55 protein-coding genes and 1 riboswitch (2 of these 56 running past the window's edge) are annotated in these 56625 nt (G+C 57.2%); of the genes, 27 read left to right on the top strand and 28 right to left on the bottom strand.

The window, feature by feature from the left end; translation table 11 throughout:
* The 4 genes in view from ACR0M3_RS12940 to ACR0M3_RS12925 are tightly spaced (at most 14 nt apart) and all read right to left on the bottom strand, a layout consistent with a single transcriptional unit that may run on beyond the window.
* Positions 1 to 107, bottom strand: partial view of an ABC transporter permease gene (locus tag ACR0M3_RS12940; protein WP_480484049.1) — the 5' portion only. It extends 1048 nt beyond the left edge of the window; the window shows 107 of its 1155 coding nt (coding positions 1-107); the start codon lies at positions 105 to 107; the stop codon falls past the left edge of the window.
* A complete protein-coding gene (locus ACR0M3_RS12935; protein ID WP_267363792.1) occupies positions 104 to 1132 on the bottom strand; it encodes an ABC transporter permease in 1029 nt (342 codons plus the stop codon). Before ACR0M3_RS12935 ends, ACR0M3_RS12940 begins: the two co-directional genes overlap by 4 nt.
* A gap of 14 nt (positions 1133 to 1146) precedes the next feature.
* Complete coding sequence (locus ACR0M3_RS12930) at positions 1147 to 3060, bottom strand: ABC transporter substrate-binding protein (RefSeq protein WP_480911180.1); 1914 nt, start codon at positions 3058 to 3060, stop codon at positions 1147 to 1149.
* A complete protein-coding gene (locus ACR0M3_RS12925) occupies positions 3053 to 4825 on the bottom strand; it encodes an ABC transporter ATP-binding protein (protein WP_480488302.1) in 1773 nt (590 codons plus the stop codon). The genes ACR0M3_RS12930 and ACR0M3_RS12925 overlap by 8 nt, the downstream gene beginning before the upstream one ends.
* 233 nt (positions 4826 to 5058) lie before the next feature.
* Between ACR0M3_RS12925 and ACR0M3_RS12920 the strand changes: the two genes are divergently transcribed.
* From ACR0M3_RS12920 to ACR0M3_RS12895, 6 genes are all read left to right on the top strand, one after another.
* Positions 5059 to 5556, top strand: coding sequence for a class I SAM-dependent methyltransferase (locus tag ACR0M3_RS12920; protein ID WP_480538644.1), 498 nt, complete (start codon positions 5059 to 5061; stop codon positions 5554 to 5556).
* Between the two features lie 19 nt (positions 5557 to 5575).
* Positions 5576 to 6205, top strand: a complete 630-nt coding sequence (locus tag ACR0M3_RS12915; RefSeq protein WP_480911177.1) for a glutathione S-transferase family protein — start codon at positions 5576 to 5578, stop codon at positions 6203 to 6205.
* Positions 6206 to 6315: 110 nt separating this feature from the next.
* Entirely contained in the window at positions 6316 to 8718 is a 2403-nt protein-coding gene (locus ACR0M3_RS12910; protein ID WP_480911175.1) for a GcvT family protein, read from the top strand.
* Positions 8719 to 8720: 2 nt separating this feature from the next.
* A complete protein-coding gene (locus tag ACR0M3_RS12905) occupies positions 8721 to 10259 on the top strand; it encodes a trimethylamine methyltransferase family protein (RefSeq protein ID WP_480911172.1) in 1539 nt (512 codons plus the stop codon).
* Entirely contained in the window at positions 10260 to 10934 is a 675-nt protein-coding gene (locus tag ACR0M3_RS12900; protein ID WP_480911169.1) for a TetR/AcrR family transcriptional regulator, read from the top strand.
* Positions 10931 to 12235, top strand: coding sequence for an NAD(P)/FAD-dependent oxidoreductase (locus ACR0M3_RS12895; RefSeq protein WP_480911167.1), 1305 nt, complete (start codon positions 10931 to 10933; stop codon positions 12233 to 12235). The genes ACR0M3_RS12900 and ACR0M3_RS12895 overlap by 4 nt, the downstream gene beginning before the upstream one ends.
* 121 nt (positions 12236 to 12356) lie before the next feature.
* On the opposite strand, the gene ACR0M3_RS12890 is transcribed toward ACR0M3_RS12895, so the two are convergent.
* The gene (locus tag ACR0M3_RS12890) at positions 12357 to 12719 is read right to left on the bottom strand and encodes a DUF3307 domain-containing protein (RefSeq protein ID WP_480488349.1); all 363 of its coding nucleotides are present in this window, start codon (positions 12717 to 12719) and stop codon (positions 12357 to 12359) included.
* A 244-nt stretch (positions 12720 to 12963) separates the two neighbouring features.
* Here ACR0M3_RS12890 and ACR0M3_RS12885 point away from each other — a divergent pair, with 244 nt between their 5' ends.
* Positions 12964 to 15960: a cyclic nucleotide-binding domain-containing protein gene (locus ACR0M3_RS12885; RefSeq protein WP_480911223.1), complete on the top strand. Its 2997-nt coding sequence runs from the start codon at positions 12964 to 12966 to the stop codon at positions 15958 to 15960.
* A 6-nt stretch (positions 15961 to 15966) separates the two neighbouring features.
* On the opposite strand, the gene ACR0M3_RS12880 is transcribed toward ACR0M3_RS12885, so the two are convergent.
* The 9 genes from ACR0M3_RS12880 to ACR0M3_RS12840 form a co-directional block, all read right to left on the bottom strand.
* Positions 15967 to 16254: an ArsR/SmtB family transcription factor gene (locus tag ACR0M3_RS12880; protein ID WP_480473809.1), complete on the bottom strand. Its 288-nt coding sequence runs from the start codon at positions 16252 to 16254 to the stop codon at positions 15967 to 15969.
* A gap of 111 nt (positions 16255 to 16365) precedes the next feature.
* Positions 16366 to 17598 (bottom strand): mandelate racemase/muconate lactonizing enzyme family protein, encoded by a 1233-nt coding sequence (locus ACR0M3_RS12875; protein WP_480622814.1) that lies wholly within the window; start codon positions 17596 to 17598, stop codon positions 16366 to 16368.
* A 23-nt stretch (positions 17599 to 17621) separates the two neighbouring features.
* Positions 17622 to 18716, bottom strand: a complete 1095-nt coding sequence (locus ACR0M3_RS12870; protein WP_480622813.1) for a Zn-dependent alcohol dehydrogenase — start codon at positions 18714 to 18716, stop codon at positions 17622 to 17624.
* A gap of 82 nt (positions 18717 to 18798) precedes the next feature.
* Positions 18799 to 19998 (bottom strand): TCR/Tet family MFS transporter, encoded by a 1200-nt coding sequence (locus ACR0M3_RS12865; protein WP_480911163.1) that lies wholly within the window; start codon positions 19996 to 19998, stop codon positions 18799 to 18801.
* Between the two features lie 86 nt (positions 19999 to 20084).
* A complete protein-coding gene (locus ACR0M3_RS12860) occupies positions 20085 to 20801 on the bottom strand; it encodes an alpha/beta fold hydrolase (protein WP_480911160.1) in 717 nt (238 codons plus the stop codon).
* A 12-nt stretch (positions 20802 to 20813) separates the two neighbouring features.
* Entirely contained in the window at positions 20814 to 21602 is a 789-nt protein-coding gene (gene pcaD / locus ACR0M3_RS12855) for a 3-oxoadipate enol-lactonase (RefSeq protein WP_480911158.1), read from the bottom strand.
* Positions 21603 to 21662: 60 nt separating this feature from the next.
* Positions 21663 to 22637, bottom strand: coding sequence for a threonine ammonia-lyase (locus ACR0M3_RS12850; RefSeq protein WP_480900163.1), 975 nt, complete (start codon positions 22635 to 22637; stop codon positions 21663 to 21665).
* A complete protein-coding gene (locus ACR0M3_RS12845; RefSeq protein ID WP_480900161.1) occupies positions 22634 to 23464 on the bottom strand; it encodes an alpha/beta fold hydrolase in 831 nt (276 codons plus the stop codon). Before ACR0M3_RS12845 ends, ACR0M3_RS12850 begins: the two co-directional genes overlap by 4 nt.
* Complete coding sequence (locus ACR0M3_RS12840; RefSeq protein ID WP_480911154.1) at positions 23464 to 24150, bottom strand: haloacid dehalogenase type II; 687 nt, start codon at positions 24148 to 24150, stop codon at positions 23464 to 23466. The genes ACR0M3_RS12845 and ACR0M3_RS12840 overlap by 1 nt, the downstream gene beginning before the upstream one ends.
* Before the next feature lie 126 nt (positions 24151 to 24276).
* Between ACR0M3_RS12840 and ACR0M3_RS12835 the strand changes: the two genes are divergently transcribed.
* The gene (locus ACR0M3_RS12835; protein WP_480507095.1) at positions 24277 to 24705 is read left to right on the top strand and encodes an FKBP-type peptidyl-prolyl cis-trans isomerase; all 429 of its coding nucleotides are present in this window, start codon (positions 24277 to 24279) and stop codon (positions 24703 to 24705) included.
* A 33-nt stretch (positions 24706 to 24738) separates the two neighbouring features.
* Here the strand turns inward: ACR0M3_RS12835 and ACR0M3_RS12830 are convergent, their stop codons facing one another.
* Genes ACR0M3_RS12830 through fabA form a run of 4 tightly spaced genes read right to left on the bottom strand, consistent with a single transcriptional unit; the run spans position 24739 to position 27544 of the window.
* The gene (locus ACR0M3_RS12830; protein ID WP_267366102.1) at positions 24739 to 24918 is read right to left on the bottom strand and encodes a hypothetical protein; all 180 of its coding nucleotides are present in this window, start codon (positions 24916 to 24918) and stop codon (positions 24739 to 24741) included.
* Between the two features lie 58 nt (positions 24919 to 24976).
* Positions 24977 to 25768, bottom strand: a complete 792-nt coding sequence (locus ACR0M3_RS12825) for an enoyl-ACP reductase FabI (protein ID WP_267366101.1) — start codon at positions 25766 to 25768, stop codon at positions 24977 to 24979.
* A gap of 5 nt (positions 25769 to 25773) precedes the next feature.
* Positions 25774 to 27003 carry a beta-ketoacyl-ACP synthase I gene (gene fabB / locus ACR0M3_RS12820; RefSeq protein ID WP_267366100.1) on the bottom strand — a complete coding sequence of 410 codons (1230 nt, stop codon included), beginning with the start codon at positions 27001 to 27003 and terminating at the stop codon, positions 25774 to 25776.
* Between the two features lie 31 nt (positions 27004 to 27034).
* Positions 27035 to 27544 (bottom strand): bifunctional 3-hydroxydecanoyl-ACP dehydratase/trans-2-decenoyl-ACP isomerase, encoded by a 510-nt coding sequence (gene fabA, locus ACR0M3_RS12815; RefSeq protein ID WP_267366099.1) that lies wholly within the window; start codon positions 27542 to 27544, stop codon positions 27035 to 27037.
* A gap of 188 nt (positions 27545 to 27732) precedes the next feature.
* Between fabA and irrA the strand changes: the two genes are divergently transcribed.
* Entirely contained in the window at positions 27733 to 28149 is a 417-nt protein-coding gene (gene irrA, locus ACR0M3_RS12810) for an iron response transcriptional regulator IrrA (RefSeq protein WP_267366106.1), read from the top strand.
* Here the strand turns inward: irrA and ACR0M3_RS12805 are convergent.
* A complete protein-coding gene (locus ACR0M3_RS12805) occupies positions 28127 to 29050 on the bottom strand; it encodes a LysR family transcriptional regulator (RefSeq protein ID WP_480911148.1) in 924 nt (307 codons plus the stop codon). The genes irrA and ACR0M3_RS12805 overlap by 23 nt on opposite strands.
* An 83-nt stretch (positions 29051 to 29133) precedes the next feature.
* On the opposite strand from ACR0M3_RS12805, the gene ACR0M3_RS12800 reads away from it, so the two are divergent.
* Positions 29134 to 29931, top strand: coding sequence for a phytanoyl-CoA dioxygenase family protein (locus ACR0M3_RS12800; RefSeq protein WP_480911145.1), 798 nt, complete (start codon positions 29134 to 29136; stop codon positions 29929 to 29931).
* Positions 29932 to 29937: 6 nt separating this feature from the next.
* On the opposite strand, the gene ACR0M3_RS12795 is transcribed toward ACR0M3_RS12800, so the two are convergent.
* On the bottom strand, positions 29938 to 30801 hold the full coding sequence (locus tag ACR0M3_RS12795; RefSeq protein ID WP_480911142.1) for a hypothetical protein: 864 nt from the start codon (positions 30799 to 30801) through the stop codon (positions 29938 to 29940).
* A gap of 122 nt (positions 30802 to 30923) precedes the next feature.
* On the opposite strand from ACR0M3_RS12795, the gene miaB reads away from it, so the two are divergent.
* The 10 genes from miaB (at position 30924) to cmk (ending at position 41406) form a co-directional block, all read left to right on the top strand.
* Positions 30924 to 32243, top strand: coding sequence for a tRNA (N6-isopentenyl adenosine(37)-C2)-methylthiotransferase MiaB (miaB, locus tag ACR0M3_RS12790; protein ID WP_480911139.1), 1320 nt, complete (start codon positions 30924 to 30926; stop codon positions 32241 to 32243).
* Between the two features lie 37 nt (positions 32244 to 32280).
* Positions 32281 to 33180: an outer membrane protein gene (locus ACR0M3_RS12785; RefSeq protein WP_480911137.1), complete on the top strand. Its 900-nt coding sequence runs from the start codon at positions 32281 to 32283 to the stop codon at positions 33178 to 33180.
* Positions 33181 to 33316: 136 nt separating this feature from the next.
* Positions 33317 to 34339: a PhoH family protein gene (locus tag ACR0M3_RS12780; RefSeq protein ID WP_209505382.1), complete on the top strand. Its 1023-nt coding sequence runs from the start codon at positions 33317 to 33319 to the stop codon at positions 34337 to 34339.
* Between the two features lie 36 nt (positions 34340 to 34375).
* Complete coding sequence (gene ybeY / locus ACR0M3_RS12775; RefSeq protein ID WP_480774039.1) at positions 34376 to 34870, top strand: rRNA maturation RNase YbeY; 495 nt, start codon at positions 34376 to 34378, stop codon at positions 34868 to 34870.
* Between the two features lie 35 nt (positions 34871 to 34905).
* Positions 34906 to 35793, top strand: coding sequence for a hemolysin family protein (locus ACR0M3_RS12770; protein ID WP_480911134.1), 888 nt, complete (start codon positions 34906 to 34908; stop codon positions 35791 to 35793).
* Positions 35790 to 37304, top strand: a complete 1515-nt coding sequence (gene lnt / locus ACR0M3_RS12765) for an apolipoprotein N-acyltransferase (protein ID WP_480911131.1) — start codon at positions 35790 to 35792, stop codon at positions 37302 to 37304. Before ACR0M3_RS12770 ends, lnt begins: the two co-directional genes overlap by 4 nt.
* 30 nt (positions 37305 to 37334) lie before the next feature.
* Positions 37335 to 37383: riboswitch (SAM-SAH riboswitch) on the top strand.
* Positions 37384 to 37388: 5 nt separating this feature from the next.
* Positions 37389 to 38570, top strand: a complete 1182-nt coding sequence (metK, locus tag ACR0M3_RS12760) for a methionine adenosyltransferase (RefSeq protein ID WP_480832706.1) — start codon at positions 37389 to 37391, stop codon at positions 38568 to 38570.
* A 96-nt stretch (positions 38571 to 38666) separates the two neighbouring features.
* Entirely contained in the window at positions 38667 to 39377 is a 711-nt protein-coding gene (gene trmB, locus ACR0M3_RS12755) for a tRNA (guanosine(46)-N7)-methyltransferase TrmB (RefSeq protein ID WP_480911129.1), read from the top strand.
* Positions 39378 to 39445: 68 nt separating this feature from the next.
* Positions 39446 to 40792, top strand: a complete 1347-nt coding sequence (aroA, locus tag ACR0M3_RS12750; protein ID WP_480911127.1) for a 3-phosphoshikimate 1-carboxyvinyltransferase — start codon at positions 39446 to 39448, stop codon at positions 40790 to 40792.
* Positions 40789 to 41406: a (d)CMP kinase gene (gene cmk, locus ACR0M3_RS12745; RefSeq protein WP_480911124.1), complete on the top strand. Its 618-nt coding sequence runs from the start codon at positions 40789 to 40791 to the stop codon at positions 41404 to 41406. Before aroA ends, cmk begins: the two co-directional genes overlap by 4 nt.
* 24 nt (positions 41407 to 41430) lie before the next feature.
* Here the strand turns inward: cmk and ACR0M3_RS12740 are convergent, their stop codons facing one another.
* Positions 41431 to 41907, bottom strand: coding sequence for a YHS domain-containing (seleno)protein (locus tag ACR0M3_RS12740; RefSeq protein ID WP_209505404.1), 477 nt, complete (start codon positions 41905 to 41907; stop codon positions 41431 to 41433).
* A 632-nt stretch (positions 41908 to 42539) separates the two neighbouring features.
* Here ACR0M3_RS12740 and rpsA point away from each other — a divergent pair.
* The 6 genes from rpsA (at position 42540) to ACR0M3_RS12710 (ending at position 49470) form a co-directional block, all read left to right on the top strand.
* Positions 42540 to 44216 carry a 30S ribosomal protein S1 gene (rpsA, locus tag ACR0M3_RS12735; protein WP_480911121.1) on the top strand — a complete coding sequence of 559 codons (1677 nt, stop codon included), beginning with the start codon at positions 42540 to 42542 and terminating at the stop codon, positions 44214 to 44216.
* Between the two features lie 270 nt (positions 44217 to 44486).
* Positions 44487 to 44771, top strand: coding sequence for an integration host factor subunit beta (ihfB, locus tag ACR0M3_RS12730; RefSeq protein WP_050603110.1), 285 nt, complete (start codon positions 44487 to 44489; stop codon positions 44769 to 44771).
* Between the two features lie 7 nt (positions 44772 to 44778).
* Positions 44779 to 45129 (top strand): LapA family protein, encoded by a 351-nt coding sequence (locus ACR0M3_RS12725; protein WP_267365457.1) that lies wholly within the window; start codon positions 44779 to 44781, stop codon positions 45127 to 45129.
* Between the two features lie 5 nt (positions 45130 to 45134).
* The gene (locus ACR0M3_RS12720; RefSeq protein ID WP_480484014.1) at positions 45135 to 45779 is read left to right on the top strand and encodes a phosphoribosylanthranilate isomerase; all 645 of its coding nucleotides are present in this window, start codon (positions 45135 to 45137) and stop codon (positions 45777 to 45779) included.
* 98 nt (positions 45780 to 45877) lie between these two features.
* Positions 45878 to 47125, top strand: a complete 1248-nt coding sequence (trpB, locus tag ACR0M3_RS12715; protein WP_267365446.1) for a tryptophan synthase subunit beta — start codon at positions 45878 to 45880, stop codon at positions 47123 to 47125.
* A gap of 689 nt (positions 47126 to 47814) precedes the next feature.
* The gene (locus ACR0M3_RS12710; RefSeq protein WP_480911118.1) at positions 47815 to 49470 is read left to right on the top strand and encodes an Ig-like domain-containing protein; all 1656 of its coding nucleotides are present in this window, start codon (positions 47815 to 47817) and stop codon (positions 49468 to 49470) included.
* Positions 49471 to 49498: 28 nt separating this feature from the next.
* Here ACR0M3_RS12710 and ACR0M3_RS12705 read toward each other — a convergent pair whose 3' ends face one another.
* From ACR0M3_RS12705 to ACR0M3_RS12675, 7 genes are all read right to left on the bottom strand, one after another.
* Positions 49499 to 49873 carry a DUF2237 family protein gene (locus ACR0M3_RS12705; protein ID WP_480911115.1) on the bottom strand — a complete coding sequence of 125 codons (375 nt, stop codon included), beginning with the start codon at positions 49871 to 49873 and terminating at the stop codon, positions 49499 to 49501.
* 9 nt (positions 49874 to 49882) lie between these two features.
* Positions 49883 to 51046 carry a serine hydrolase domain-containing protein gene (locus tag ACR0M3_RS12700; protein ID WP_480911112.1) on the bottom strand — a complete coding sequence of 388 codons (1164 nt, stop codon included), beginning with the start codon at positions 51044 to 51046 and terminating at the stop codon, positions 49883 to 49885.
* 83 nt (positions 51047 to 51129) lie between these two features.
* Positions 51130 to 51810, bottom strand: a complete 681-nt coding sequence (pth, locus tag ACR0M3_RS12695; RefSeq protein ID WP_480507078.1) for an aminoacyl-tRNA hydrolase — start codon at positions 51808 to 51810, stop codon at positions 51130 to 51132.
* A gap of 142 nt (positions 51811 to 51952) precedes the next feature.
* Positions 51953 to 52600, bottom strand: coding sequence for a 50S ribosomal protein L25/general stress protein Ctc (locus tag ACR0M3_RS12690; RefSeq protein ID WP_480484009.1), 648 nt, complete (start codon positions 52598 to 52600; stop codon positions 51953 to 51955).
* A gap of 247 nt (positions 52601 to 52847) precedes the next feature.
* Positions 52848 to 54014, bottom strand: a complete 1167-nt coding sequence (locus ACR0M3_RS12685; protein ID WP_480488247.1) for an alpha-hydroxy acid oxidase — start codon at positions 54012 to 54014, stop codon at positions 52848 to 52850.
* Positions 54015 to 54159: 145 nt separating this feature from the next.
* Positions 54160 to 54951, bottom strand: coding sequence for a tryptophan synthase subunit alpha (gene trpA / locus ACR0M3_RS12680; protein ID WP_480900144.1), 792 nt, complete (start codon positions 54949 to 54951; stop codon positions 54160 to 54162).
* A gap of 79 nt (positions 54952 to 55030) precedes the next feature.
* Positions 55031 to 55519 (bottom strand): acyloxyacyl hydrolase, encoded by a 489-nt coding sequence (locus ACR0M3_RS12675; RefSeq protein WP_267365474.1) that lies wholly within the window; start codon positions 55517 to 55519, stop codon positions 55031 to 55033.
* A 200-nt stretch (positions 55520 to 55719) separates the two neighbouring features.
* Between ACR0M3_RS12675 and ychF the strand changes: the two genes are divergently transcribed.
* Positions 55720 to 56625: the 5' portion of a redox-regulated ATPase YchF gene (gene ychF / locus ACR0M3_RS12670; protein ID WP_480494836.1), read on the top strand. It continues 192 nt past the right edge of the window; only the first 906 of its 1098 coding nucleotides appear in the window; its start codon is at positions 55720 to 55722; its stop codon lies beyond the right edge, outside the window.

The following is a 56625-nucleotide window of genomic DNA, read 5'->3' as shown; positions in this document are numbered from 1 at the left end:
AATACCCAGTTGGGGGCATCCAGATCGGCGCGTTCCAATTGCTGTATCGACGCCTGCGGATCAAACGGCGCGTCATCGACGTAGCGGTTGTCAGGAGTATCGGTCATGCTTCGCGCCCCTCATATCGTATGCGGGGATCCAGCATCACCAGCAGAATATCCGAGATCATCGTGCCGATAAGCGTCAGCAGCGCGACAAACATCAGGATAAACGCGGACAGGAATTGGTCCTGCGTTTTCAGTGCTGTCAGCAAAGTCGGCCCGATGGTTTGCAAGCCCAGAACGACTGACACCAGAACCGATCCCGACACCATAGATGGCAGAAGGTTACCGATATCCGCAACGAACGGGTTGAATGCCACGCGCAACGGATATTTCGTCAGCATCCGCGACGGCGCCATACCTTTGGCAATGGCCGTTTCCACATAGGGTTTCCCCAGTTCATCGAGCATATTTGCCCGCAGGCGCTGCATCATCGCCGATGCGCCCGAGGTTCCGATGACAAAAGTCGGAACGATCAGGTGGATGAGAATAGATTTCATCTTGTCCCAACTCAGCGGCTGACCTTCGAATTGCGGATCCATCAGGCCGCCGATAGGCAGGTTGAAATACCGATGCCCGTAGTAGAATAGGATCAGGGCCAACAAAAAGTTGGGTGTCGCTAGCCCCAGATAACCCACAAAGGCCGAGGTATAATCAATCCATGTCCGTGATCGCGCCGCAGCAATAACACCCAGGGGAAGAGCAACGGCATAAACAAACAGGATCGCGGCCAGGTTGACGACGACCGTCAGCCAAAGCGTGTCGCCCACGATTTCAGATACAGGCCGGTCGAACTCAAATGACCAGCCGTAATTACCTTGGATCAGACCCGAAAATCCGTGCGGTCCCGGCCAGAAGCCCACCCAGATCAGGTACTGTTCCCACATCGGGCGATCCAGAGCGTACTCGGCGCGCAGAAACTCGGCCTTGGCGACACCTGCTGACTGGCCCGAGGCCTGAAGCTCGGCAATCTGGTTGCTCAGGTAATCACCGGGCGGCAGGTTGATGATTATGAAAATCAGGACCGAGACCACCAACAATGTCAGCAGCATCGTGAAAAAGCGATACACCGCATAGCGCAGCATGACCATTTAGCTGCTCCTGCTTAGTCGGCGAAAAAGAACTCGTCCGGGCGGTGAACGCCAAAATGCGCACCGGGCTCCCATGCCCACATGGCCTGTTCCGGCACATTGCGCAGACGGTTCGACACGACAATGGGTTGGGGTGCTCCGTTCAGGATACCGATGGCAAAAAGCTGGTCGGCGTGGATTCTCAGCATCTCAGTCCAGACTTCCTTGCGTTCGTCATCGGTAGTTGCGACCTCCCAGTCATGGGCCAGTTGCATCAGGCGTTCTGCTTCGGGCATGTCGGGGGCTTCCCCGGCTTCACCACCTGTCTGATAAAACTGGCCCCATTTTGGCCAGGCCAGGAAGACCTGATCGGTGGGTGCCAGATACGCCGGGGACGTGTGCGCCTGCGGGATACCGTCATCCCACCCATACCAGACCGATGCCATCGAGTTACCTGCAAACACCCGGTTGCGCAGGATATCGCGATCCAACGGGCGCATGACCAGCTTGACCCCGATCTCGCGCCAGGTGTCAGTAACGATCTGAAGGGCGTTTTCAACCTCTTGCCGCTCGCCAGCGGTTTCGATCACCAGCTCCATAGGGCGCCCGTCCGGTAGCAGGCGAATACCGTTCTTGTCGCGCTGGGTCAGGCCGACCTCATCCAACAACGCATTGGCCTGGCCGACATCGTAACCGGCCCATGCGGTGGCATTCTTCTCATCATAAAAGGGCGAGGCAGGCAGAACCGACATTGCGCCGGGATGCGCTAGCTTGAAATACAAAGCTTGGTTGATTGTCTCGCGGTCGATGGCAAGGGACAGGGCGCGCCGCACACGGACGTCACGCAACACATCGCGCCAGACGTCATCCTCGAAATTGAGGTTCGGATAGATCGCGATTTGCGACGCAACGCCGGTTTTCCACAGCAATGTCTTGTAGTCGCCTTGCGCTTCGCCTTTTTTCAGGATCGAAGCGTCGCGGAAATCCAGACCCCGGCCTTGCAGGTCGCTTTCCCCTGCATTGGTTTTGGCAGCGACCAGACCGGGGGCAACGATCTCCATCTCGACCACATCGATATAGGGCAGTTGAACCCCTTTGCTGTCGATACGGTGGTAATAGGGGTTACGTACGAAATTGTGGCGGATTTTCTTGCCGGAACTTGCGTTCAGCCACGGTTGCAACGTGGGCAATTCGTGATTGTCGAACTTGTACAGGTTGTCGAGCTTGTTGTGCAGCGCGGCCCAGCTTTTGACGCGGGCATCGTCGACCAGAAAGGCAAGTTCCTCGGGGTCGGCATATTTCTCGTGATATCGTTTCAGGAAAGCTGCTGGGCGATAGATAAAGGGCGGTCGTGCCTGAGCCAGCGATTGTAGAAAACCCGGGTTAGGGTCTTCCCATTCGAAAATCACCGTGGTTTCATCCGGGAAGGTAACGGTGGGTGATTTGCCTTCGACAATCAGAAAATCCGGCGGGCCTGACGGGCTGAGCAATTTGTTGTTGGCAACGTCTTCCCACCAATAGCGGAAATCTTCCGACGTAAACGGAGAACCGTCTGACCATTTGTGCCCTTCGCGCAGTTTCAGGGTGAACTTGCGGCCGTCTTCGTTTTCAAACGATGCCAGCAAATCGGGGATAATCTCGTAGTTCTGGTCGAAACCGACCAGCCGCGCATAGCCATAGACAACCATCTGGCGGATATCTTTGGACCGCGTGATCATGGTGCGCAGGGTGCCGCCTTGTTTGCCGAACTCGCGACCCTTTGCTGCCAGATCTACAATCAGCGGGTCCGCTGGCAGGCGCTCCTGAACGGGTGGCAGATTGCCCGCTTCTACTTCCGCGTTCCAGAACGCGCTTTCCTGCGGCGTCGGAATTGTCTCTGCCGTGGCGGGCAGCATCCCGATGAGCGCCAGCGAAGCGGCCAGGATCAGGGGGCGAGTGGTCTTAAACATGGCAACGTACCTTATGGCCCGGTTCCAATTCCACCAATGAGGGTATCACGGTGTCCGAGAAACGAAAGGCTTCATCCCAACTGTCCGGCGCGCCGGCGCCCAAGGAAACCACTTGCAGGTCGATCGGGCGATTGATGTCGGGTTCGGGTTGAGCGGCAATCAGCGCTTTGGTGTAGGGGTGGCGCGGATTGTAGAAAAGAGTTTCGGGGGGTGCTTGCTCGACGATCAGGCCGCGACGCATCACGGCAACTTCGTCGGCGATCCGCGCGACCACAGCCAGATCGTGCGAGATGAACAGATAGGACAGGTTCAGGCTGTCCTGTAGATTTTCCAGCAGGGTCAGAATCTGCTCTTGTACAGATACGTCCAGCGCCGAGGTGGGTTCGTCACACACGATGAGCTGTGGATCGAGCATCATGGCGCGGGCTATCGACAGACGTTGCCGCTGGCCCCCCGAAAAGGCGTGTGGATAGCGTTTCAGCATGTCGGCTGTCAGGCCGACGCGCTGCAACATCTCGGCGGCCTTGTCGCGCTGCTCGGCCGTTGTTCCGATACGGTGAATTTCCAGCGGCTCGGTCATCGCGTCCTGAATGCGCATCCGCGGGCTGAGCGAGCTGTAGGGATCCTGAAACACCATCTGCGCATTGCGCTGAAACGCCGTGCGCTGGGCGCGGGTCATGTTGTGCACTGTGATGGGATCGGCATTCGGCACGGTGCGAAACAGGACTTCTCCGCCGGGATCGGGCAGTTCTGCACCCAATGCAATCCGCGCGGCTGTTGTTTTACCTGATCCGCTTTCACCGACAATGGCCAGCGTCTTGCCGCGTGCCAAATTCAGATCTACCCCTTTGCACGCATAGATTTCCTTGTCGGCCTGCCACCCTTTGCTGGACCGCATCGTGTAGGTTTTGGAGACACCCTTCATCTGAAGGATCAGATCGTCGTCCGGCATCGGTATACCCACAGCATCCTGATCTGGAATTTCCGGTGCAGCATCAAACAGTTGTTTGGTATATGGATGTGCGGGGGAGGTCAGGATTGGTGCGGCCGAGCCAGCCTCCATGATGCGGCCCTTGTGCATGACCACAACCTGTTCGGCCATGTTGGCGACCACGCCCAGATCATGGGTCACCAGAATAAGCGCCATGCCGGTCTCGCGCTGCAATTCCTTGATCAGCCCCAGAACCTGCGCCTGAGTGGTCACATCCAGCGCGGTGGTTGGCTCATCCGCGATCAGCAACTCGGGTTTGGATACCATGGCCATCGCAATCATGGCGCGTTGGCGCATTCCGCCCGACAGTTCGAACGGGTAGGAGTCATAGGCGCGCTGCGGATCTGGAAAGCCCACGCGCTCGAACTGCGTCAGGACCTTTTTGCGCGCCTCAGACTCAGATAGCCCGCGATGCAGCCACAGGACTTCACTGACCTGATTCCCAATCTTGTGCAGAGGTGACAGAGATCGCATAGGTTCCTGAAAGATCATCGAAACGCGATTGCCACGAATGCCGCGCATTTCTCGCTCGCTGACCGCTGTCAGGTTACATGTGCCCTTGGAATCATTCAAAGTTATAGTGCCGCTGCGTATCTGCGCCGTTCGCGGCAGAATCCGCAAGACGGCCCGGCACGTGATGGTTTTACCCGATCCCGATTCACCGACCAGCGCCAAGGTTTCTCCTGGTTTGACATCGAAATTCACATCCGTGACCACGGAACTTCCCGCACCAAAGCCGATGCTGAGGTCTCTGACAGACAACAACGCTCTCATGCAGGTTTTCCAACCGTTTGGCCGCTTGGTGACATCGGTCGTTTCAACTCCCCGTGATTTTTTCGTCAGTGTCGCGCGGTTCCGCCTGTCTAGTCAAACCCGTTCTTGGGCTGAAATGTCGCGAAAATGTGAAACTTTGGGCTTCGTCGCTACACAAAGTCTTGAGAATTTGTCATCTAAGGCGGCGTCGGGGGCACCTATGCTTTCGATTGGTATCAAGGAGATATTTGCCAGTGTCCGAGAATCAAAGCCGTCTGGACTTGTTTATCGATCGTATGGTGTCGCAGCGCGCCTGCCTGGATCACGCGATTGCGCAAACGGCAGGCATGGCTGGCCCGGTGTTTGAACTGGGTCTGGGCAATGGGCGCACCTATCATCATCTTGTGCAGCATATCGATGGACGCCCTGTCTTTGTGTTCGAACGCGCGGTGGCTTCGCACCCTGATTCAACCCCGCCCGAGGATCGGGTGATCTTGGGGGATGTGCGCGAGACGCTGCCAGCGGCGGTCGACAGGTTTGGACCGACAGCAAGCCTGATTCATGCAGACCTTGGGGGGCATAATCGCGAAAAGAACGACATCTTTGCGCGGCTTGTTTCCCCGTTTATCGAGCCCTTGCTGGCGCGGGGTGGATTAATGGTATCAAGCGACCGGATGTATTTCGAGGCGCTGGAGGAAATGCCGTTGCCCGAGGGTGCCGTCGAAGGGCGCTGTTTCATCTATCGGCGCTGACCAGAGAGAAGGGGCCTGCATGATATTCTACGATTGCTCTACGGCCCCAAACCCGCGCCGTGCCCGCATGTTTATCGCGGAAAAAGGGTTGGACATCGAAACGCACGAAATCTCGATTGCTGAGGGCGCGCAGTTGAGCACTGAGTTTCGTGCAGTGAACCCCCGGGCTACAATCCCGGTTCTGGTAACGGATGAAGGCGCAGTCCTGACCGAAAATCTTGGCATCGCCGCGTATCTTGAAGCGCGTTTCCCCGAGCCGTCCTTAATGGGCCGTACCGCTGATGAAAAAGGGTTGGTCTTGATGTGGAACGCAATTGCCGAGCAGCAGGGTGGTGCGCCCATCGCTGAGGCTTTGCGCAACAGCCACCCGGCGTTCAAAGACCGTGCCATTCCCGGCACGGTAAATCATGCGCAGATCCCCGAACTGGCGCAGCGTGGGCGCGAGCGGGGTGCGTCGTTTTTTGAACTGCTGGAGGCGCGGCTGAAGCAAAGCGCGTATGTTGCGGGCGATGAATTCACTCTGGCGGATATATCCACTTTTGTTTTTGTCGATTTCGCGCGCGTCATTAAGATGCGGATACCGGACGGCAATACGAACACGCAGGTTTGGTTTGAAAGCGTGAAAACCCGCCCAAGCGCCCAGCTTTAGGTTTGCAAAGCATTCGGCAGAGTTCTCGCATTCCGTACTGTACATAAATGTCTAGACAGAACTGAACAGTGCCACTAGCGTCTTCCCAGATTCTGTTCAGGGAGGTCGGGATGAAATCCCAATATCGCGTAGTGGTCATTGGTGGGGGCGTCGTTGGTGCTTCGGTTCTGTATCATCTGGCCAAATTCGGCTGGTCGGATGTGGTCATGCTGGAGAGGCGGCGGCTGGCATCGGGATCGTCATGGCACGCAGCGGGCGGCATCCATGCCCTGAACGCGGATCCGAACATGGCCTCGTTGCAGGCCTACACAATTGACCTACTGAGTGAGATCGAAAAAGAATCGGGCCAGAATATCGGTTTGCACATGACCGGTGGTCTGACGCTGGCCGGTACGCCTGAACGCTGGGAGTGGTTGCAGGCCAATTACCGCATCTTCCAGTCAATCGGCATTGATGATTGCGAGCTGCTGACCCCGCAAGAGGCACGGAGACGCTGCCCAATCATGTCAACCGACGGTGTTTTGGGCGCGATGTGGGCGGATCGCGAAGGGTATATCGATACGACAGGCACAGTTCAGGCTTATGCGACTGCGGCCAGGAAACGTGGTGCCGAATATTATGAGGAAACCAAGGTCGAAGAGCTGATCCAGACGGCAGATGGCTGGCAGGTGGTGACCGATAAGGGCACGATCACCTGTGAACATGTGGTCAACGCGGCCGGGCTCTGGGCCAAGCAGGTTGGGCGCATGGCCGGGGTAGAGCTGCCAGTCTCGCCGTTGAAGCATCACTATCTGATCACGGACACGGTGCCAGAAGTTGCGCAGGCGGATTTCGAGATGCCGATGACCGTGGACCTCGAAGGATTCACTTATATGCGGCAGGACCAGAAGGGTGTTCTGGTGGGAATCTACGAGGTCGATCATGAACACTGGGCGATGGACGGAGCGCCGTGGAACTATGGCGAGGAACTGTTTCAGGAACAGCTTGACCGGATCGAGAACGAACTGACATTGGGCTTTGAGCGGTATCCGTCGATCCAGAACGTGGGCATCAAGACATGGGTCAATGGTGCGTTTACGTTCTCACCGGATGGTAACCCGCTGGTTGGTCCGGTTCCGGGCAAACGGGGATATTGGACGGCCTGTGCTGTGATGGCGGGCTTCCTGCAAGGTGGGGGTGTTGGCAAAACGCTGGCCGAATGGATGATCCATGGCGAGCCCGAAGCGGATGCCTGGCCGATGGATGTGGCGCGCTATGGTGATTTCGCACAGAACAAGCGGTATATCCGTGAAACCACTGGCCAGTTCTATTCGCGCCGCTTCGTGATGACCTATCCGAACGAGCAACTGCCTGCGGGTCGCCCGCTGAAGATGGCCCCGGCGCATGACGCGATGACCGAGGCCGGTTGCAAATGGGGTGTCAGCTGGGATCTGGAGGTGCCGCTGTATTTCGCACCCAAAGGGTTTGAGGAAACGCCAACGCTCAAACGTTCGAACGCGCACGACATCGTGGCCGCTGAATGCAGAACCATCCGCGAGGGCGTGGGCCTGATGGATATCACGGGCTTTTCCCGCTTTGAGGTTTCCGGCCCAAATGCTGAAGCATGGCTGGATAACGTTATGGCGTCGAAACTACCCGCCCCGGGTCGTGCCAAGCTGGCACCGATGCTGGGCGAGGACGGGCGGCTCAAAGGCGATCTGACCGTGTTGAACTGGGGCGACGGGACATGGTGGATCATGGGCAGCTATTACCTGCGCGCGTGGCATATGCGATGGTTCAACGATCATATGATGGAAGGGGTCACCGTCCGTGACTTGGGAGAGGAGTATTGCGGGTTCGCCGTGGTTGGACCGAAATCGCAGGTGGTGGTCGAGAAACTGGCCGAACAGGATATCTCGGGCCTGAAATTCATGGGCTGCGGTGATTTCGATATCGGCCTCGTCCGTGCCCGCGTGGCTCGTATGTCGGTGACCGGCGAAAAAGGGTATGAAATCAACTGCCGCTATGGCGATCACATCAAACTGCGCCGCATTTTGCTGGAAGCTGGTGCAGAAGAGGGAATCCGCGAGTGCGGTTTCAATGCGATGCTGTCAACGCGGCTTGAGAAGAGCTTTGGCATCTGGTCGGCAGAGTTCACGCAGGCTTACACACCCGGTATGACCGGCATGGATCGCTGGATCGACTGGGACAAGGATTTCGTCGGCAAGGAGGCCGCTTTGGCCGAACGGGATGGCAATGGCCCGGCGCAGGTACAGGTAACACTGGAAATCGATGCGTTGGACGCCGACGCCAGCGGGTATGAACCGGTCTGGGCCGGCGGCGAACGCGTTGGTTTTGTGACCTCAGGCGGTTATGGGCACCACATCGGCAAGTCGTTGGCGATGGCCTTGATTGACCGTGACAAGGTGGACCCGGGTACGGAACTGTCTGTCCATGTGGTGGGTGTGGAATGTCCGGCGCGGGTAATTGCACCGTCGCCCTACGACCCTCAGGGCAAAGCGATGCGGGGCTGATCATGACGGCTCCGGACCGACGACGCCGAAGGCGAGGAGGCGAGGCTGCCCCGCAGCCCAGCCGCGACGTGAACTATCGCCAGCTCAGGAACCCTTTCCCTTTGATGGAGGTGTTCCCGGCTGACCAGATCGCGAACATGCACGAGACAGCGTTGCGTACGCTCGAGGAGTTGGGTGTAAAGACCTTGCTTCCCGAGGCACGCAAGCTGTTCAAGCAGGGTGGTGCGCGCGTGGATGAAGACAGTGAAATGGTCTTTATCGGGCGCGAGATGGTTGAGGCTGCTGTTTCCTCGGCACCCAAATCTATCGCTTGTCGCGCCGGTTCACGGCATCGGGATTTTACTCTGGAACTGGGATCGCTGGTTTTTCAACCGGGGGCAGGCGCGCCGAACGCAACCGATCTGGAACGTGGCCGTCGCCCGGCGACCAGTCAGGATTATCTGGAGTTTCTGAAGCTCACCCATCATTTCGATGTGTTCCAGATGATCTCGCCTCAAGTTGAACCTCAGGATGTACCGACGCATTTGCGCCACTACTTCACGACACAAGCGCAGATGGAACTGACCGACAAGTTTCCGTTCCTCTTCTCGCGCGGCACGCCGCAGGTCATGGATTGCTTTGAGATGCTGTCCACGGCGCGCGGTCTGTCGGATGATGAGTTTCGGGGCAATGCGCATTGTTACACGATCATCAACACAAACAGCCCGCGCACGTTGGATATTCCCATGGCGCAAGGGCTGATCGACTTTGCGCGCCACGGTCAGATGTCGATCATCACTCCGTTCACTCTGATGGGGGCGATGGCGCCGATCACCGTGGCCGGGGCAATCACCCTGTCCCATGCCGAGGCGCTTGCCGCGCTGACCTTGACGCAGCTGGCCAGACCGGGCGCTCCGGTCTGTTATGGCACGTTCACCAGCAATGTGGACATGAAATCCGGCGCACCTGCATTCGGGACGCCCTCGCATTTTCAGGCGTCACTTGCCGCAGGCCAACTGGCGCGTCACCTTGGCCTGCCCTGGCGGTCGGCAGCAGGGTCGGCGTCAAACAGCAACGACGTACAGGCGGCGAATGAAAACCAGTTTGGCCTTTGGGGTTGCCTGATGGCCGGCGCGACTGTGATCATTCATTCAGCGGGCTGGCTGGAAGGGGGATTGACCGTATCCTTCGAAAAGCTGGTCTGTGATGCCGAGGTGCTGAACATGGTGGCCGAGCTTTGCGCAGGCGCGCAGGCGGGGTTCGCCGAGATCGGCTTTGACACCGCCTTGCGTGAGGTCGCGCCCGGCGGTCATTTCTTTGCCTGCCCCCAGACGATGGAGCGCTACACCACCGAGTTCTATCAACCGCATGTCCATGACTACGCCAATTTCGGCACATGGACCGAGCGAGGATCGACGGATGCCAACCACCGTGCAACGGGGGTTTGGAAGGGTATCCTGAACAATTTCAAGGCCCCCGCCATAGACAATGATCGTTTTGGAGCCTTGCAGGACCTTATTGCACGCCGCACCGCAGAGGGCGGGGCGCCACCGGAGAGTTGAATGAACAACAAACCTATCCTTCACCGCGATGATCCCGAAGCCGAGCCCCTGATCGGCAATATCAAGGTGACCCGCGACGATTGGCTGAACGTGGCGATGGACGTGCTGATTTCGGACGGGGTGGACCAGATCAAGGTTCTTAACCTGGCCGAGCGGATGGCCGTGTCACGTTCATCCTTCTACTGGTACTTCAAGTCCAGACAGGAACTTTTGGATGCACTGCTGGCTCGGTGGCAGGCGACCAATACGGTTGCGCTTGTAAAACAGGCCGAAGCGCCAGCCGAAACGATAACGGGCGCGGTCTGCAACGTGCATCGTTGTGTGGTCAACACAGATTTGTTTGACACCGCATTGGACTTTGCCGTGCGCGACTGGGCGCGTAAATCGGGCAAAGTACGCCGTGCGCTGGATCAGTCAGACACTCGGCGGCTTGAGGCTTTGCACGCGATGTTCGCGAGATACGGCTATTCCGAGATCGAGTCCGAAACGCGCGCGCGCGTGCTGTATTACATGCAGATCGGATACGACCTGGCACAATTGAACGAATCCTTCGAGACGCGGATCTCGATGGTGCCGCATTACCTATACGCCTTTACGGGCGTCGAACCGAAACCCGAAGAAGTTGAAGAATTCAGCGCATATTCCCGGCGCTACTGGAAAGGAGACCCGACATGAGTCAACCAGACGCAATCATCATTGGCACAGGTGTGATCGGCGCGGCCATTGCGTTCGAAATGTCCAAGGCGGGCTGGAAAACCCTGTCTCTGGATCGTAACGCACAGGTTGGGCACGGTTCAACCGCCGGGTCCTGCGCGATAATCCGGATGCACTATTCCACCTTCGACGGAACGGCGTTTGCCTGGGAAGGCTATCATTACTGGCGCGACTGGGCTGACTATCTTGACCTGCCAGAGGGGGCTAATCTGGCTCAGTTCAGGGAAACCGGCTGCCTGGTTATGAAGACCGAGGCGAACGGGATGCTGGAAAAGCACATGCGCAATTCATCAGAACTGGATTGCCCGTTCGAAGAATGGTCGGGGGATAAAGTGGTTGAACGCCTGCCGGTTTATTCGCTGGACAGCTTTGCCCCGGCACGCCGTATGGATGACCCGGAATTCGGCCAGTCCAACGGGCGAAAGATGTCGGGTGGAGTGTACTGGCCTCAGGCGGGGTACGTCACCGACCCGGCCTTGTCGTCGCAAAACCTGATGGATGCTGCCAAACAGCACGGAGCTGAGGTTCGCACCAGTGCCGAAGTAACCGAGATCCTGACCGAGGATGGACGTGTTTCCGGTGTAAAACTTGCTTCAGGCGAAGAAATCCGCGCAAGGGTTGTCGTGAACGTGGCCGGGCCGGGCTCGGCTATCATCAATGGGATGGCAGGCGTTCTGGATGACATGACCATCAAGACCCGCCCCCTGCGGCAAGAGGTCGTGCATGTCCCCGCCCCGGAAGGGTTCGATTTTGAAAACGACGGAACCATAGTTTCGGACAGTGACATCGCCTGCTATTGCCGCCCGGAACACGGCAATCACATCCTTGTGGGATCAGAGGATCCGGAGTGTGATCCACATCAGTGGTGCGAAGACGATGTGAACTACAATCGTGAATTCACCGATCAATGGACAACGCAGGCCATGCGGTATGCGCAGCGTGTACCCAGCCTTGGTATTCCATCAAAAACGCGAGGCGTGGTCGACCTTTACGATGCCTCAACCGACTGGATTCCGATCTATGACAAATCCAGCCTGCCGGGGTTTTACATGGCCTGTGGGTCCAGCGGGAATCAATATAAGAATGCGCCGATTGCAGGTAAGATGATGGCGGCACTGATCGCGTATTGCGAAGGCGGAGCGGATCACGACGCGGAACCGCTGCAATTCGAACTGCCTTATATCAAACGGACCATCAACGTGGGCTTTTACTCACGCAAGCGCCCGATCAATGAGGAAAGCAGTTTTTCGGTTCTGGGCTAGTCGGGTTTTGGCATCGATCAAAGTCGAGCGGGGCAGGTTAACAGCTTGCCTCGCTATGACCGGCCGAGGGATAGGCGCATAGCTTCTGGGCTGCGCATCGGACGGCATATCCTGGTACGAGCTACGTTGCCGCGAAAGTCACCCAGGCCCAGACCATCGCCACATAAGTCAGGTTGTGCAGGCACTGGTCTAACCCAGCTGCACGCCAGAACGCGGCCTGCGTCGGCTCAAGCTGTTTCTTGTCTGAATAGCTAGCTTTCAAGAAATCGATATTGAAATGAATGACCCATTCAAGCAGTCCGACAATCAGGATGAACAATACCGGAGCGCCAAACGCGGCAAACACGATAACAGAGCCCGCAACATGTACTGCTGCGTGCTGCGCGCGTCCCAAGTGAAAATACTCGCCTCGGCCAGAGAGCATTTTCGGTGTCTGGAGGTAGTAGTCAGCGAACATGTGCTTGACCTGAAAAAGGCAAAGCATAAGTAACACCGCGCCAATACTGGCAGTCAAAAGAACCCTCCCGATATCGTTCTAAACTGACTTTAGGCAATAACACGGCCATGCGTAAATGAACTAGTTCACATAAGATAAAGAAAATTCTCGGGTGGGAAAAAATTTGCATAACGTGTCAGTATGGCAGTAAATTCAAACCGTTGAATCTGGGTGCGTGGCATCCGGGCCGCGTTATTAGCCAGCAGTAGGGGCAGGTTCCATAGAACGCACGATTTTCCGCTTTATCTGGAAATACTCCAAACGCGATCAGCTGATCCTGCTGGCTGTGACGGCGACGTTGTTTCCGCTGCTCTATCTTACGCTGGAGTTGCCCAAGCGTATCATCAACGACGCAATCGGTTCGACAACGGCCGAAGTGGATGTCTGGGGCTATACGCTTTCACAGACGAATTTCCTGATCATCTTGTGCTTTGCTTTCCTTGTTGCCGTGTTGGCGCACGGGCTGATGAAAATGCGCATCAACACCATGAAGGGTGTGCTGAGCGAACGCATGCTGCGACGGTTTCGGTATCAGCTGGTCAGCCGCGCGCTTCTTTTTCCGCAACCCTATTTCGAACGGGTCAGCCAGGGCGAAATGGTCTCGATGATCACAGCTGAGAGCGAACCGATGGGTGGGCTGATGGGCGATGCGATCAGCCAGCCGGTTCTGCAAGCCGGTCAGATGATTACCATCCTTTCTTTCCTGTTCTTGCAAAGCTTTTGGTTCGGGCTGGCCGCTGTCGCCCTGATCCCGGTGCAGGCCTGGTTAATCCCTAAATTGCAGCGTCAGATCAACCTGTTGAACAAGAAACGTATTCAGGAAGTTCGGGCGTTGGCTGCCCAGATCGGCGAAAACGCGGCAGGTGCGTCAACCCTCCGCAGCAATGGCGGCTGGCGCTATCGCCGGGCTATGATCTCCGATCAATTGGGGCGGCTTTTTGCGATCCGCTTTGATATTTACCAGAAGAAGTTCTTTATGAAATTCATAAACAACTTCATCTCGCAGCTGACACCATTCATGTTCTACCTGATCGGTGGCCTTCTGGTGTTGCAGGGCTCGGTTTCTTTGGGGGCGTTGGTTGCGGCGCTGGCGGCGTACAAGGATCTGAGCTCACCCTGGAAAGAGCTGCTGACCTATTACAACCAAACTCAGGACATGTCGTTGCGCTGGGATATCGTCGTTGACCGTTTCGATCCGGCTGGACTGAAGGACGAAGCGCTGTTCGAGGGCGAACCAGCAGAGCGCCCCCACCTCAGCGGCGATATAGCACTAAAGCACGTCTCGGTTCGCGACATGGACGGCAATCAGGTGCTGGATGATCTGAATCTGACTTTCCCCGGCGGCAAAACGATTGGTATCGCCGCACCCAGCGAAGAGGACCGTCGCGCCATGGGGGAGTTACTGACTCGCGAGATTTTGCCCGCTGCCGGCACGGTTCAGGTGGGGGATCTGAACCTGGCAGACCTGCATCAGGGCGTGGTGGCCGCACGTATCGGGTATGCCACATCCCGCCCGGTCATGTTTCAGGGAACGTTGGGTGACAACGTGATGATGCCGATGCGGTTCAAACCCTTGGCTGAATCCACAGATGACCCAGATTTTGCCGAGACCTTGCGGGCTGGAAACAGCATGGATCCGTTCAGGGCGGAATGGCTTGACCCGGCGCTGGCCGGGTTTGAAGACGCGACGGCGTTGCGCGATTGGTGGTTGCAACTGATTGATGGAATGGGGTCCGGGGCTGCCCTGTTCCGGCGTGGTGCTGAACAGAGCTTTGTTGCGACCGAACACTGCGAACTGGCAAAGAAACTGGTCGAGCTGCGCCCGCTTGTGCGGCAGGCGGTCCATGACGCGGGTCTTGAGCAGCAGGCGCTGATTTTCGACCGGAATGCTTACAACCCGGCGCTGCCTGTTGCAGAAAACCTGCTTTTTGCGACGCCTCGCGTGCCGGTGACGCAGGCTTTGCTTGCCCGGCAGAAGGTTTTCCTCATGCAGTTGCGAGAGTTGGGACTGGATGAGACGTTGATCGCCCTGACGCGTGACGTGATCGAGATGCTGCGCCAGATCTTCGGGTTCGACGGAACCGACCATCCGTTGTTCCGCAAGCTGGGTCTTGATGCAAAGACCTATGAGGCAGCTGTGGAGCTGGTTGAACAGACCCGCAAAGAGGGAACGTCAGGGCTGGATGACGAACAGCTGGCCAGTATGTTGGCCGTGCCTTTCGTCGTCTCGGCTGAACAGATTGGCCCGGCGTTCACGGATGAGCTGAAGGACCGCATTCTGGAACTGAGGCAGAGTCATTCGGACAAGCTGTTGGAAAGTCTCAAGGACGCTTTTGTTCCGCTGGACCCGGAAGATTTCGCGCCTGGATTGACGGTCATGGAAAACGCGCTGTTCGGCAAGGTCAGCCAGATTGGTGGCGCGCGATCGGATGAGGCCCGCAAGGTCATTGTGGACGTGTTGGAGGAGAACGGCGCGCGTCCTTTGGTGGTCGAGCTGATTTATGACATTCCGGTTGCTTTGGGTGGGCAGAGCCTTCCGGCGGTTTTTGCCGAACCGCTGGCGTTTACCCGCGCGACAATCAAGAAGCCGGATATCCTGATCCTGGAGCAGGCATTGGCCAGTTACGACATGAAAACGCAGGTGTCGGTCTACAAGAAGCTGCGCGAGTTGTTGCCGGATGCCACGGTGTTCTACCTCAATGACCAGTTCGAAAACCCGGACGTATTCGACATGTTCGTGGAAATCCGGCAAGGTCGTGTCGTCTCGGACGGAGGACCGGTAGACGTGGGAAAAGACAGCGCATCTTCAGCAGATCTGGCGCGGAAACTTCGCGCGCTGGAGCAAACTCCCTTGTTTTCGGGACTGGACCGGAGGCAATTGCGCCTTCTGGCTTTTGGGGCGCAATGGTTCGATGCCAAGCCTGGGCAGGTGGTGTTCCTGAAAGATGATCAGCCCACCGATGGCGCTTATGTAGTGCTGGAGGGAGAGGCAGGCCTGTACCTGCCACAGGAAGATGGACCCGATCAGTTGATCACCACCGTGGGGCCGGGCGCATTGGTGGGTGAACTTGGTCTGATCCGCAAAGAACCACGCGCGCTGAGCATGGTGGCCGAAACACAACTATCCTGCCTTAGGATCGGTGAGGAAGAATTCCTGGCCGTTGTGGAAAACGATGCGGCAACCGCGTTCAAGCTGATGCAGGTGATCGCCGGTTACGTGTCCAATTAGGCGTGATCAGCTGGCAGGCTCGCAAAACAGCTCGTACAGCAGACCGATCATCTGCGCTGCATTTCCATCGCTTAGCGAATAATAGATCGTTTTGCCATCTCTTCGGGTGGTGACAAATCCTTCCTCACGCAGACGGGCCAACATTTGGCTGACGGCGGCTTGTCGTAATTGCAGCAAATCCTCAAGCTGGCCTACCGATTTCTCGCCATTCCCAAGGTGGCACAGGATCATCAGGCGCCCTTCATGCGCCAGTGTCTTGAGAAATGCAGCCGCGCGGGCTGCATTTTCTTTCATTTCTGATGGTGTGTCCGAGGTGTGTGCCTGAGGTTCGGTTTCTAGGAGTGTCACGTTTTGACCGTTGTGCCGTTAATCTTGGGTCAATATGCCTCAAACCCGTCTGCGTTGTCACCCCTCGGTTGCAGGGGCACCGCCCTGAAAAGCATTGCCATTAACGTAATCGCAGGGCTCTTCCTGCATCTGCAAGTGCAAGCCGCGACCTTCATACGGGTGCGCGCGGGCCAGGTCTTCGTCGACATCGATCCCAAGTCCCGGCGCTGTCGGAGCGATCACGAAGCCGTCCTCTATCTGAATGGAACCTTTGATCAGCTGGTTGTGGAACGGTGTTTCAATGGTTTCCAGCAACAGCAGGTTCGGGATCGACGCGGCCAGGTGGATATTGGCGGCCCATTCGACCGGTCCTGCATAAAGATGTGGCGCCATCTGAGCATTGAATATCTCTGCTATAGCGGCGACTTTCTTCATCTCCCAGATTCCTCCGGCTCGCCCCAGCGCCGGTTGTAGGATTTCCGCAGCCCCGGCGCGCAGAACGGCTCCAAACTCGGCCTTGGTTGTCATGCGCTCTCCGGTGGCGATGGGGATACGGACGTTGTGGGCGACACGGGCCATGTCTTCGATCATATCAGGTGGCGTGGGTTCTTCGAACCATAGGGGCTGATATGGTTCCAGCGCCTGCCCCAGCCTAATGGCACCGGCCGTGTTGAACTGCCCGTGTGTGCCAAACAGCAGGTCGGCCTTGTCCCCTACGGCTTCGCGAATTGCCTTACAAAAGGCGACGGACATGGAAATGTCACTCATCGCGGGCATGTGGCCGCCACGGATTGTATAAGGGCCCGCCGGGTCGAATTTTACAGCGGTATAGCCGCGTCGCACCATTTCAGCGGCTGTTTCACCCGCTTGTTCGGGAGAGGTCCAGAAGTCGGTCAGATTGTGATGCGGCAAAGGGTAGAGGTAAGTGTAGGAGCGAATTCGCTCGTTCACCTTGCCGCCCAACAGGGCGTAAACCGGGCGGTCGCGATCCTTGCCCAGAATATCCCAACAGGCGATCTCCAACCCCGAGAATGCGCCCATCACCGTCAGGTCGGGGCGCTGCGTGAAACCGCTGGAATAGGCGCGACGGAACATAAGTTCGATGTTTTCGGGGTTCTCGCCCAGCATGTGCCGTTCGAACACATCCCGAATGACGTGGCGCATCGCCTCGGGTCCGACGGACGAGGCATAGCATTCGCCCCAACCGGTGATGCCGGTGTCAGTCGTCAGTTTAACCAATATCCAGTATCGCCCCCCCCAACCCGGAGCGGGTGGGGCGGTGACGATGATGTCGAGATCCTGCAGTTTCATCTCAGTTTCTCCGAGCCGGGGGATCAGGTTCTGTCGAACAGGATCACGTTGCGCTTGGCAGATCCGGTTTTGGTATCGGCAATGGCCTCGTTGATCTGGTCCAGCGACCAGCGGCCCGAGATCAACTCGTCCAGTTTCAACCGACCCTGCTCATAAAGGTCAATCATCCATGGGATGTCCCGCTGAATAACCACATCACCCATTTTCGAGCCGACAACACCCTGCCCCAGGGCTGCCAGAACAACCGGTTCATAGCTGGCCATGCCGCCCGAATGCGGCATTCCGATCATGATGGCCTTACCGCCGCGGCCAAGATAACGCGGGGCCTGATCATAGGCGGCGATTGCGCCGACCGTAATCAGAACCGCATCGGCACCGCGTCCGCCAAGGGCTTTGAACGCTGCCTTCCAGGGTTCTTTCAGGCTGGCCAGCACGCCATGGGTCGCGCCGAACTCCTTCGCGATTTCCAGCTTTTCTTCAGTCATGTCCACGGCCACGATCCGCCGTGCACCCGCGATCCGTGCGCCCTGAATGGCGTTCAGGCCAACACCACCCGCACCGATAACAACGACATCCTGACCCGGGCGCAAATTGGCGGCGTTGACGGCAGCGCCGACCCCGGTGATCACCCCGCAAGACAGAAGGCTGGCCAGGTCTTTGGGCAGGCTTTCGGGTATCCTGACGATCTGCCGATGGCTCACCACAACTTTTTCGGCAAACGCGCCGCAGGCCATGGCCTGTTCCAGCGGATCGCCGTCAGCCGTTTTTAGCGGGCCTTTGACGGTGTCGTACGGTGTTTCGCAATTTGTCGGGTGCCCTCCGGCACAGGTGGGGCAGGACCCGCACGCGCGGATCAGCGTCACAACTACAGGTTCGCCAATCCTGAAGTCCCCGGCGGCCTCTCCAACTGCGGAGATCACACCTGCGGCTTCGTGTCCGTAAACGGCGGGCAGGAACCCTCCCCAGGCACCTTCGGCATAGGATATATCTGAATGGCAGATGGCCACTGCATCCAGCGTCACTTCGACTTCGCCCGTGCCGGGGGGCGTCAGCTGAACCTCTTCGATAACCAGGGGTTCGCCGAATGCCCGGCAGACTGCGGCTTTGATTGTTTGCATGTTTTCCCTCATTCCCGTTGGCCCCACGGTGGCGTGGGAAAGCGTTGATCGCAAGGTAGAAACCGTCATGTGTGTGTCGTTGTTAAGCCACGACAGGCGGGGACCGGCGAAACAACACAAACCCGGCCAGCATCAGCGCCAGTGCCAGCAGGAACGGAGCACCCGGCAAGTACAGCGGTGTGTCAGGGCGAATGAATTGCGCAAATACGCTGGTCATGACCAAGGGCGAAATGACCATCGAAAGCGCGTGGAGCGCGGTCAGCACGCCCTGCAACTCTCCCTGTTGCGAATCCGGTGTCGCTTTGGACATCATTGCCTGAAGTGCCGGTGTGGTGATTGCCCCGATTGCGGTGATTGGGATGAACAAAAGCGCAATGAACCCGTTGGTCAGAAAGGCCAGAATTGCGAAGCTGAGGATTTCAAAACCCATCCCGTAGATGATGGCGCCCCGCTCGCCGCACAATCGGATTGCGGGGCGGATCAGACCGCCTTGCACAACGGCCATGCCGATTCCATAGACGCCCAGTGACAGGCCGATCATCTGAGGGGACCAGCCGAACCGCTCGGTGGTGAAAAAGGACCAGATAGCGGGGTAGACGTATATTGAGACCGAATACAGAAAGTAGACCCACAGCATAGGCCGGATACCGGGCAGTGCAGCAATGGCGCGCAGCGAATTCACCGGGTTGGCGCGGCGCAAGTTGAAGGCGCGCCGGGTCTTGTCGGTTACGGTTTCAGGCATCACGAAACAGCCTACGGCAAAGATCAGTGCCACCAGTCCTGCCGCAGCCCAGAACGGGGCACGGGTTCCATATTCGCTGAGCAATCCGCCGATCACCGGGCCGAGGACAAAACCCACGCCAAAGGCCGCGCCCAACAGGCCAAAGTTCGCGGCCTTGTCCTTGGGATCGGAGATATCCGCCATGAACGCGGCAGCGGTGGAATGTGTGGCTGCGGTTATACCGCCGACAACACGACCGGCCAGCAACAGCCAGATACTGCCGGCCACGGCCATAACCATATAATCAAGCGCCATGACGAACAGCGACACCAACAGTACAGCTCTGCGACCATAGGCGTCGGACAGGTTTCCAAGGATTGGACCAAAGACGAACTGCATCGCAGCAAAAGCCGTACTCAGCACCCCACCCCAAATAGCGGCATTGGCAAGCGAGCTGCCCTGCACGTCTACAATCAGTTGCGGCATGATTGGCATCACCAGACCAATGCCCATTGCGTCGATCATGACGATGCTGAGGATGAAGAGTGATGGCAGGCGCATGGGACTCGGGCAGGTGATCTGTTCGTGGCACCCTAGGCACAGTCACCGAATGTGGGAAGACAGAGTTTTACGTACAATCTGCTGTATCACCCGAATTTGCTTGCCAATTCGCTTAGCAATCCGGCCAGTTCCTGTGGATGCGAGAAAAACGGAGAATGCGAACTGTCGATGGTTCGTCGCAGTTCCTTCGGGATGAACGCGCACATGTCCGCCTGATACTCCGTGGGGATTGTTTGGTCATCCGTGGTGCGGATATAGGCCTTGGGTACTTCGTTGAAGTTCGTGCCGACCGGCAGTGGTGTTTCCTGGGGGAGAATGGCCTGTGGGCACAGGCGCGCATAGGCGTAAGGCAGAATATCGTCCGGACAATCGTGATAGAACAGCCTGGGGATGGCGTCTACCGACACGGTGTAAGACAGACCGTCTGCGGATTTTTCCACTGCGTGAGCAATGGTTTGCCGTGGCCCGCGCCTGCGCATATCTGCCAGCGAAAGCCCATCGTGAGGCACGTAGGCGCACAGAAAGATCAGGGCGCGCATGGCGCCCGGTCGAGCCTCGGCGGCGGCGCTGATCGGATAGCCGCCCCACGAGTGACCCACGACAATCGTATCGGGCGTGCAGGCGTTCAGAACGGCATCGCGGCAACTGTCCAGTGTAACCTCGGACACCGGCGTTGGATCAGCACCATGGCTGGGCATGTCGATGGCCCGGGCAGAGTGTCCCAAAGCCTCAAGCGCAGGGATCAGATCGCGCCAGCACCAGGCACCGTGGCAGGAGCCGTGGACCAACAGGAAAGACGCCATCGCTGTTCTCCTTCAGATATGCCCGGTATCGGTCAGAAACCGGGTTAGGATTGCTGCGTATTCTGCGGGTTTCTCGACACAGGGCAAATGACCAGCTCTGCGGATCAGTTCGAACCGCGATCCGGGGATCAGGTCAACAGTTTCGCGCACCAGATCGGGCGGGGTCGAGCCGTCCGCGCTTCCGGCGATGCCAAGTGTAGGCAGGCGCAGGCCGCTTGTGGGTGTATAGAAGTCGGTCCCGGCGATGGCAGCGCAACAGCCCAGATACCCGTCAAGCGGTTGGCTGATCATCATGTCGCGCCATGACAGGTGGTCTTGCGCCGCGCGGAAATCACGAGAAAACCAGCGTTCCATCGTGGCGTCTGCCAGCGCTTCGATCCCACCGCGACGCACTGCGTCGATCCGATCCTGCCAGACTGCGGGTGTGGCGATTTTGGCAGCGGTGTTCGACAGAACCAGCGCACGTATCTGATCCATACGTTTGACGGCCAGTCCCTGTGCAATCATCCCGCCAATGGACAGGCCGACAAAAACGCAGTCGCGAACCTTAAGGTGATCCAGCAGCGCCTCGGCATCGCGGATCAGGGCGCCCATAGAATAAGGCGCCGGGGGAGCCGAGGATTGCCCATGTCCGCGTTTGTCATACCGGATGATGCGCAACCCCTTGGGCAAGTGCGGTAACACGACGTCCCACAGGTGCAGGTTTGTTCCTAATGAGTTGGCAAAAACCAGTGGCGCGCCATCCGCCGCACCATCAACACGGTAATTCAGTTTCACGTCGCCCAGATCAGCGATCATCATGACTCAGGTCCTTGCAGCCCCGGCGTTCCAGGTGCAATTTGCACAGGTTTGGGGTGCCTGTCAGGTCAGGAATTCCAACGCCCTGGCAAAAATATCCGGATCGACGTTACCGCCCGAGGTGACCACGATCACGTCGTCGCCCTCAATCTCGTCGCCCCGGAACAGGGCCGAGGCCAATGCAACAGCGCCGCCGGGTTCCAGCACGATCTTAAGGCGCAGGAAAGCAAGTGCCATGGCCCGCAGCGCCTCGTCTTCGGTGACCGAAATACCGGGCCCGCAAAGACGGTTGAGGATGGGAAAGGTGATGTCGCCGGGTTGCGGTGTCAGGATGGCATCGCAAATATTGCCTGATGCCGCGTTGTTGTTCTGAATCCGTCCCGTTGCCAGTGATCGTTTTACGTCATCGAACCCTTCCGGTTCGCACGGGCGTACCCTTAGGTCGGGGGCGTGTTTTTCAAGTGCCAGCGCAATGCCAGAGGTGAGGCCGCCACCACCACAACAGACCAGAACATCCGCCTGAGAAACCCCAAGTTCCGCTGCCTGTCTGGCGATTTCCAAGCCGGTGGTACCTTGCCCGGCAATCACCTGAGGCTCGTCATATGGCCGGATCAGGGTTAGCCCGCGTTCGGCGGCGATGGTTTCCCCGATCTCTTCGCGACTCTCGTTTGCACGGTCGTAAAGAACAACTTCACCCCCAAGCGCGCGGGTGTTTTCGATTTTCAGGTGCGGCGCGTCCGACGGCATGACAATGACCGAAGCAATTCCATGTTTCGACGCCGCCATCGCAACGCCCTGCGCGTGGTTGCCCGAGGAATAGGCAATCACGCCGCGCTGGCGTATGTCTTCCTCTAGGGCGGATATGGCAGACCAAGCCCCCCGAAACTTGAAACTGCCCGTATGTTGCAGGCATTCCGGCTTGACCCAAATCCGGCGCCCGGCGATCGCGTCAAGAAATGGCGACGACAGAATTGGTGTCTCGCGGACATGTCCCTTAAGCCGTTTGGCCGCGGCTTCGATCATTTCAATTGTGCTCATGCAGCGTTCTTCAATACCTTTTTGATGACATCCAGAGATTGAGGCTCATTCAGGAACGGAACATGCCCGCGATCCGGCACTTCGGCCGAGATCAGACTGGGATGCCGCTGATGCATCTCAGCCAGGGTTTCGGCGCTCAGAACGTCCGAGTTCGCGCCCCTGATCGCGCCGCAGGGTATGTTGCGCAGCGCTTCAAAAAACAACCAGTAATCGGGTATGGCACCGCTCGGGGCTTGTTCCAGAAGCGCTTTGCGCAGGGCCGGGTCATAGCGCAGCGCCAGCCTGTCCCCTTGTTGTTTGTATTGAATTTCGGCCTGTTTGCGCCAGATCTCCAGGGGAACTCCGGGGAATTGCGGCTCCATCACATGTTTCAGGGCAGCAGCAGCTTCGTCATAGGTTTTCGCGGTGGGTTGTGCGCCCACGTAGGCCATGATCTTGGCGATGCCTGACGTCTCGATGACCGGCCCCACATCGTTCAGAATCACACCGGCCAAACGTTCGGGGTGGCTTGCCGCCAATGCCATGGCAATCAGTCCGCCCCGCGAGGTGCCCAGAATGGCCGCTTTTTCGATGCCCAGTACATCCAGCAGTTCAATCGCGTCATGGGATTCACGAAAGACGTTGTAGTTCATGAAATTGGGGTCGTAGTCCGAGCGGCCGCGCCCCCTGTAATCCATAGCAATCATACGCAGCTCAGTGGCATGTGGTGCAAAATACGAGAAATCCCGGCTGTTTCTGGTCAATCCGGCCAGACACAAAAGCGGCGTGCCCGATCCATGGTCTTCGAAATAGATGCGCTTGCCGTCCGAAGTCGTGAAGTCCGGCATCAAAGACCAGCCAGTTTGGGAATGGTGGTCAAGTCAGACAGTACATGCGCTGGCGTCCACGGCAGCCGGTCCATTGGTTCCCCGATCCGATTGACCCAGGCGGTGACAAAACCATAACCGCTGGCCCCTGCGGCATCCCAGCCGTTCGAACTGACGAACAAGACCTGGTCACGGGCGCAGTCAAACCTGTTCTGAACCAGATCATAGACACGGGAATGGGGCTTGAAGACCCCAACGCTTTCGACCGACAGCACGTCATCCAGCACATCGCCGATCCCGGCGGACTGAACAGCACCGTCCAGCATGGGCGGTGATCCGTTGGACAGGATGGCAGTCTGCATCCCGCCATCCTTGAGGGTTTTCAACATGGCAGGAACTTCGGGATAGGCCTGCAACTCCCAATAAAGATCCAGCAAGCGTTGGCGCAGTTCAGGGTTGCCCTGCAGGCCTGCAGCTTCCAGCGCCCAGTCCAGCCCGTCCTGCGTGACATCCCAAAAATCCGCATGGGCATCCGCCACAGCGCGCAGCCATGTGTATTGCAATTGCTTCAGGCGCCAATGTCCCGCGACCTCGGGCCATTTGTCTTTCAGGGCTTCGAACCCCGGCTCGCCTGCCGCCTGCCGGGCGGCGGCCGCTACGTCAAACAGCGTTCCGTAGGCGTCGAACACGCAGGTCGTGATTGCCATATGACCCTCCTTTGATTGCGCGCAGGTTGGCACAACGCGAAAGGGGGGGAAAGGGCCAAGGGTTTACAACTTTGTGTCAATCTCTAGGGTTGGCCGCTTAACCCCTAAAAACGGCCGGAGGCCACTATGACCGAAATCAAGCAAGGTGACACGGTTCGCATCCATTACACAGGGACATTGTTGGATGGCAAAGTCTTTGACAGTTCGGATGGGCGCGATCCGTTGGAGTTCGTGGTAGGATCGGGCCAGATCATTCCCGGTCTGGACAGTGCCATGCCCGGTTTGTCCGCAGGTGACAAGAAACGGGTCGAGATTGCCTGCACCGACGCTTACGGCCCGATCAACCCTGCGATGCGTCAGGAAATCCCCCGCGAGGGTATTCCCGAGGATATTCCGCTGGATCCGGGCACTCAACTGCAGATGCAGACACCGGACGGTCAGGCCGTACCTGTGACAGTTGTGGACACCAACGAAGCGACTGTGACCCTGGATGGAAACCATCCGTTGGCCGGACAGGATCTGGTGTTTGAGATTGAAGTCGTCTCGATCAATTGAGACATAGTTCGGGTTGGAACGCCTGCCCGGACTTCAGCCGATCAAAGCTTCAACAGCCGCGCGCACCTGTGGCTGGGTGAAAAAGACAAACACCAGCAGTAATGATGTCAGCGCGAGCAGCAGCACTCTGGCCCGCTGGCTGAGGAAACCGGACTTCTTCCGGCTTTGCACTGATCGTGCGTTGTTTGCAATGATTTGATCTAGCTTGCTCATATCGAAGTCCTGCCGCCCAAAGATGGTGAAATCTTGGCGGCGGCAGGGAAAGATATGGTCACATGAAATCGGGTTGCGGCATGCCCAGAACGTGGAAACCCCCATCAACGCGGATGATTTCTCCGGACGTGCAGGCTCCCGCATCAGATGTCAGGTAAACTGCGGTCCCGCCAACAGCTTCCAGAGTGGCATTCGAACGCATCGGCGCATTCTGATCGCAGAACTTATATGTCCTGCGCGCCCCGCCAATGGCGGCACCGGCAAGGGTTTTCATCGGTCCCGGTGAGATTGCATTCACGCGGATACCATCCGGGCCAAGGTCATTGGCCAGATAACGGGTCGCCGATTCCAGCGCTGCCTTGGCAACACCCATGACGTTGTAGTTCGGTACCACCCGGTTTGATCCCTGATAGGTCAGCGTCAGCAGCGAGCCCCCATTGTCCTTCATCATCGGATAGGCGCGGCGTGCCACCTCGATAAAGGAATAGGCCGACACGTCCATCGAGTGTTTGAAGTTCGCCCGCGTGGTATTCAGAAACCGGCCTGTCAGCTCGGATTTATCCGAATACGCAATGGCATGAACAACAAAGTCGATGGTGGGCCAACGCTGGGCCAGTTCACCAAAGGCACGATCCAGTGACTCGTCGTCGGTCACATCGGCATCCACCATAAAATCGCTGCCAAGGCTTTGAGCGAGAGGTTCCAGCCGTTTGCCGAAAGCCTCGCCCTGATAGGTGAAGGCCAGTTCTGCGCCTGCCTCGTGCATGGCCTTGGCAATGCCCCACGCGATTGAGCGGTCATTGGCCACGCCCATGATCAGGCCGCGCTTACCTTTGAGAAGATCCGACATCACTTTCACCCGTTATACTTAGACAGAATCATGGACCCGTTGGTGCCGCCAAAGCCGAAGCTGTTGGTCATGACACTGTCCAGTCCTGCGTTTTCAACCACTTCAGTTGCAATTTCACCGGGCAAGATGCCTTGGGCGAGTGTGTCGACATTGATCGACGGCGTGATGAAATCATTGTCCAGCATGAGCAGGCAGAAGATCGCCTCAAGCGCTCCTGCCGCGCCTTGCGCGTGGCCAGTCATCGATTTGGTCGAAGAAATCGGTGGCACATTGCCTTCACCGAAGATGCGGCGCACAGCCTCTACTTCGCCTACGTCACCGACAGGGGTCGAGGTTCCATGTGCATTGATATAGCCGACTTTGCGACCTTCGGGCAATGTGGCCAGCGCCAGCCGCATCGCGCGCTCACCGCCTTCACCCGAAGGGGCCACCATGTCGTGGCCATCCGAGGTAGCAGCATAGCCGGTGACTTCGGCATAAATCTTTGCGCCGCGGGCCAGCGCGTGCTCCAGTTCTTCCAGAACGAGGATGCCGCCGCCACCGGAAATCACAAACCCGTCACGGTTTTCGTCAAACGCGCGCGAGGCTTTGTCGGGCGTGTCATTGTATTTCGACGACATCGCGCCCATCGCATCGAACAGGCACGAAAGCGTCCAGTCCAGTTCTTCGCCGCCGCCAGCAAACATGACGTCCTGTTTACCCAGCATGATCTGTTCGGCCGCGTTGCCGATGCAATGCAGCGAAGTCGAGCAGGCCGAGGTGATCGAATAGTTGATACCCTTGATCTTGAACGCGGTCGCCAGGTTTGCCGAGATTGTCGAGCACATGCATTTCGGCACAGCGAACGGCCCGATCCGCTTGGTTGCGCCGGTACTCAGAACCGTCTGATGCGCGGTCAGCATCGCGCTTGTCGACGGGCCGCCAGACCCAGCCACCAGACCTGTGCGCGGGTTGGCCACCTGATCCTCGGTCAGGCCGGAATCTGCAATGGCCTGAGACATGGCGATATGAGCGTAAGCCGCGCCCGGACCCATGAAGCGCAGCGTGCGTTTGTCCACGTGTTCAGCCACGTCAATCTTGAGCGTACCCGCGATCTGACTGCGAAATCCGTGTTCTGCCATCTGTTCGCTGGCTTCGATCCCGGACTTGCCTGCTTTGAGCGAGGCCAGAACCTCTTGGGCATTATTCCCGATCGAAGACACTACCCCCAGACCGGTGACGACTACTCGACGCATGTGCGCACTCCTTATTTCGGGTCGGTCAGGCTCAGGCCTCGGACAAAACGACCTTCATATCTTTGACATCATAGATCATCTCGCCATCGGCTTCGACGATTCCATCTGCCACACCCATGGTCAGGCGACGTGTCTGAATCGCTTTTTTGAAATCGATTTTATACGTTAGCATCTTGCGGTCTGGACGAACCATACCGGTCAGTTTCACTTCGCCCACGCCGACGGCCATGCCGCGCCCTTGCCATCCGCGCCAACCAAGGTTGAAACCGGTCAGCTGCCATAGACCGTCAAGGCCCAGGCAGCCCGGCATAATTGGATTGCCGGGAAAATGGCAGTCAAAGAACCAAAGTTCAGGGGTGATATCGAACTCGGCCAGCACATGGCCCTTGCCGTGCAGGCCACCGTCTTCCGAGATGTCGGTAATCCGGTCCATCATCAGCATTGGCGGGGCGGGCAATTGTGCATTGCCGGGGCCAAATAATTCGCCGCGGGCGCATTTCAGCAGATCGTCTTTGTCAAAACTGCTTGGGAACTGGGCCATTCTTGCCGCCTCTCCTGCCGTGGGTCCGTTCGTTATATCTGGCCTCGTCTAGCACCCGTTTGCAAGGTCCTGCAAGAGCAGCGGCCACATCATGTTGTGTATGCGGCGTTCTTTGCGAATGAATTTCATTTGAAATTGCCAACCATGCGCTCCTATATATAATGGAAGTAACTATGGGTATCGGATCAATGACACCGCAGAGCGGCGATATAGCAACGGGTTGGCTGGTGAACGCTGGCCTGCGTCCGACGCGTCAGCGCGTGGCGTTGGCCGAGCTTTTGGTGGGCGATGGCCGCCATCGTCACGTCACCGCCGAGAGCCTGTTTGAATCGGCCAAGGCGAATGGCGACGCTGTTTCACTGGCGACGGTTTACAATACCCTGCGCGCGTTTTGCGACGCTGGCGTTCTGCAGGAAATCACCGTGGACGGGTCAAAAAGCTACTTCGACACGAATACGCATGATCACCCTCATTTTTATTGGGAGGATGAGGCGCGCCTGAGTGACGCGCCGTCGGACCAATTGGTGATCCAGCGCCTGCCCGAAGCACCCGAAGGGGTCGAGATTGCCTCGGTCGACGTTGTCATTCGCCTGCGCAAAAAGTAGCGCCAATACCGCCTCTCAAACTCGCCAACAACAAACGTTCAACCTGATCAATCGTTGCGTCAGAGGGCCCTGTTCCGTGGCGCGCAAGTACAACCGATTCAGTTGCGTCCTGATTGCTGATCGGAACACTGACAAGACGTTTATTGTCATAACTGACCGGGTTGAGCGGGCTGGTATAGCTGATCCCGATCCCTTCGCCATGGGCGGCAAGACTGCGCTGAATCTCAATCGATGCCGCCCTATGCGCGACAGTCGGGTGCAGACCGTTGCGCCGAAAGAGGCTGAGGATGTGTTGTGCCGACCAGCCTTCTGTCGACAGGATCAACGGATGAGCGGCCAAGTCAGCCAGCGAGACTGTGCCCGCTGTCGCCAACGGATGATCCGGGGGCATAAGGGCCTTTGGCCGACTGTCGAACAGTTTTGCTCGTGTAAACCCCGCGTCCATTGTCAGCTCGTAAGTGATTGCAACATCGATCTGGCCATCAATCAATCTGTTCAACAGCCCTTCGAAGGAGGCGGCAAAATAAGTGATAGCGATGTTTGGAAAAGCATCGCGCAAATGGTGCAGGGCGGGTGCCAGCAGGAAGGGCGCGAGGTCCGTAAAACACCCCAGTCTTAGATGTGTCGTGCCCGGCGACGGAGTTTCAGATGACTCGATTTGGGCTGCGTCTTTCAGCAGGGTCTCGGCCTGATCGATGAATTTTCGCCCCTGAGGTGTCAGCGCCATGGCCGAACCTCGGCGGCGGATAAACAGCGGGTATCCCAAATGTGCTTCGACACGCGTCAGGGCCGTGGACAGTGCTGGTTGTGAAACATTCAGGTATTGTGCGGCTGCTGACAGGCTGCCGTGGCGCCCGACCGCGCAAACATATTCGTACTGACGCAGTGAAATGTATAACATGAAATTAATTATAACTTCGAAAGATATGATTTGAACAGAACACTCCTTCTACGCAAAAGATTGAAAAACGAATGGAGACCCGGATGCCTCACCCGCTTGTTACCCAAGAGATGATCACAACGTATCAGGATGATGGCGTCGTTCTGATCAAAGGGCTGTTTGCAGACTATGTGGATCAACTGCGGAAGGGTGTGGCCGCGAATATGGCAGAGCCTGGCCCGTATGCATCAGAAAACAAGAAAGAGGGTCAAACGGGTCTGTTCTTTGACGATTACTGCAACTGGACCCGCATTCCGCAGTTCCGCGAGGTGATCGAAAACTCGCCCGCGGCCGAGGTCGCAGCGGACCTGATGCAGTCGAAAAGCGTGCAGGTGTTTCACGACCACGTATTGGTAAAAGAACCCGGGACATCCATGGCCACGCCCTGGCATCAGGATGGCCCATATTACTTCGTTGAAGGTCAGCAAACCATCAGCTTCTGGTCTCCGCTGGATCCGGTCAGGCAGGCGACGTTGCGCTGTGTCGCAGGCTCTCACCGGTGGGAGAAAGAGGTGCTGCCAACCCGCTGGGTTTCCGAGGAAGGTTTTTTCCCCGATGAAGGGCAGTACATCCCCGTGCCGGACCCGGATGCCGAGGGCATGAAAGTCGTTGAATTCGAAATGGACCCCGGTGACGCCGTTGCCTTCAATTATCGCACCCTTCACGGTGCGCGGGGTAACCACTCGGATAGCCGTCGCCGCGCCTTTTCTCTCCGGCTGGTCGGCGATGACGCACGGTATGTAGAGCGTCCAGGCAGAACCTCTCCACCTTTTCCCGGCCATGGCATGACACCGGGGCAGCGTCTTCGTGAAGACTGGTTTCCGGTCCTGTTTGAGCGCTGAGGCGCTTCAGAACCATTGGCCTGATTCGATCAGACCCAGATCCAGCAGCTGCCGCGAGTGCCATTCAAAAGGCACGGAGTTGCGCCAGCTAAAATTTGGAATGTCAAAAGTCGACCCGGCATTTGTTTTGAGCGCCTTCGCAGCGCGGAAGGAACAAATAGCTGCGGTCATGTTGTGATGCCAAGGGCAGGAATAGGTATTGTATTCCGGCTCATTGAACGTGTGGTCGGATTTCAGGATCAGGCCCTTTTGCGCCTTGAACAGGGCGATGCGGTCGATGCGACGGCGTTCATAGGGAATGTGATCCTCGAACCGCCAGCGCAAGCCACCTGACAGGTCAACCTGCCGGTCCAGCGTTTGGCCGTCAGGGTCGCGGCGTGATTGGGCATAGTAACCCGTTTTGTCGAACAAAGCCTGTTCGGGGGCGACACCGTTGGGAAAAGCGGTCAGATCCTCGGCATAAAGGTCGATGACGTAGCTCAGCATCGCGTTGCGGCGTTCTTCGCTGTGAAAGGCCAACATCTCAGCAATGCTGCGCGTTTCGCAAAACGGAAAGAACAGGTATTCGGCGTTGTAGCAGTAGTACATCCAGATGCCGGGCGCGGCCTGAATTATTCTGTTCAGGGTATCGAAAACCACCGTTCGGGGAACGCATTTCAAGGTGACCCGATGCACCCGGTCGGTCAACGCGGGCTCCAGTCGGAACTCCTGAGGCATGAAGGCGACAACGGATTTGAACCCAAGCTTCAAATGGTGATGCAGAGTACTTTCCAACTCGACCTCATCCTCGGCAAAGACCATCGCAACGGGGCCTTGCGCCATTGCGGGTTGCCCGGCTTTCAGGAAATGGTCGAGGGAATCGTATTGCATCGGCTGTTTTCAGTTTTGTCTTGCTGGAAAGTTCCGCCAAATTCGGGTAATTGCGCCCGCATTGCAAGCGGCGTTCGAAGCATATAGACGACGCCGGTCCAGCGAATGCAAAGGCCCGTCTCATGTCCGAACCGAAGAAGCTGTTTATCAAGACCTATGGCTGTCAGATGAATGTCTATGACAGTGAACGCATGTCCGAGGCGCTGGGCGGGCAGGGCTACGTTGAAACCCAGACCCCCGAAGATGCGGATATGATCCTGCTGAACACGTGCCACATCCGCGAGAAAGCGGCAGAAAAAGTGTATTCCGAACTGGGGCGCTTCAAGGGTCTGAAGGCCGAGAAGCCTGATCTGAAAATCGGCGTGGCGGGCTGTGTTGCTCAGGCGGAAGGCGAAGAGATCATGCGCCGCCAGCCTTTGGTTGATCTGGTGGTAGGTCCGCAAAGCTATCACCGCCTGCCCGAGATGGAGGCAAAGACCCGAGCGGGCGAAAAGGCGCTGGACACGGATTTCCCCGAAGAGGATAAGTTCGAAAAACTGAAAAACCGCCCCAAGGCCAAGCGTGGCCCGACGGCGTTTCTGACTGTTCAGGAGGGCTGCGATAAATTCTGCGCCTTCTGCGTGGTTCCTTATACACGCGGTGCTGAAGTCAGCCGCCCAGCGGATCGCATCATTCGCGAAGCCCATGATCTGGTCGAGCGCGGGGTGCGGGAGATCACGTTGCTGGGTCAAAATGTCAACGCCTATCACGGTGCCGGGGCGAATGGTGACATGACGCTTGCTGGTTTGATCTGGGAACTGAACAAGGTCGACGGGCTGGAACGTATCCGCTTTACCACCTCGCACCCGAACGACATGGCCGACGATCTGATCGAGGCACATGGCACCTGTGACAAGCTGATGCCCTATCTGCACCTGCCGGTTCAGTCGGGTTCGGACCGTATCCTCAAGCGGATGAACCGCAGCCACACGGCAGAAAGCTACCTACGGCTGGTCGAACGCATTCGTGCGGCGCGGCCTGATATCGTGATGTCGGGGGACTTCATCGTTGGTTTCCCCGAAGAAACCGAAGATGATTTTCAGGCCACGATGGATTTGGTCGAAGAGGTCAAATACGGCTACGCCTATTCCTTCAAATACTCCACACGTCCGGGAACCCCGGCGGCTGAACGGGCTCAGGTCGATCCGGCAGCGGCAGATGAACGGTTGCAGCGGCTTCAGGCCTTGATCACGCGCCATCAGCGGGAGATTCAGGACGGTATGGTCGGACGCACTGTCCGCGTTCTTTTTGAAAAACCGGGTCGCTTGTCCGGGCAGATGGTTGGAAAGTCTGAATATCTGCATTCGGTACACGTAAAAGGACCAGAGATCACCACGGGTGACTTGAGAGAGGTCCGGATCACTGCCTCGGGGGCGAATTCTCTGGCGGGCGAATTGCTGTAGATCGGTGCAAACACCTCCTGGACACCATAGTTGGTGTTTGTTTCCAAAATTTACCCTTGATTTATTGCTTGGAACTATGCTCCGAGAGGAGCCATGGTTTTTTGGGCGCAAGGATCTGCGTCTGCAAATCGGCGATATGCCGGTCCCGGAAAACGGGATGAGGGAGGTACGAGTGTCGACTATCAAGAGCTTTGGGAGCCTGAGCAGGTTGAAAACACTGACGCTAACTGCCGCTGTTACACTGATTGCCGGCGTATCCATGGCCGGTGATTTGAAAGGTGACATAAGCGATCCGGAAGTGGTCAGCCCGAAAAGATTCAGCAGCGATGTCCGCGCTTTTTACCTGGGACTTACCGGCGGTTATGGCTCTGGCGGGGACGATCGGTTTGGCCTGACAACGCCCGGCGGACAGTTTGATATCGGTGATCAGGATTTATCCGGAACATACGGGGGCCTCCGGGGCGGCTGGCGTGGTGTCTTACCAGCTGCAGGTGGGCGCGACTACGTCTATGGCTTTGAAGTCGGGTATGAATTCGCATCCCTAGACGACACTGTCAGCAGGCGGATCGGCGGCGTCAATGTGCAAGGCGGAACAGAGATATCGGATGTTCTGGCAGTCCGATTTCGCAATGGTCTGACAAACCGCAGCGGACGAATTCTGTATTTCTTCAGTGTCGGATATCTGTGGGGCGATGTGGAAACAACCAACAGTATTGCATCGGGCACTTCGGTTCAGAATTTCTCGGTGTCAGATCGGCGGAACGGCTATTCGGCAAGCATAGGGGCCGAGCATAAGTTGTCGGGCAATTGGTCGATTACGGGCGAATATGAATATGTCCAGTTCCAATCAAAGGACGTCCAGTTCAGTTCTGGCTTCTCCACTAAGTCCACACCAAAATACAGCGGCTTGAGAATCGGGCTGAATTACACCTTCTGATGTACATCCAATCGGCAACCGATCACCATTAAATCGGCTGTTATGACATCTCAGCATTTATTTTTGAAACTGTGGCTTGCGCCTACCAAGATTTGTTGTCTACGCTCGGGGTGAACAGCCAAGACAGGAGAGCGGATTGGCCATCGGTGCCCTGACCCCACCGCAAGATGAAATGCCCCAACACGAGGCGTTCGTAGAATTTCCCGACAACCGATTGCTGATTGACCTGTGCGGTGAATATGACCGCAATCTGGCCGAGATCGAAACAAAGCTTTCGGTCCAGATTGTGCGCCGCGGCAATCAGCTTGTTGTGATGGGCGATGAAGATGCTCAGAAACAGGCGGTTGAGGTACTTCAATCGCTGTATACAAGGCTTGAAGGTGGGCGCGAGGTTGAGGCCGCAGACGTCGATCGCGAGTTGAGGATGGGTGTTTCAGAACAGGGAACCGGAAGCCGGGATGGCGACCAGCTTGAAATGTTCAAGGGCGGTTCGGTCGAGATCAAGACCCGCAAGAAGCTGGTTGAACCGCGCACCGACGCCCAGAAAGCCTATGTCCAGTCACTGTTCAACAATGAGCTGGCCTTTGGAATTGGTCCCGCGGGGACGGGTAAGACCTATCTGGCAGTGGCGGTCGGGGTTTCGATGTTCATCGGCGGACATGTGGATCGAATCATCCTGAGCCGTCCGGCGGTCGAGGCGGGCGAAAAACTGGGTTATTTGCCGGGTGACATGAAGGACAAGGTCGACCCTTACATGCAACCGCTTTATGACGCGTTGAACGATTTTCTGCCCGGAAAACAGTTGGCCAAACTGATCGAAGAGAAACGAATCGAAATCGCTCCGCTGGCCTTTATGCGTGGTCGTACGCTGGCCAACGCATTTGTTGTTCTGGATGAAGCTCAAAACGCCACCACGATGCAGATGAAGATGTTTCTGACCCGTCTGGGTGAAGGAAGCCGCATGGTCATCACCGGCGACCGGTCACAGGTAGATTTGCCGCGTGGCGTTCAATCGGGCCTGGCGGATGCTGAGAGGTTGTTGAAAACGATCCCGAATATCAGTTTCAACTACTTCACCTCAAAAGACGTGGTGCGTCACCCGCTTGTCGCCGCGATCATCGAGGCGTATGAGGCCGATGCGGGCCGTGAAACCACGTGAGCACATAGCCCGTTAACGAGGCTGTTGCGCGGGAAGATGACCCTGGATCTCATTTTCGAAGACGAAAGGTGGCAAGACCTGGAGGTCTTGTCACAAAAGTCGATTGACGCCGTTCTGGCCCATTGCGGACTGGTGCCGGAACAGTGCGAAGTCAGTATATTGGCGTGCAACGACGCGCGGATTTCAGAACTGAACGCAGAATTTCGCGGCAAACCGACGCCCACCAATGTGTTGAGCTGGCCTGCGGAAGACCTGGCTCCGGACGAGCCAGGGCAAACACCACGCCTGCCAGAGCCTGATTTTACCGGTGAGATTGTTCTGGGTGATATTGCGATTTCCTATGACACTTGCGTCCGCGAGGCGGCCGAAGCCAACAAAGCAATGAATGATCACGTGACCCATTTGCTGGTTCACGGAACGTTGCATTTGCTGGGTTATGATCACATTCGTGACCCCGATGCCACCTTGATGGAAGGGATTGAGGTCAAGATACTTGGCAAATTGGGTATTGATGACCCATATAAGGTGTAATGTGGGTTCAAGACCCGATCAGTTGGAACAAGGTAATGGGCGATATAGAAGGCAGTTCTAGGGCGGCGCAAAGCGCGCAACCTCAGGACAGCAGTACTGAAACGGAAGAGAAAACCGGTCTGTTTTCTCGAATCCTTGATGTGTTTTCGAGCGAAGATACTCAACCGGACCAGTCGGTGAACGGACAAAACGCGGCTGTGGCGCAGCCTCGCGGGATGATTAACCTGCGTCGGATGCGCGTTGAGGACGTTGCCATCCCTACCGCTGAAATCGTCTCGGTTCCTTCAACGATCACAAAAGATGAACTGGCGGATGTTTTCCGGAGCAGTGGTATGTCGAGGATTCCGGTCTATGAGGGAACCTTGGATACACCGCTTGGTTTTGTTCACCTCAAGGATTTTGCTCTGACCCACGGTTTCAACGGTGGGGGTAAAAAGTTTGATCTGACCTCTATGCTGCGGACGCTATTGTTCGTGCCACCATCCATGCCAATCGGCGTCTTGTTGACCAAGATGCAAACCGAGCGGCGTCACATGGCATTGGTGATTGATGAATATGGCGGCGTTGATGGTCTGCTGACGATCGAAGACCTGATCGAACAGGTCGTGGGTGAAATCGCTGACGAGCACGATGCGGATGAAGACCAGCTTTGGGTGCAGGAGAAGCCCGGATGCTATGTGGTCCAGGCGCGTGTGCCGCTCGAAGATTTCGAGGCCGAGATTGGCCGGTCTCTGACCAGTCATGAAGACGTCGACGAAGAGGAAATCGATACTCTGGGCGGGCTTGTCTTTATGCTCTCTGGCCGCGTTCCGGCGCGGGGTGAGGTTGTCATTCACCCAGAGGGCCCGGAATTCGAAGTGATCGAAGCCGATCCACGCCGTATCAAACGGCTGCGCGTCATGCTGCCGGACATTGCTGCATGACCCCAGTACGGGGCTGGCCATTATCGTTGAGATTGTTGGTCGCTGCCGCCCTTGGCGGGGCGGGCGCGTTTGGTCAGGCGCCTCATCTGTATTGGGGCGCAACCGTTTTGGCTCTGGTCCTGATTGTGCCGATTTTCCTTGCCAGCGAAACCCGAGGCCGGGCGGCATGGGTCGGCTGGGCTTTCGCGACCGGCTATTTTGCCCATGCCCTTGGCTGGATCATTGAGCCTTTTCAGGTAGATGCTGAACGCCATGCCTGGATGGCCCCGTTTGCGTTGGTGTTCTTGGCGGGCGGACTGGCCTTGTTCTGGGCTGCCGCCTTTGGCCTGTCGCGCAATATTGGTGCCACGCCCATTCGTCAGGGCATATTACTGGTTGCAGTCCTGTCCCTGGCCGAGGTGGCGCGTGGATATGTGCTGACCGGCTTTCCATGGGCTGGCGTCGCGCAGATCTGGGTGGATACACCGGTGGCTCAGGTGCTGTCTCTGGTTGGGCCATATGGGTTGAACGCGCTGACCTTTGCAGCAACATTCCCAATTGGCGCGGCAATGGTGCAGGAAAAACCCTTGAACGGTTTGGCGCGGACCCTGGGTTTTACAGTCGCGATGGCCGCGCTGGCGATTACTTATGGGTCGACGCGACCCGTCGTTCAGGACGGTTCGCATCTGGTTCGCGTGGTTCAGCCGAATGCCCCCCAGCACCAAAAATGGGATCCGGCATATGCGCCTTTGTTTTTTGCGCGTCAGGTTGAATATACCGCAGCCTTTCCCAGACCCGACCTGATTGTCTGGCCCGAGACCGCAGTTCCAGCTTGGTTAGGTAGCGCGCAACCGTTTCTGTCAACTGTTGCGGATGCCGCGCAGGGTGTGCCGGTAATATTAGGGATTCAGCGCGCAGAAGGCTCGAGAATCTTCAACTCGCTGGTCTATCTGGATGAAACCGGGCGTCAGGCAGGGTTATATGACAAACACCACTTGGCGCCTTTCGGTGAATACGTCCCCTTGGGTGACCTGATGGGGCGTTTCGGGGTCAGTGGCTTGGCAGCCACAACCGGGCACGGGTTCAGCGCGGGGCCGGGCCCCGCCCTGCTGGACCTCGGCAAGCTTGGAAGCGCATTGCCCCTGATTTGCTACGAAGCCATATTCCCGCAAGATGTGAATGGTGCGCCGGGTCGGGCTGACTTCTTATTGCAGATCACAAATGACGCGTGGTTTGGTACGCGGTCGGGACCGTTTCAACACCTGGTGCAAGCCCGGATGAGGGCAATTGAGCAGGGCTTGCCGATGATCCGTTCGGCCAATACCGGTGTATCGGCCATGATTGACCCATTGGGTCGGGTGACTGCGTCGTTGGCTCTGGGTGAGGCAGGATATGTGGACGCCGTGCTGCCGCAACCACACCGTCGCACGACTTATGCACGTATCGGGGACAGTCCGATCGTTGTTGTCTTACTGTTTATTCTGGCGATGGCGCTGTTTGGTACCCGCGGCAACCGGGCAATTAGAGATTGACCCCAACTTTGGGCAAGCGTATGCGTCTGTGGTCTGCCACAACGGCTTCCTGGCGTGGCGGAGAAACCTTAATGGAGCACATTTATGTCCCGACAGAACTATACTTTTACTTCGGAATCCGTTTCTGAAGGGCACCCGGATAAGGTCTGTGACCGTATCTCGGATGCTGTCCTTGATGCATTTCTGAACGAAGAGCCTGAGGCGCGCGTGGCCTGCGAAACCTTTGCCACGACCAACCGCATCGTTATCGGTGGCGAAGTTGGTCTGTCGGACAAGGACAAACTGCATGACTACATGAGCCGCATCGACGAAATCGCGCGCGAGTGCGTGAAAGACATCGGATACGAGCAGGACAAGTTCCACCACGAAACAGTCGAGGTGACGAACCTTCTGCACGAACAATCCGCCCATATCGCGCAGGGCGTGGATGCTGCGGACAACAAGGACGAAGGCGCTGGCGACCAGGGCATCATGTTTGGCTTTGCCACAACCGAGACGCCTGCGCTTATGCCTGCGCCGATCCAGTATTCGCACGCAATCCTGCGGCGTCTGGCCGAAGTGCGCAAGAACGGCACCGAACCTGCACTGGGGCCGGATGCGAAATCTCAGTTGTCTGTCGTTTATCAAAACGGCAAACCGGTCGGCGTCAGCTCGATCGTTCTGTCGACGCAGCATCTGGATGAGGCGCTGACGTCGGATGACATCCGCGCCATCGTTGAACCCTATATCCGTGAAACTCTGCCCGAAGGCTGGCTGTCGGCTGATACCGAATGGCACGTCAACCCGACCGGCAAATTCGTTATTGGCGGGCCGGATGGCGACGCGGGATTGACCGGTCGTAAGATCATCGTGGATACCTATGGTGGCGCAGCCCCGCATGGTGGCGGTGCTTTCTCGGGCAAAGACCCGACCAAGGTTGACCGTTCGGCGGCCTATGCCGCGCGCTACCTGGCGAAAAACGTCGTAGCCGCCGGTATGGCCGAGCGCTGCACCATTCAGTTGAGCTATGCCATTGGCGTATCGAAGCCGCTTTCGATTTACGCAGACACGCATGGCACGGGTCAGGTTGCAGATGCGGCGATCGAAAAAGCAGTTGGTCAGATCATGGATCTGACGCCACGCGGCATTCGTCAGCACCTTCAGCTGAACAAGCCGATCTACCAGCGTACAGCGGCTTACGGGCACTTTGGTCGCGAACCGGATGCGGATGGCGGTTTTAGCTGGGAACGCACTGATCTGGTCGACGCGCTGAAATCAGCAGTTTGATCTGAAAAATCCAAAGCGCGCCTTCAGGGGCGCGCTTTTTCTTTGGGGCGGTGCACGCTCTTGCAACGTGCTCCGCTGCGCAGTATGGCCACCGCCATGAGCACCGAGACCCCACAACGCCCGCGCAGAAACTTTTATGGCCGCTTCAAGGGCAAGACCCTGAAGCCCAGTCAAAAGACCTATCTGAACGAAGATCTGGCCGCCTTGTCACCCGGCGCTGTGGACTGGGACACCAACCCTGAACGCAAGCCGCTGGACCTGGATGGCCTGTACGGCGGTAAACCGGTCTGGTTGGAAGTCGGCTTTGGCGGTGGTGAGCATCTGGTGCACCAGGCGCAAAACAATCCTGACATTGGCATCATCGGGGCCGAGCCTTACATCAACGGTGTTGCCATGCTGCTGGGCAAAATCCGTCAGGCAGGTGTAGACAACCTTGCCGTGCACCCCGGAGATGCGCGCGACCTGTTCGACGTGCTGCCAGAGGCCTGCATTTCGCGCGCGTTCCTGCTATACCCCGATCCCTGGCCTAAAACGCGGCATCATCGCCGCCGTTTTGTGACGCCGGAACATCTTGAGCCACTGGCAAAGGTGCTGAAACCCGGGGCGATCTTCCGGGTTGCAACTGACATTCCCGATTACGTGCGTCAGACATTGGAAGAGGTTCCGCGCACCGGGTTTGAATGGCTGGCGGAACGTCCTTCTGACTGGCGTGAACCGTGGGACGACTGGATCTCGACGCGATACGAACAGAAGGCGCTGCGCGAGGGTCGGACACCTCATTACCTGACCTTCCGACGCAAAGGCTGATTGCCGCTGGACCAACGGGCGTCAATTCGCTAATCGGCTTGAGCACTGATAGCGCAAAAGGAGCCCTCATGTCCGGACACGGCACGCCCATCCCGATGACCTCGCATCCCTGCGGCCCGCTGACCGGCACGGCAGAGGTGCCCGGCGACAAGTCGATTTCGCACCGGTCGCTGATCCTTGGCGCGATGGCCGTGGGTGAAACCCGGATTTCGGGTTTGCTCGAGGGCGAAGACGTTCTGGATACCGCCAAGGCGATGCGTGCCTTCGGCGCCGAGGTCACAGATCACGGAAACGGGGAATGGACAGTGCACGGCGTGGGTGTCGGTGGCTTCGCCGAACCGGGCCAAGTGATCGACTGTGGCAACTCGGGAACCGGTGTGCGCTTGATCATGGGGGCGATGGCGACCTCTCCGATCACTGCGACATTTACTGGTGATGCCAGTCTGAACAAACGCCCCATGGCCCGGGTGACTGATCCTCTGGCCCTGTTTGGGGCAGAATCGGTTGGACGGTCCGGCGGGCGCTTGCCGATGACCATCGTTGGCGCGGCGGACCCTACCCCTGTGCGATACGAAGTTCCGGTGCCGTCGGCGCAGGTGAAATCCGCCGTTCTGCTGGCGGGTCTGAATGCCCCCGGAAAGACCGTTGTGATCGAGAAAGAGGCCACGCGCGACCATTCCGAACGGATGCTAGCTGGATTTGGCGCCGAGATCACCGTCGAGGATACCGACGAAGGCCGTGTTATCACTCTGACCGGTCGTCCGGAGCTGAAGCCGCAGGTCATCGCTGTACCGCGCGATCCGTCCAGCGCGGCTTTTCCGGTTTGCGCGGCACTGATCACACCTGGATCCGATGTTTTGGTGCCGGGGATCGGTTTGAACCCCACACGCGCGGGCCTCTTTACGACCCTGCGTGAGATGGGCGCTGATCTGACCTATGAAAACGAGCGCGAAGAGGGCGGCGAGCCGGTTGCCGATCTGCGCGCGAAATACTCGCCAAACATGAAGGGCATTGACGTGCCGCCAGAACGCGCGGCCTCGATGATCGACGAATATCCCGTTTTGTCCGTGGTTGCTGCAAACGCCACGGGCACCACGATGATGGGCGGAGTAAAGGAACTCCGGGTGAAGGAAAGCGACCGGATTGACGCCATGGCCCGTGGCCTGCGCGCCAACGGGGTGACTGTCGCTGAAGGCGACGACTGGTGGTCGGTTGAAGGGCTGGGCATCGGCAACGTTCCGGGTGGAGGCACCTGCGAAAGCTTTCTGGATCACCGCATTGCCATGTCGTTCATGGTGATGGGTATGGGGGCACAGAGCCCCGTGAGTGTGGATGATGGCGGCCCGATCGCGACGTCGTTCCCGATCTTTGAACCTTTGATGGCGTCACTGGGTACAAAGGTAGAGCGCACGTGAGTTTCACGGTTGCCATTGACGGACCAGCGGCTGCGGGCAAGGGCACAATATCCAAGGCTGTGGCGACGCATTTCGGCTTTGCCCATCTGGACACGGGTTTGCTGTATCGCGCTGTCGGAAGGCGAACCCTGGAAGGGGTTGACGCACTAGAAGCCGCGCAGGCCCTGACAGTGGAAGAACTTGAACAAGGGGATCTGCGCACCACCGAGATTGCACAGGCAGCTTCCAAAGTGGCGGTTCTTCCAGAGGTTCGCGCAGCCTTGGTCGATTTTCAGCGCGCGTTTTCCCGCAGGGCAGGTGGGGCCGTTCTGGACGGTCGTGATATTGGCACGGTGATTTGTCCGGATGCCGAAGTGAAGCTGTTTGTTACAGCCAGTGCAGAAGTGCGCGCCGAGCGTCGTTTTCTGGAGCTTAGCGCAAAAGGCGCTGACGTAACCCGTGAACAGGTTCTGGCTGATGTCAGAGAACGCGACGCGCGGGATGCTGAGCGTAGCACAGCTCCGATGAAACCCGCTGAAGATGCCGTGCAGTTGGACACCACCGATCTGAGTATCGAGGCGGCGTTGGCCAAAGCCCTTGAGGTGATCAACGCGAAACTGCCCGCGACGCGTTAACGCCGCGGGCAAACGGGTCAGGTCTTACAACTCGCCGACGGCGACGCTTTTGATATTCGCCCATTGGTCATCCGCGGTTTTTGCGGTGGCACCAACATCCTTCAAGAAGGCTGCCCGGGTTTCTGCATTCAGGAACAGAAACAGTTTTCCGTCTGCGACAAGGTATTGATCCGGGTCACCGTCAAACTTCTTGCCGACCGATACGCCGAACGAACAGAAGCCACCGTGCTGCGGCAGGTATGCAGCAGGGTTTGCTTCGAACGCTTCTCGGTTCGCGGCGGACGTGAAATAGTAGGAGGCTCCGTCATAAGTTGACGAGTGAGTGGCGAAGCCTTCGACCGGGTTACCATCATTGACCAGTGCAACCAGATCAACCCCATGGGCGGCCAACGGTGCACCGGCGGCTGAGATGCCGTTGGACACGTTGATTTCGTCAGCAGCAAAGGCTGGGGTGGACAGGGCAATTGCAGTTGCCATGGCGGTAAAGATGAGAGATTTCATGATATTTTCCCTTTGGTTCTGGTTTCGGGTCGACCGCTTTGTCGACCGACAAGGCAAAATTAGGGAAAGAATGCCGAACGTTTAATCTCAGATACATCGCCAAATGTTGCAGATCGTACAAACGGTCGAATGGATTGCTGTTCTCACTCCAATTCTCTACGATACATCTCGTGACGCAGGCAGCTGAGTGCCGGGTCCCGCGCGGTGTTTCAAGACACTTCACCCTTGCGCTGCACTCGAAGACACAACCATGCGGTCCCGCGTCCCAATACCGAGAAACCGCCTAAAGAAGACCTGACGCGAACCGTGCAAGCCATTTCAGTCAGAACCCGCTATTGTTCAGGTTGCTATGACGCTCGGGGGATCAGCGTTAGGCAAGAGTTCCTGCGCGCGCTGCCGCGCACCATAGGCTTTGCACTTGCACCGGTTCAAGATTCAGCCTATACGCGCGCTGTCGATACAAGGGCGGTCAACGTCCGGATGACGTTTCTGAGCAGGGCCGGGTTACCTCGGCCCTTTGTGTTTGTTTGCTCAGCGGCGCACCGGGTCACGCCAGACGGCATCATGAAACAAGACCGGCGGAGACAACCGCTCGGCCAGCAAATACGTACTGTAAAGGAAATGAACGCCACATGGCTAACGCATCCATGGAGGAATTCGAAGCCCTCCTGAATGAAAGCTTCGAAATGGACACACCCGAAGAGGGTTCTGTTGTCAAAGGCAAGGTTCTGGCGATCGAAGCCGGCCAAGCCATCATCGACGTAGGCTACAAAATGGAAGGCCGCGTTGATCTGAAAGAATTCGCAAATCCCGGCGAAGCCCCTGAAATCGCTGTCGGCGACGAGGTCGAAGTTTACCTGCGCGCCGCAGAAAACGCCCGTGGCGAAGCCGTCATCTCGCGCGAGATGGCCCGCCGCGAAGAGGCATGGGACCGCCTGGAAAAAGCATATGCCGACGACCAGCGTGTCGATGGTGCGATCTTTGGCCGCGTCAAAGGTGGCTTCACCGTCGATCTGGGTGGCGCGGTTGCGTTCCTGCCCGGTTCGCAGGTTGACGTACGCCCCGTACGCGACGCAGGCCCGCTGATGGGTCTGAAGCAGCCGTTCCAGATCCTGAAAATGGACCGCCGCCGTGGCAACATCGTTGTGTCGCGCCGCGCAATCCTGGAAGAATCGCGTGCCGAACAGCGCGCCGAAGTCATCGGCAACCTGACCGAAGGTCAGAACGTCGAGGGCGTGGTCAAGAACATCACCGAATACGGTGCATTCGTTGACCTGGGCGGCGTTGATGGTCTGCTGCACGTCACTGACATGGCATGGCGTCGTGTGAACCACCCGTCCGAGATCCTGACGATCGGTGAAACCATCAAGGTTCAGGTCATCAAGATCAACAAAGACACCCACCGCATCAGCCTGGGCATGAAGCAGCTTCAGGAAGATCCGTGGGATCTGGTTGCTGCCAAGTACCCTCTGGGCTCGGTCCATCAGGGTCGCGTCACCAATATCACCGACTACGGCGCATTCGTCGAACTGGAAGCCGGTGTCGAAGGTCTGGTGCACGTGTCCGAGATGTCCTGGACCAAGAAAAACGTCCACCCCGGCAAGATCGTCTCGACCAGCCAGGAAGTCGACGTCATGGTTCTGGAAATCGACGGTGCCAAGCGCCGCGTGTCTCTGGGCCTGAAGCAGACTCAGCGCAACCCATGGGAAGTGTTTGCAGAAACCCACCCCGAGGGCACCGAAGTCGAAGGCGAAGTCAAGAACATCACCGAATTCGGTCTGTTCATCGGCCTCGAAGGCGACATCGACGGCATGGTTCACCTGTCGGACCTGTCCTGGGACGAGCGTGGCGAGGATGCGATCCAGAACTACCGCAAGGGCGACATGGTTTCGGCCGTTGTCTCGGAAGTGGATGTCGAGAAAGAGCGTATCTCGCTGTCGATCAAAGCTCTGGGCGGTGACAAGTTCGCAGAAGCCGTTGGCGGCGTGAAGCGTGGCTCGGTCATCACTGTCGAAGTGACTGCAATCGAAGATGGCGGCATCGAGGTCGAGTACGAAGGCATGAAGTCGTTCATCCGTCGTTCCGACCTGTCGCGTGACCGTTCCGAACAGCGCCCCGAGCGTTTCTCGGTCGGTGACAAGGTTGATGTCCGCGTAACCAACGTCGACAGCAAGACCCGTCGTCTGGGTCTGTCGATCAAGGCACGCGAGATCGCAGAAGAGAAAGAAGCCGTGGAACAGTACGGTTCTTCCGACTCGGGCGCGTCGCTGGGCGACATTCTGGGTGCAGCGCTGAAGTCTGGCGACTAAGCCCGGGGCGCATCCCGAGCATGATTTACGGCCTCGCATGGAAGTGCGGGGCCGTTTTTGTTGCGAATCAACATGTTCCAAACACGCTGTTTAAACTCGATAATGTTCGCGCTTGAAGTGTGTAAATCGCCCTGTCGGGCAAAATTTCGCGTGAGAATATGGCAAAATAAAGCCTCAACACGCAGAGTATCCGTTCCCCCGTTCTGGGTTTTTTCCTATACTGTCAAAACAGTAGACCTGTCACACCGGCTGCCTGGGAGGGTATCACGAATGATCCGTTCAGAACTGATTCAGAAAATCGCTGACGAAAACCCGCATCTCTATCAGCGTGATGTCGAGCGGATTGTGAACACCGTGTTCGAAGAAGTCACCGATGCCATGGCGCGCGGCGACCGGGTCGAACTGCGTGGCTTTGGCGCGTTTTCGGTGAAAAAGCGGGATGCCCGCGTTGGGCGCAACCCCCGTACCGGTGAAACAGTTCAGGTCGAGGAAAAATGTGTGCCATTTTTCAAAACTGGTAAGTTGCTCAGGGATCGTTTGAACGGTAAAGCCTGACCTCATGATGCGTTACCTTCGATATGCTTTTCTTGGGACTCTCGGGATCGTTCTGATTTCCGTTTCCCTGGCGAATGTTCAGTCTGTTGAACTGAAACTGATGCCCGATGCTCTGGCCGAGCTTTTGGGCTTTAACGTCAGTACCTCTTTACCGCTTTTTCTGGTCGTTCTGGGCGGTGTTGTCGCCGGTTTGATCATCGGTTTCATGTGGGAATGGCTGCGGGAACACAAACACCGCCGCGATGCGACCGTGAAAAAGGGCGAGGTCCGCAAGCTTGAACGCGAGGTCAAGAAGCTCAAGAAAAAGCAGAACGAGGGTAAGGATGATGTTCTGGCCCTGCTTGACGAGGCCAGCTGAGGCTTATGTCTACCGATGTGTCCGTTAAAATCTGCGGTTTGACCGCCTCAGAACATGTGCGCGCAGCCGTTGCAGCCGGTGCGCGCTATGTCGGGTTCAACTTTTTTCCCAAATCGCCCCGTTACGCACCGATACCGCAAGCCGCTGCGTTGGCCGCCGAAGTACCAGTCGGCGTCGCCAAGGTCGCTCTGGCCGTGAATTTCTCGGACGCGCAGCTTGATGAGATTGTCGCGGGTGTTCCGTTGGATATGTTGCAGCTTCACGGCGGAGAGAGCCCCGAGCGTGTGGCAGAGATCAAGCAGCGCTATGGCCTGCCCGTCATCAAGGCGATCGGTGTTGCCGAGGCCGAGGACCTGGCTGCGATTGATCTGTATTCCGAAGTTGCAGACCAGCTTCTGATCGATGCAAAGCCGCCGAAGAATTCGGAACTTCCCGGCGGCAACGGTCTTCCTTTTGACTGGCGGCTGCTGGCAGGTCGAAAATATTGGCGCAGGCCGTGGATGTTGTCCGGTGGTCTGAACCCAGACAATGTCGCTGAGGCGATCCGCATGACGGGTGCGCGGCAAGTCGATGTGGCGTCGGGTGTTGAAAGCGCGCCGGGCGTAAAGGACGCTGGACTGATACAGGCATTTATCGACGCGACACGCTGATTTTGTTTGCCGCTGCCAGGGGGCGACATGGTGCGTTTTGCCATGGCAAATCCCGCGACGACCACCTATGAAAGTCAGGTACGACGAGGGAGACACCCATGGCCAACGATCTTTTCAATTCCTTCATGTCCGGCCCTGACGAGCAAGGGCGCTTTGGCATATTCGGCGGGCGTTTTGTCAGCGAAACGCTGATGCCGCTGATCCTGTCACTGGAAGAGGAATACAACAAAGCCAAGGATGATCCGACCTTCTGGGCCGAGATGGATGATCTGTGGGCCAACTATGTGGGCCGCCCATCACCTCTGTATTTCGCGGAACGCCTGACCGAGCATCTGGGCGGGGCGAAGATCTATCTGAAACGTGATGAGCTGAACCACACCGGCGCACACAAGATCAACAACGTGCTGGGCCAGATCATTCTGGCGCGACGCATGGGCAAGACCCGGATCATTGCCGAGACCGGGGCAGGGCAGCACGGTGTGGCCACAGCCACGGTCTGCGCGAAATTTGGTTTGAAATGCATCGTCTATATGGGTGCCCATGACGTGCAACGTCAGGCCCCGAACGTGTTTCGTATGCGCCTGCTGGGGGCCGAGGTGATCCCTGTGACCTCGGGTCGCGGTACGCTGAAGGACGCGATGAATGACGCGCTGCGTGACTGGGTGACCAATGTGCGCGATACGTTCTACTGCATCGGCACAGTGGCCGGTCCGCACCCATACCCGGCGATGGTGCGTGATTTCCAGTCGATCATAGGCAAGGAAGCGAAAGAGCAGATGATGAAGGCCGAAGGCCGTCTGCCCGACACGATCATTGCGGCAATCGGCGGCGGCTCGAATGCGATGGGCTTGTTCTACCCATTCCTTGATGACAAGGACGTCAATATCATCGGCGTTGAAGCCGGCGGTAAAGGTGTAAACGAAAAGATGGAGCATTGCGCCTCGCTGACAGGCGGTCGTCCGGGCGTTCTGCATGGCAACCGCACCTATCTGCTGCAGGATGATGACGGGCAGATTCTGGAAGGCTATTCGATCTCGGCCGGTCTGGACTATCCGGGTATCGGGCCCGAACATTCCTGGTTGCATGAGGTTGGTCGCGCGACTTACGTCTCGATTACCGACAAGGAAGCACTTGAGGCATTCCAGCTGTGCTGTGCCACTGAGGGTATCATTCCGGCGCTGGAACCCAGCCACGCTCTGGCGCATGTCATGAAGATCGCGCCCGAGTTGCCCAAGGACCACCTGATCTGCATGAACATGTGTGGACGCGGTGACAAGGATGTTCAGACCGTCGCAAAATACCTGAACTTTGACATGTCTGACACCGAGGGCCGCACGGCCGGTTGATTTCGAACCGGGGCCACATGCCCCGGTTTACAATCTCGACCAATCAAGCTGCCGGAACACCCTTCGGTCCACCCGTGATTGTAATGCTGCTCCGAAATGGCCTTCGGATCTAATTGGTGTTTTTACGGGCGCAGACGGATTGTTGTTCCTGCCCTGGTGTGGCATCCGGTTTGGTCACCGTATGTTGGCCCTCGCAGGCGATCTTTTTGGACCCGACGGAGCCCGGTTAAAGAATCGTCCACAAGCGATATTACCCCGTTCAACCTGCGCCCGAAGGTTTCCAATTGGAGATCAGTGTAGCAAGCGGTGCCGTACTGTTGCAAAATTGCTGAACTGTCAGTGACTATGTCCTTTCTGTCTTTGCAGGTGATTTTCCAGCGCAGCCTGCCTCAGGTTTCCTTCTCCGCGCGACGACACTGTAAATATTGGGTGTTTCAAGCCGTTTGAGAGTTGGTCCAGGTCAAAACCCGCTTGTTCCAACAACACGACGTGTTCCGCACGCCCCAGTTGATTCCTGCCGCGTTCTATACAGCGTCTTCCAATTGAATTAATTTCTCATTAACCGGCGATTTGCGGTCGGTTCTGGGGATGTCTCTGCGAAGATGGGGCAAGGATGACGCTGCTTGGGATGCGATTTTAACCCCGGGCACTCTGGTGTTTGGCACCCACGCGGTGCTGTAGGAGGTAATATGGTTTGGTTCGCAATTACGAGGCTGTCGTGCCTGGGTCTTCTGGTTTCCGCGCTTTTGATGGGAAGCGTCAAAGAGGGTCTGGCGTTTGGCAACCCTTCGTTTCCGTCCCAGATAGTCGCAACACCCAACGGCGGGCAGATTTTCTTTTCCAATCTACAAGGCACTGCGACAGCGTTCATGTCGTTGGGCGGCTCGGGAGAAGGCCCGGGAGGATCGTTCTATTTCAACAATGGTGTTTTGACTCAACCTGCTATTACGCCAGCAGGATTGGCCAATCTTGGATATATTGGCGCGACGATACTCAGCCAGAACGGAGCGGACTCAACTTACGCCGCTGATGGCTATCTTGGGGTCATGTTCACCGCGCGCGAAACCGTGGGAGGGCCGCTTTACCTTTATGAGATCGCGCTGTCGGGTGTCACGAATACCCAGATTATCAACACGCGGACGCTGGCCGACACGACGCAGCCGACGGCCTCAATCGGTGCACTGACAACAATCGGCAACGGAACGTTCCAAGCGGTGATCACACTTAGTGAACCCAGCACAGATTTCACGGTGGGCGACTTGTCGGTCACCAATGCGTCCGCCAGCCTGACTGGGTCCGGAACCAATTATGTCGCAACGCTGACTGCGCAAAGTAACGGTACAGTTGAGCTGTTTATTCCTGCAGGCGTTTTTTCTGATGCCGCCGGGAACCTGAACCTTGCGTCCAACAGGGTCAGCACACAACAGGGGGTAACGGATACACAGCGACTGGTGCAGGCCTTTCAAAACGCCCGGGCCAACAGCCTTGTGACCAATCAGCCAGAGCTGACGCAGTTTCTTCAGAAATCGGGATCAGGTGCGCTGGACTCGTCGGTGACGCAAGGATCGGGGTATCTGAAATTTGCAAGTGACCCAACCCACCCGGTTTGGTTCAATCTGTCCGGGAACTGGAGCTCTCAAAACGATTACGACAGTTCTTATGCCTTGGCCGTGGTGGGGGCGCATGGCTGGGTGAACTCGAACCTTCTGATCGGCGCCATGTTGCAGATCGACTATGCCGAAACCGAAAACGGCCCGGCCAGCGTGGATGGCACAGGGTGGCTGGTCGGACCTTATGTCGTCGCAAAACTGCCCAGCCAGCCAGTGTTTTTCGAAGGGCGTGTTCTGTACGGTCAGGCTGATAACGACATTTCTCCACTGGGCACCTATACCGACAGTTTCGATAGTGAACGCTGGCTGATCCAGTCGCGCGTAACCGGAGAGTTCAAGCGCGGTAACCTGACACTTTTGCCGTTGCTGGATGTTAGCTATGCCAGCGACGATCAGGAGGCTTATACCGATAGTCTGGGCAACCTGATCCCACAGCAGGATTTCAGCCTGACCACTGCACGGTTGGGTATGGATTTCAGTCATCCAATCCAGGTGTCGCGTGGTCAGATGATGTTGACCGGTGGTTTGTCTGGTATCTGGAGCACAACATCTGGCACAGGCACTGTTCCTGGCGTGACACCGATAGGGGATACCGCCCGCGCTCGCGCTGATCTGGGTTTTGACTATCGGCTGGAAAACGACAGCCTTCTGGCTGCAAACCTGTTCTACGACGGTATCGGCGAAAGCGGTTTTGAAAACTACAGTGTCAGCCTGATCTGGCAAATGGCATTCTGAATCAGCCGTGCGCCCCTTTGGTGGCCCTTCAGTTCTTTGCCTTATTTTGAAGCAGAATGTCGAGCGGTACGATCTCAAGCGCGCGTTGATGTGTCGCCTCCAGATGAACCTGTGGCGCACATCCTTCGTCATGAGCTTGCAAAAACCGGCTGGCGCATAAACACCAACTGTCGCCTGGGCGAAGGCCTGGAAAGTCGAATTCGGGCCGTGCCGTGCTCAGGTCATTGCCGACATATTTTGAGAATGCCAGAAACTCGGCCGTCATCACGGCGCAGACTGTGTGACTGCCCTGATCCTCGGGGCAGGTATTGCACGCGCCATCCCGGAAAAACCCCGTCAAAGGGTCGCGAGAGCAAGGGGCCAGAACGCCACCCAGTACATTGATACTTTCTTGTTTCTGCATAATGGCATCTTACAGACTTTCCGCAATCTTGCGGAACATTTCGATGTTCAGGTCATTTACGCCGGGTTCACGGAACAGCCTGTCTGCACCGGTGGACACAATCAGAACCCCCCTGGGCTGGTTGAAATAGATGTATTGCCCATAGACGCCACGGGCCAGAAACTCTCCTTCATGCGCGCCGCGGGGAATCCACCATTGATACCCGTACCCGATCTCTCCTTGTGCGGTCGGTGCGCTGGGTTGGGTGGCTTCGAAAATCCATTCGGCAGGAACCAGTTGTTTTCCATTCGCGATGCCGTCCTGCAGGATCATTTGTCCGAACCGGGCGAAATCACGCGTCGTAAAGTTGAGGCCCCCCAAAACAAAAGCGACCCCTGCACCATCAGTGATGTAGTATCCGTCCCGCTCCAGCCCCAACGGTTGAAGGATCTTCTCCGTCAGAAGGTCTGCCACGTTCCGCCCGGTCGCACCGCGTATAACCATGCCCAGAACATGGGTGTCGATCGACACGTATTGCCAGGTTTCACCCGGCGTCGCAAAGCTGTCCTGCAGTGAGGCTGCGAAATCGTCCAGCTCACCACCCAGGGCAACCACACGCCCCATCCGATTGATGTCGGAATTTGGGTCGAGGTAATCTTCATCAAACGTCACGCCGCTTGCCATGTTCAGCACGTTGCGGATCGACGCGGTTTCATACGCGCTGTCTTTCAGTTTTGGCGCATATTTGACAACCGGGTCATCCAACGACCCGATTGCACCCTCTTGCAAAAGGATACCGAAAAGCGCCGAAAGATAGCTTTTGGCGACCGACCAGGAAATCCTCCGGTCATCCGGCCCGGTGCCAAGATAATATTCCTCGAATCTGATCTTGCCGTTCTGTATGACCAGCAACGACGTGACCGCGCGTTCATCGATCCAGCTGTCGGTTCCCTCCGGCAGCTCGAACCCTTCGCCATAAGGCAAGTCCCAGGTTGGCGCGTCGCCACGCGGCAGGTTCACGGTCAGAAAAGCCTCGTCCATGTGCGAGAAATTGTGAACGATCTTCTCTTCCGAAAATAACGAGTTCACGGCCAAAAGGCGCTGCAACTCTTCGCGCTTCCACAGCCCGACGGCAGTGGCGGCCAGAACCAGCGCCAGTACGATGCGCAGCACCCACTTCAAGATGGATTTCATCGCATTGCCTCCCTAGTTGAGCGGTATTGGAACGCGGGAGATCACATTCCGCAACCTCTACGTAACGGAAAGAGGCCGGGGTGCTACCTGAATTTGTCCAAAAGCTTCTGCATCGCCGACCGGTCGTCGCCCGCGGCGTCGGGTGCGGCTGTTGAAGCTGCGTCGGCTTTTGGTGCGGCGGTCTTTGATGATCGCGGCGGGGCAGTGCGCAATGCAACTGCATTCATGAACTTGCCGCCCTCGTCCTGAGCCAGATAAGCAGCCCCGTCCGAAACACCCCGAAGAACGTCGTCCAGCCAGCTGGTTTCGGATTTCGCAAAATCACTGAGCACGTACCCCGAAACCATTTCCTTGCGGCCCGGATGTCCGATCCCAAGGCGTACACGGTCATAGGCCGCCCCGATATGCTCATGGATCGAGCGCAGACCGTTATGCCCGGCGTGCCCGCCCCCTGCCTTGACGCGCAACTTGCCCGGGGCAAGGTCCAATTCGTCATGAAATACAACAACGTCGGTGGATTCGAGCTTGTAAAACCGCATCGCCTCACCCACGGATTGACCCGATCGGTTCATGTAGGTTTGCGGTTTCAACAGCAGGACTTTCTCGGTGCCAAGCCGACCTTCCGAAATCTCGGCCTGAAACTTCGATTTCCAGGGACCAAACCCGTGATTTTCTGCGATCCGGTCCAGGGCCATGAACCCGATATTGTGCCGGTTCCGGGCATATTTCTGGCCCGGGTTTCCCAATCCAACAAACAGCTTCATGTTTCCGTTTTGCCTCTGTAGCTCCAAAGCCATTTCATGCCCGGAAATCGTCAGGAAATCCAGTCAGGCCTGATTATTGGACCCGCAAAAAAAACGGGGCTCACCCGAGCCCCGCTTCAAAGTCGGAAACATTGTTCCAGACTTATTCTTCTTCTTTTCCGACAACTTCGACTTCATCGGCTGCAACTTCACCATCTTCATCGTCGTCGCTGGTGGACAGACCAGTCGGCGCCGAGATGTTGGCAATCACAAAGTCACGGTCGATGGTTGGTTTGGTGCCCTCAGGCAGTTCAACCGACGAAATGGTCACAACGTCATTGATGTTCAGACCGGTCAGATCAACGGTGATCTTTTCAGGAATGTCACCGGCGGTGCACATCAGTTCGACTTCCGGGCGGACAACGGTCAGAACGCCACCCTTTTTGATGCCAGGGGCCGCAGCTTCATTGATGAACTCAACGGGGATGAACAACGCGATCTTGGTGGTCCGGCGCAGGCGCATCAGGTCCAGATGGGTCGGCAGGTCTTTGACGACATCACGCTGAACGTCGCGGCAGATGACGCGGACGTCATCGTGGCCTTCAACTTTCAGGTTCCACAAGGTCGACTTGAACCGGCCCGCTTTCAGGCGCTTGAACAAGACGTTGAACGGGATCTGGATTGGCAACGGTTCTTTGTCGCCACCAAATACGATGCCCGGAACCATGCCGTCGCGGCGTGCTTGACGAGCGGCGCCCTTGCCTGTCCCCGTCCGTTCCAGAGCTACGAGATCAGGAATCTCACCAGCCATGATATATTCTCCAATGTTAGGGCGGGCATCCTCCAAGGCTGTATACCCGCGTGAAGCCGCGTCCTTAGCTTGATTCACCCGATTTGGAAAGAGGTATTTCTTGCCGTGCCGTTCGGCTGGGTTCTATCGCCTGTCCTGGAGTATTATCGGGTGGACGATTGAAGGATCCCCAGCTTCATCTGGCCAAAAGTATCACGGGGGAGGCGCCCGGAACGGGCGTCGGGGGCAGAGCCCCCTGATTGACCGGTTACGCTTGCCAGCGGCCCCCGAAGTTTTCAGGTATCAGCAGATTGTGACGCCCCAACGCAGCCACATTTTTCTCACCACAAAGCGCCATTGTCGTATCAAGCTCCCTCTGGATCAGCTCAAGCGCCGTGGTGACACCTTTCTGACCCATGGCACCCAGACCATACACAAACGCGCGGCCAACATAGGTCCCTTTGGCCCCAAGCGCTAAGGCTTTGAGCACGTCTTGTCCGGATCGGATACCGCTGTCCAAATGCACCTCGATATCGCCCCCAACCGCATCCATGATCTCGGGCAGGACACGAATTGAGCTTAGCGCGCCGTCAAGTTGACGCCCACCATGGTTTGACACGACAATGGCATCGGCACCCAGCTTGGCGGCCATCCTTGCGTCATCCGCATCAAGGATGCCCTTAAGGATCACTTTCCCGCCCCATTGCTCCATCAGTTTTTCAACCTTCGACCAGTCGAGGCTGGGGTCAAACTGTTCTGCAGTCCAGGCCCCCAATGAAGACGTGTCCGAAATACCATGCACATGCCCCACGATATTGCCAAACTCGCGCCGCTGGGCCCGCAGCATTTCAATGCCCCAGGCCCATTTGGTCATCAGGTTGGCGATGGTCTTTGCCGTCAGTTTGGGCGGGGCCGACAGACCGTTTTTCAGGTCCTTGTGCCGTTGGCCCAGAATTTGCAGGTCGAGCGTGATTACCAGTGCGGAACATTTAGCGTCTTTTGCTCGCTGGATCAGGCGGTTGATGTAGTCCGTGTCCTTCATCGTATAAAGCTGGAACCAGAATGGTTTGTTGGTATATCCGGCCACATCTTCAATCGAGTTGATGGACATGGTGGACAGCGTAAAGGGCACACCAAATTCCTCGGCGGCTTTGGCGGCCTTCATCTCTCCGTCTGCATGTTGCATCCCCGTCAACCCGACCGGGGCAAGCGCAACAGGCATTGAAACGTCTTCGCCAATCATTTGCGAAGATGTCGACCGACCGGACATGTCGACCGCAACCCTTTGGCGAAGGCGTATTTTTTCAAAATCGGTCGTGTTTTCGCGAAAAGTCTGTTCTGTCCAGCTGCCGCTTTCGGCGTAGTCATAGAACATACGGGGCACGCGGCGTTCATATATGCGTTTGAGGTCTTCGATATTGGTGATCACAGGCATGAAAACAGGGCTCCGCGTACATTGGTTAGTTTTCTTTACCAATTCATTCCCAAGGCTGCAATGTCTTGGCGTCACAGTGAAGGGTCACAAAAAACCCGCCGCGGTATCCGCGACGGGTCATAACTCTCGTATGTTGGCTGCGAGATCAGGCGCTGTGCGCGCCATCCGAAAGAGATTTCACAAAGGTCAGCACGTCGGCCACAGGTTTACCAGCGCCGATCTGGCTGACGATCGCTGACCCGACCACCGCGCCATCCGACACCGAGGCAATATTGCGCGATTTCTCAGGCGTGTTGATCCCGAACCCCACGATTACCGGCAGATCGGTCGCGGCCTTGATGCGGGCAACCTCGGGGCCAACATCTGTTGCTTCTGCCTCGGCTGCGCCAGTGATCCCGGTGATCGAGACATAATAAACAAAGCCCGAAGTGTTTTGCAGAACACGTGGCAGGCGTTTGTCATCCGTGGTTGGGGTTGCCAGGCGAATAAAATTCAGACCCGCCGCTTGCGCGGGCAGGCAGAGTTCTGCGTCCTCCTCGGGGGGAAGGTCCACCACGATCAACCCGTCAATACCAGCTGCTTTTGCATCGGCCAGAAACGCATCGACACCCCGGCTGTAGATCGGGTTGTAATACCCCATCAGGACAATGGGGGTTGTATCGTCCGTTTCCCGAAAGGTTCGTGCCAGATCCAATGTGCTTTGCAAGGTCATGCCCTGCTCAAGCGCACGTTGGCCCGCGGCCTGAATTGTCGGGCCGTCGGCCATCGGGTCAGTAAAGGGCAGGCCCAGCTCGATAACATCCACGCCAGCACCAGGCAGGCCTTTGACCACTTCAAGCGAAGTGTCATAGTCGGGATCTCCGGCCATGACATAGGCGACAAAGGCTTTTTTACCTTCGGCTTTCAGGGCGGCGAACTTGGCGTCGATACGGGTCATCGGATGTCCTTGCACTCGGGTTTCGACCTGATGTGCAGAAACTTTGACCGAAAATCAATCCCGCCCAGACAGGAATGGATCAGAAGCCCAGATGATAGCGTACCAACAGGGCATTCACGCCTGGGTTCTCGTCATTGGTGCTGGCGTTGGATTTATGGGTCAGCGCGACAGACACGCTGTTGCCATTGTTCAGGTTATAGCCAAGTCCCAAAAGGCTGCGAATCTGAAAATCGCCCCCAAGATCATTCAGGTCGTTGCTGGCATTATAGTAGCCGGGCATTACACTGCCTTCCAAAAACCAGCGATCGCTTAGCGCATACTGCCCGATCAAACCCGCGCCGATATGCGTGTCACCATCTTCATCTACAGTTAGGGCCGCACCCCAACCGGCGCGAAACCGCGTGGCCTGATGAAATGGCGTGTGGTGGTATTCGATCGAGATCAGACCCTGATCTTCGGATGTGTCTTCAGAATAGTCCGCGTATCCGGCACCAAAAACAACGGTTTGAGCCTGGGCTGACGCGCAGGCCGTTGCCGCCAGAACGGTTGCAAGAAAAAGGTGTTTCATCAGTGTCCGCCAACAAATAGTGATCGTGCGCTATTAACTGGTAATCGTAGGAGTTGTTTTTCAATTTCGGCAAGAACACAATTTTCAAACGATTTTGTGATGTGGCGAAATGGACTCGGCAAAGGTGCCGCCAGCAATCCCTTGCGCATTCAGGCGGACCTGCATAGAAGCTGCGATCGTATTCTATGCAGGAGGCCGTGATGGGCTTTAAAATGGGAATCGTGGGTCTGCCGAATGTCGGCAAGTCGACCCTGTTCAATGCGCTGACCAAAACCGCTGCTGCGCAAGCCGCGAACTTCCCGTTCTGCACCATTGAGCCCAATGTAGGCGATGTTGCGGTTCCCGACGCCCGTCTCGACAGGCTGGCAGCGATTGCGTCCTCAAAACAGATTATCCCGACGCGGATGACTTTTGTGGATATCGCGGGTCTGGTGAAAGGCGCGTCAAAGGGCGAAGGGCTGGGCAACCAGTTTCTGGCGAATATTCGCGAAACGGATGCGATTGCACATGTGCTGCGCTGTTTCGAAGACGGCGACGTGACACATGTCGACGGGCGTGTTGATCCGGTTGCGGACGCTGAAACGATTGAAACCGAACTGATGCTGGCCGATTTGGAAAGCATCGAAAAGCGCCGGGCCAATCTGGTGCGCAAGCTGAAGGGCAACGACAAGGAGGCGCAGCAGCAGGATCGCCTGTTGGCCGAGGCGCAGGCCATGCTGGAAAGCGGCAAGCCCGCACGTCTGGTCGAAGTCAGCGACGAGGACGCCAAGGCATGGAAGATGTTGCAACTGCTGACCACCAAACCGGTTCTCTACGTCTGCAACGTGTCCGAGGAAGACGCCGCACAAGGCAACGAATACTCTGCCCGCGTGGCCGAAATGGCCGCTGCGCAGGGCAATGCCCATGTCATCATCAGTGCCAAGATCGAAGAAGAGATAAGCCTGCTGGACGAGGACGAAGCCCAGATGTTCCTTGAGGAGATGGGACTGGAAGAGCCCGGCCTCGACCGTCTGATCCGCGCTGGTTACGATCTGCTGAAGCTGGAAACCTATTTCACCGTTGGCCCGAAAGAGGCCCGCGCCTGGACCATCCGCACTGGCACCGCC

This window comes from Ruegeria sp. O5, assembly GCF_056535105.1.
The sequence above is the reverse complement of the archived record's forward strand: the minus strand, read 5'-3'. Positions and strand labels throughout refer to the sequence as shown.

Coding starts and splice junctions, on each gene's coding strand:
- ACR0M3_RS12935 (WP_267363792.1), bottom strand. CDS start 1,132: ATGGTCATGCTGCGCTATGCGGTGTATCGCTTTTTCACGATGCTGCTG.
- ACR0M3_RS12930 (WP_480911180.1), bottom strand. CDS start 3,060: ATGTTTAAGACCACTCGCCCCCTGATCCTGGCCGCTTCGCTGGCGCTC.
- ACR0M3_RS12925 (WP_480488302.1), bottom strand. CDS start 4,825: ATGAGAGCGTTGTTGTCTGTCAGAGACCTCAGCATCGGCTTTGGTGCG.
- ACR0M3_RS12915 (WP_480911177.1), top strand. CDS start 5,576: ATGATATTCTACGATTGCTCTACGGCCCCAAACCCGCGCCGTGCCCGC.
- ACR0M3_RS12910 (WP_480911175.1), top strand. CDS start 6,316: ATGAAATCCCAATATCGCGTAGTGGTCATTGGTGGGGGCGTCGTTGGT.
- ACR0M3_RS12905 (WP_480911172.1), top strand. CDS start 8,721: ATGACGGCTCCGGACCGACGACGCCGAAGGCGAGGAGGCGAGGCTGCC.
- ACR0M3_RS12900 (WP_480911169.1), top strand. CDS start 10,260: ATGAACAACAAACCTATCCTTCACCGCGATGATCCCGAAGCCGAGCCC.
- ACR0M3_RS12895 (WP_480911167.1), top strand. CDS start 10,931: ATGAGTCAACCAGACGCAATCATCATTGGCACAGGTGTGATCGGCGCG.
- ACR0M3_RS12890 (WP_480488349.1), bottom strand. CDS start 12,719: ATGCTTTGCCTTTTTCAGGTCAAGCACATGTTCGCTGACTACTACCTC.
- ACR0M3_RS12880 (WP_480473809.1), bottom strand. CDS start 16,254: ATGAAAGAAAATGCAGCCCGCGCGGCTGCATTTCTCAAGACACTGGCG.
- ACR0M3_RS12875 (WP_480622814.1), bottom strand. CDS start 17,598: ATGAAACTGCAGGATCTCGACATCATCGTCACCGCCCCACCCGCTCCG.
- ACR0M3_RS12870 (WP_480622813.1), bottom strand. CDS start 18,716: ATGCAAACAATCAAAGCCGCAGTCTGCCGGGCATTCGGCGAACCCCTG.
- ACR0M3_RS12865 (WP_480911163.1), bottom strand. CDS start 19,998: ATGCGCCTGCCATCACTCTTCATCCTCAGCATCGTCATGATCGACGCA.
- ACR0M3_RS12860 (WP_480911160.1), bottom strand. CDS start 20,801: ATGGCGTCTTTCCTGTTGGTCCACGGCTCCTGCCACGGTGCCTGGTGC.
- pcaD (WP_480911158.1), bottom strand. CDS start 21,602: ATGATGATCGCTGATCTGGGCGACGTGAAACTGAATTACCGTGTTGAT.
- ACR0M3_RS12850 (WP_480900163.1), bottom strand. CDS start 22,637: ATGAGCACAATTGAAATGATCGAAGCCGCGGCCAAACGGCTTAAGGGA.
- ACR0M3_RS12845 (WP_480900161.1), bottom strand. CDS start 23,464: ATGCCGGACTTCACGACTTCGGACGGCAAGCGCATCTATTTCGAAGAC.
- ACR0M3_RS12840 (WP_480911154.1), bottom strand. CDS start 24,150: ATGGCAATCACGACCTGCGTGTTCGACGCCTACGGAACGCTGTTTGAC.
- ACR0M3_RS12835 (WP_480507095.1), top strand. CDS start 24,277: ATGACCGAAATCAAGCAAGGTGACACGGTTCGCATCCATTACACAGGG.
- ACR0M3_RS12830 (WP_267366102.1), bottom strand. CDS start 24,918: ATGAGCAAGCTAGATCAAATCATTGCAAACAACGCACGATCAGTGCAA.
- ACR0M3_RS12825 (WP_267366101.1), bottom strand. CDS start 25,768: ATGTCGGATCTTCTCAAAGGTAAGCGCGGCCTGATCATGGGCGTGGCC.
- fabB (WP_267366100.1), bottom strand. CDS start 27,003: ATGCGTCGAGTAGTCGTCACCGGTCTGGGGGTAGTGTCTTCGATCGGG.
- fabA (WP_267366099.1), bottom strand. CDS start 27,544: ATGGCCCAGTTCCCAAGCAGTTTTGACAAAGACGATCTGCTGAAATGC.
- irrA (WP_267366106.1), top strand. CDS start 27,733: ATGACACCGCAGAGCGGCGATATAGCAACGGGTTGGCTGGTGAACGCT.
- ACR0M3_RS12805 (WP_480911148.1), bottom strand. CDS start 29,050: ATGTTATACATTTCACTGCGTCAGTACGAATATGTTTGCGCGGTCGGG.
- ACR0M3_RS12800 (WP_480911145.1), top strand. CDS start 29,134: ATGCCTCACCCGCTTGTTACCCAAGAGATGATCACAACGTATCAGGAT.
- ACR0M3_RS12795 (WP_480911142.1), bottom strand. CDS start 30,801: ATGCAATACGATTCCCTCGACCATTTCCTGAAAGCCGGGCAACCCGCA.
- miaB (WP_480911139.1), top strand. CDS start 30,924: ATGTCCGAACCGAAGAAGCTGTTTATCAAGACCTATGGCTGTCAGATG.
- ybeY (WP_480774039.1), top strand. CDS start 34,376: ATGACCCTGGATCTCATTTTCGAAGACGAAAGGTGGCAAGACCTGGAG.
- ACR0M3_RS12770 (WP_480911134.1), top strand. CDS start 34,906: ATGGGCGATATAGAAGGCAGTTCTAGGGCGGCGCAAAGCGCGCAACCT.
- lnt (WP_480911131.1), top strand. CDS start 35,790: ATGACCCCAGTACGGGGCTGGCCATTATCGTTGAGATTGTTGGTCGCT.
- metK (WP_480832706.1), top strand. CDS start 37,389: ATGTCCCGACAGAACTATACTTTTACTTCGGAATCCGTTTCTGAAGGG.
- trmB (WP_480911129.1), top strand. CDS start 38,667: ATGAGCACCGAGACCCCACAACGCCCGCGCAGAAACTTTTATGGCCGC.
- aroA (WP_480911127.1), top strand. CDS start 39,446: ATGTCCGGACACGGCACGCCCATCCCGATGACCTCGCATCCCTGCGGC.
- ACR0M3_RS12740 (WP_209505404.1), bottom strand. CDS start 41,907: ATGAAATCTCTCATCTTTACCGCCATGGCAACTGCAATTGCCCTGTCC.
- rpsA (WP_480911121.1), top strand. CDS start 42,540: ATGGCTAACGCATCCATGGAGGAATTCGAAGCCCTCCTGAATGAAAGC.
- ihfB (WP_050603110.1), top strand. CDS start 44,487: ATGATCCGTTCAGAACTGATTCAGAAAATCGCTGACGAAAACCCGCAT.
- ACR0M3_RS12725 (WP_267365457.1), top strand. CDS start 44,779: ATGCGTTACCTTCGATATGCTTTTCTTGGGACTCTCGGGATCGTTCTG.
- ACR0M3_RS12720 (WP_480484014.1), top strand. CDS start 45,135: ATGTCTACCGATGTGTCCGTTAAAATCTGCGGTTTGACCGCCTCAGAA.
- trpB (WP_267365446.1), top strand. CDS start 45,878: ATGGCCAACGATCTTTTCAATTCCTTCATGTCCGGCCCTGACGAGCAA.
- ACR0M3_RS12710 (WP_480911118.1), top strand. CDS start 47,815: ATGGTTTGGTTCGCAATTACGAGGCTGTCGTGCCTGGGTCTTCTGGTT.
- ACR0M3_RS12705 (WP_480911115.1), bottom strand. CDS start 49,873: ATGCAGAAACAAGAAAGTATCAATGTACTGGGTGGCGTTCTGGCCCCT.
- ACR0M3_RS12700 (WP_480911112.1), bottom strand. CDS start 51,046: ATGAAATCCATCTTGAAGTGGGTGCTGCGCATCGTACTGGCGCTGGTT.
- pth (WP_480507078.1), bottom strand. CDS start 51,810: ATGAAGCTGTTTGTTGGATTGGGAAACCCGGGCCAGAAATATGCCCGG.
- ACR0M3_RS12690 (WP_480484009.1), bottom strand. CDS start 52,600: ATGGCTGGTGAGATTCCTGATCTCGTAGCTCTGGAACGGACGGGGACA.
- ACR0M3_RS12685 (WP_480488247.1), bottom strand. CDS start 54,014: ATGCCTGTGATCACCAATATCGAAGACCTCAAACGCATATATGAACGC.
- trpA (WP_480900144.1), bottom strand. CDS start 54,951: ATGACCCGTATCGACGCCAAGTTCGCCGCCCTGAAAGCCGAAGGTAAA.
- ACR0M3_RS12675 (WP_267365474.1), bottom strand. CDS start 55,519: ATGAAACACCTTTTTCTTGCAACCGTTCTGGCGGCAACGGCCTGCGCG.